The sequence below is a fragment of the Citrobacter sp. Cpo030 genome, assembly GCF_030333005.1.
GTDB lineage: Bacteria > Pseudomonadota > Gammaproteobacteria > Enterobacterales > Enterobacteriaceae > Citrobacter > Citrobacter portucalensis.
This window is the reverse complement of sequence record NZ_JAOWGT010000074.1, coordinates 349,192-405,145: the sequence shown is the minus strand read 5'-3', so window position 1 is coordinate 405,145 and position 55,954 is coordinate 349,192. Positions and strand designations below refer to the sequence as shown.

Genomic DNA, 55,954 nt, shown 5'->3' with positions numbered 1-55,954 from the left:
CAACGCCGCTGCGCATAATCCATTTACGGGAAAATGCCGACGTCAGGGCCCGGCTTTTCAGGATTTTTCCATACAGTTTGAGTCGTAACTTGCGGGTGGCTTTACGGTAAGCGTGATTCATATCTGGCATATCCCGCAGCAGTACCGATTTGAGGATCTCCGCGCTGTCCAGCGCATAGCTAATCCCTTCCAGCGAGCTGGCGCTGATAAAACCGGCCGCTTCACCAATCAAAAATGCGTTGTCCTCGCCGCAGACGAAGTCTTTCCAGCGTGAGGGGAATAGCACCGTACATTTTTCACTTTTCACCGGTTTGCCGAACTGGAAATGGAACGCTTCCAGCTTCTCTTTCAGCGCGTCAAAGCGTGCCTGTCCGTCCTTCATGGGGTAGGCGCCACCAAAGATAAAATAGCCATCTTTGCTGATACTCCAGGAATAACAGTCAGTTGCATCGTTATCAAAAATACAGGAATAGAACGGTACGGGATGCTTTTCCGCAAACCATTGTTGAATCGCGACATATTTACGGATTTGGTGCTGTGGATAGAGATGACGGCGCACCAGTGAGTTCGCACCGTCTGCCCCCACCAGATAACGTGCAGTGATCTGCTGCTCCCAACCGTCGGCGCGGAAGATAACATGCCATTTATCGCCCTCGCGCCAGATTTTCCGGCGCAGGCTGTCGTGATACACCTGCACATCATCAGGGATGAGAGATTTAAGCCATAAATCAAAAGCATGGCGGTTGATATTAATGTAGCTGCGCTGGTAGTTACGCGTCAAAGAAGCGGCAACATCAACCGTTTTAACGCTAAAAATCTGCGGGTTGGCGATAACATCAACGGGTAAGGTTATCCCGTCGCGGATAAACGAACGCTGGGCGTCCGGGGCCAGCAGACCGCCGCAGGGTTTAGTGAAACCTTCGTTACCGCACTGGCGTTTTTTATCCAACGCAATCACGCGCATTTTTCCGCTTAACTGTCGCGCCAGCGCTGCGCCTGCCGGACCTAAACCGATAATCGCTACTTCAAAATGTTCCATCTTTCTGTCCGCAAAAATGAAGATGGCGATACGCTAAAGCCTGAAAGTGAAGTGCTTGTGAAGTATGATTGTTTTAATCGTCTTGTATCAGGGCATCCCATGAAGCAAATCACCTTTACGCCGCGTAATCATCAGCTTACCAATATCAACACCTGGACACCGGACAGCCAGTGGCTGGTCTTTGATGTGCGCCCTTCCGGCGCCTCTTTTACCGGTGAAACAATTGAGCGCGTCAATATCCATACTGGCGAGCTGGAGGTGATTTACCGGGCTACTCAGGGATCGCACGTTGGCGTGGTGACCGTTCATCCAAAGTCGGAAAAATATGTATTCATTCACGGGCCTGAAAATCCTGATGAAACATGGTATTACGACTTCCATCATCGCCGTGGGGTGATTGTTACGCAGGCTGGGGTGGAGAATCTGGATGCAATGGATATTACTGCGCCCTATACGCCAGGTGCGCTGCGCGGCGGGAGTCATGTGCATGTCTTTAGCCCGAACGGTGAGTTTGTCAGTTTCACCTATAACGACCATGTTCTGCATGAGCGCTCTCCGGCGCTCGATTTACGTAACGTCGGCGTGGCTGCACCGTATGGTCCGGTGAATGTCTTCGCGCAGCATCCCCGTGAATACAGCGGTAGCTACTGGTGTGTGCTGGTGAGCCAGGCGACACCAACGCCAAAACCGGGTAGCGATGAGATTAACCGCGCCTATGAAGAGGGCTGGGTTGGAGAAAACAGGCTGGCATTTATCGGTGATACGCTATCAGCCACTGGCGAGAAAGTACCGGAGCTGTTTATTGTTGATTTGCCACAGGATGAAAGCGGCTGGAAACAGCCGGGGGACGCGCCTCTGGAGGGGACTGACATGACCATGCCTGCGCCGCCATCCGGTATTTGCCAACGCCGTCTGACGTTTACCCATGAGCGCGCCTTTCCGGGGCTGGTGAACCAACCTCGCCACTGGGTACGCAGTAATCCAAAGGCATCTGAGATTGCGTTTTTAATGCGTGATGACAACGGTATTGTGCAGCTATGGCTGATTTCCCCACAGGGGGGAACGCCGCGCCAGCTTACCCAGTGTGCTACGAATATTCAGTCAGCTTTTAACTGGCACCCATCGGGGAAGTGGCTGGGATTTGTACTGGAGAACAGAATAGCCTGTTGTGATGTTCAAACGGGCGAGATTGATTTTTTAACGGAACGTCATGGTAACCCACCATCGGCTGACGCGATCGTCTTCTCCCCTGATGGTCGACAGGTTGCGTGGATGGAAGACGTCGAGGGTTTCCGCCAGCTGTGGGTGACTGAAACCGGGCGTTAATTTATGGAGCAGACATTTCTGCCGGGGGAATAACGGCGTTCGTGGCCTGGGTTCTCTCCTCGCTCTTTTCTACGCGGGATCTCACCGAGTTATCTTTGCGAAAGAGATCCCAAGGTAGCAATACCGTATCGAGCACCGCGGTAAAAGGCATATCCAGAATCGCCAGCGACTTGGTTCCCCAGTTCGTATCACTTTCGCTAATCATTGTGGCACTGGCTCGCGTGCCAGGATACGTCCCTTCTTTGCCACCTGTATGTGACATGATGCTGGAACAGCCGCTTACAAACACCATCCCACTACACATCGTCAGTGTTACCAACATTTTTTTAATCATCATTTATTCATCTGTATTTATCGTGTTTGCATGGTGAGTTAAAGCGATCCGTTGCGAAAATAACATCACCATTTCGTCGCACTGTGGCGGCCATCGCGATTTAACGAGAACAACTGCTCCCCCCAGTGTATGCAATAGACAACAAACTGCAAAAAAAGTCAGATGAATACGCTTGAAAAGTTTGTATTAAGACCCATTTTTAGAGTGTAGACAAATGAAGGGCATGCCTGATGGGTGTCCTGGCTACCTGACCTGTCCATGATGGAAGGTCAATATTCTCGCTGATTTCAGGAGCTATTGATTATGCGTAACTTTGATTTATCCCCGCTGTACCGTTCTGCTATTGGTTTTGACCGTCTGTTTAACCTGCTGGAAAACAATCAGGGCCAGAGCAATGGCGGCTACCCTCCGTACAACGTTGAGCTGGTAGACGAAAACCATTACCGCATTGCAATTGCCGTTGCCGGTTTTGCTGAAAGCGAACTGGAAATTACTGCCCAGGACAATCTGCTGGTGGTAAAAGGTGCCCATGCGGACGATCAAAAAGAACGTACTTACCTGTATCAGGGTATTGCCGAGCGCAACTTTGAACGCAAGTTCCAGTTAGCGGAGAACATTCATGTTCGCGGCGCAAACCTGGTAAATGGTCTGCTGTATATCGATCTTGAGCGCGTGATTCCTGAAGCGAACAAACCGCGCCGCATCGAAATCAACTAATTCTGTAGGCCGCTTCAGGCGGCCTTGCTAAGTCATCGGCTTGCCGTCAGGGAGCCGAAAGGTACCTACTCGCTTCTTAGAAGGAGATTATTATGCGTAATTACGATTTATCCCCACTGCTGCGTCAATGGATCGGTTTTGACAAACTGGCCAATGCCTTGCAAAACACCGGTGAAAGCCAGAGCTTCCCGCCTTATAACATCGAAAAGAGCGATGATAACCACTACCGCATTACCCTTGCGTTAGCCGGTTTCCGCCAGGAAGATCTGGATATTCAACTGGAAGGCACGCGCCTGACAGTGAAAGGTACGCCGCAGCAGCCGGAAAAAGAGACCAAATGGTTGCATCAGGGACTGGTCACTCAGCCGTTCAGCCTGAGCTTTACGCTGGCTGAAAATATGGAGGTCTCCGGCGCAAGCTTCACTAACGGCTTGCTGCATATTGATTTGACCCGGAATGAACCTGAAACCATTGCTCCACAACGTATCGCCATCAGCGAACGTCCCGCATTAGACAGTTAAATAGCTCCATGCCTTTGCCCCGCCAGAAATGACGGGGCTTTTTTGTGCTTTACCACCCATACATTGCGACTGTACTCTGCGAGAATCCATTTACTTAATGATGTTATTCACAGGGAACAGGATATGAGTGATATAGCATTGACGGTCAGCGTTCTGGCATTGGTGGCAGTTGTCGGGTTATGGATCGGCAACATAAAAATACGTGGTGTGGGTTTTGGCATTGGAGGTGTGCTGTTCGGCGGCATTATTGTCGGGCATTTTGTCGATCAGGCAGGGATGACCCTGAGCGGCGACATGCTGCATTTTATTCAGGAATTTGGCCTGATTCTTTTCGTCTACACCATCGGTATTCAGGTGGGGCCGGGCTTTTTTGCGTCACTGCGCGTTTCCGGGCTGCGGCTGAATCTGTTTGCCGTACTGATTGTTATTATGGGGGGCCTGGTCACCGCGATCCTGCATAAGATTTTTGCCATTCCTCTCCCTGTGGTGCTGGGAATATTCTCTGGTGCGGTCACCAACACCCCGGCGTTGGGCGCGGGGCAGCAAATTCTGCGCGATTTGGGTACGCCTGGCGATGTGGTTGACCAGATGGGGATGAGCTATGCCATGGCTTATCCTTTCGGCATTTGCGGAATTTTACTGACCATGTGGCTGATGCGCCTTATTTTCCGCGTTAACGTCGATGCTGAAGCCCAGCAGCATGAATCCACGCTGACCAACGGGCACGCGCTGATTCAGACGATGAACATCCGCGTGGAAAACCCAAACATCAACAATATGGCGATTCAGGATGTCCCGATTCTGAACAGCGACAAAATTATCTGCTCGCGTCTGAAACGTGACGAGACATTGATGGTGCCGTCGCCAGGGACAGTTATCCAGTTGGGCGATCTGCTCCACCTGGTCGGGCAGCCTGCTGACCTGCATAACGCGCAGGTGGTGATTGGGCAGGAGGTGGATACATCGCTGTCTACGCGAGGTACCGATTTACGCGTCGAACGCGTGGTGGTGACTAACGAGCAGGTGCTGGGTAAACGTATCCGTGACCTGCACTTTAAAGAACGTTACGACGTGGTGATTTCCCGCCTGAACCGTGCGGGTGTTGAGCTGGTAGCCAGCAGCGACGCCAGCCTGCAATTCGGGGATATCCTCAATCTGGTGGGGCGCCCTTCGTCTATTGATGCCGTTGCCAATGTTGTGGGTAACGCGCAGCAAAAACTGCAGCAAGTGCAGATGCTGCCGGTATTTATCGGTATCGGGCTGGGTGTTCTACTGGGTTCAATTCCGCTGTTCATCCCAGGGTTTCCGGTGGCGTTAAAACTGGGTCTGGCCGGTGGGCCGCTGATTATGGCCTTGATCCTGGGGCGTATTGGCAGCATTGGTAAGCTGTACTGGTTTATGCCTCCCAGCGCTAACCTGGCGCTGCGAGAGTTGGGTATCGTGCTGTTTCTCGCGGTAGTTGGTCTGAAGTCAGGCGGTGATTTTGTCGATACTCTGACGCAGGGCGATGGCCTGAGCTGGGTGGGGTACGGTATTTTCATTACTGCGATTCCGCTGATTACCGTGGGTTTGTTAGCTCGTCTATTTGTCAAAATGAACTACCTGACGCTGTGCGGCATGCTGGCTGGCTCAATGACCGATCCCCCGGCTCTGGCGTTTGCTAATAACCTGCATGCCACCAGCGGGGCGGCAGCGCTCTCCTACGCCACCGTTTATCCGCTGGTTATGTTCCTGAGGATTATCACGCCACAGCTGCTGGCGGTGATCTTCTGGGGATTAGGTTAAAACTGACTTATCCGGCCTGCATCTCCTGTAGGCCGGATAAAACGCAACTCACCATCCGGCATTACAAACACCCTCTCTCTTTCCCATTGTCTCATCACCCGACTCGCCCTCTCGTTTGAGAATCAGGTTCATACTCCTTAACTGTTCCGGTATAACGACCAGACAACAATATTTAAGGAGCTGTCATGAAGATTTCTCGCCTTGGAGAAGCACCGGATTATCGCTTCTCACTGGCAAATGAGCGTACTTTTCTGGCGTGGATCCGCACCGCGCTCGGATTTCTGGCGGCGGGGGTTGGCCTTGATCAACTGGCCCCGGATTTTGCCACGCCGGTCATCCGTGAGGCGCTTGCCTTGTTGCTGTGTCTGTTTGCCGGCGGTCTGGCGATCTACGGCTACCTGCGCTGGCTACGTAATGAAAAGGCGATGCGACTGAAAGAGGACTTGCCCTACACCCACAGCCTGCTGATTATCAGCGTCATGCTGACTATTGTGGCGGTGATTGTCATGACGCTGGTGCTGTATGCCGGATAGCCGCAAATCGCGACGCATCGCTGACCCGGGGTTACAACCGGAGCGGACTTCACTTGCCTGGTTTCGCACGTTGTTGGGCTATGGCGCGTTAATGGCGCTGGCGATTAAGCACAACTGGCACCAGGCGGGAGTGCTGTTCTGGATATCGGTAGTTGTGCTGGTGATAGTGGCGATTATCCTCTGGCGCTACACCCGCAGCCGTAATCTGATGGATGTGAGTCATAGCGATTTTTCTGAATCTCGCGCGGTGCGTGACAAATTTATGATCTCCCTCGCGGTGTTATCCCTCGCAATGCTGTTTGCTGTAACGCATGTTCGCCAACTTATCGTATTTATCGGGAATTTTGCATGACAGGATGTGAGAACATGGATGTTAGTGATGATGTTTTAAACGTGGTGATTGACCATCAGAAGTGTTTACAACCGGTTGAAGTGTACCGTGGTTTGCAACAAGGAAATGTTCGCCTGGTACAATTTATTCCGCTGGTTAAGCACGATGGTTCAGGTCATCTGACAGACGAATCGGTTACGTCTGAGGCGTGGGGCCGATTTTTAATTACGATATTTGATATCTGGGTACGTGAAGATATTAATCAGATATCTATCCAGCTTTTCGATAAAACGCTTCACCAGTGGTGTGGTCTGACGGCACAGATTGAACGACAGACCATGTCATCAATGAATACGCGTTGCCAGACATGCTCATTGTTTCAGTATTACCACGGTGATTGTCCTGCGTACTGCGAGGAAAATGGAAAGGGCGTGCTGTGTGCAGGCTATCAGGCTTTCTTCAGCCATACCGCACCGCATATGCGCGTGATGCGTGACCTGCTTAAGCAGCATCGTTCACCGATGGAGCTGATGGCGATGCTGCGTTAAGCTCAGCGGTATTTAACGTCCTTTGGCCAGATACTGCGCCATTTCATCTTCCGGGACCATGCCGCCGCCGGTCGCCCACACCAGGTGGGTGGCGTTATTGAGCTGCTCTGCGCTGAAGCCGTGCATCTGCTGATAGTCAGCAGAGGCGCAAACGTGTTGCGGACCTGCCATCCCGGCCAGCGCCGACGGCTCAAGGCGAATACCTTCTTCCTGCGCCAGCCAACCCAGCATGTCGTACATCGTCTGATCGTCCAGGGTGTACAGACCGTCGAGCAGACGTTCCATCGCCCGGCCAACAAAGCCAGACGCCCGGCCGACCGCCAGCCCATCCGCCGCCGTCAGGTTGTCGATGCCAATATCCTGCACGGAAATCGTATCGTGCAGTCCGGTATAAATCCCCAGTAGCATGCACGGTGAATGGGTGGGTTCTGCGAAGAAGCAGTGAACGTTGTCGCCGAAAGCCAGCTTCAGGCCAAACGCCACGCCGCCAGGGCCACCGCCGACGCCGCACGGCAGGTACACAAACAGCGGATGGTCGGCATCCACCACGCGCCCCTGCTGGGCAAACTGCGCCTTCAGACGCTGGCCAGCGACCGCATAGCCTAAAAACAGCGTGCGCGAGTTTTCATCATCGATAAAGAAGCAGTTCGGATCGGACTCTGCCGCCTTACGGCCCTGTTCAACCGCCACGCCGTAATCTTCTTCGTACTCCACGACCGTCACGCCGTGACTGCGCAGTTTGGCTTTTTTCCATGCGCGGGCATCGGCAGACATATGCACCGTCACCTTAAAGCCGATACGGGCGCTCATAATGCCAATCGACATGCCGAGGTTACCGGTGGAGCCTACCGCGATGCTGTACTGGCTGAAGAACTGTTTGAACTCGGGCGAAAGCAGAACGCTGTAATCGTCTTGTGTGGTCAGCAGACCGGCTTCCAGTGCCAGTTTTTCCGCATGGGTCAGTACTTCATAAATGCCACCACGCGCTTTAATCGAGCCGGAAATTGGCAGGTGACTGTCTTTCTTCAGCAGGATTTCGCCATTAATGCGCTGCCCGAACTCTTTTTCCAGCCGCTTTTGCATCGCCGGAATGGCAGCCAGCTCAGATTCAATAATGCCGCCGGTGGCTGCAGTTTCCGGGAATGCCTTTGCCAGGTACGGCGCGAAACGCGTCAGACGGGCGTGGGCATCCTGAACATCGTGTTCAGTCAGGCCAACATACGGTAAACCTTCCGCAAGAGAGGTGGTGCCAGGGTTAAACCAGGTTGTCTCCTTGAGAGCAACCAGATCTTCCACTAAAGGATACTGGGCGATAAGTGTTTGAATGTTTTCCATAGTCAGTCTCTTTGCGCTAGATAATAAAGGAAAGCAGGAATGTGCAAGCCAGTGCAATCACGGACGCGATAAATGTCGCGGTCGTATAGTATTTAAACGTTTCATTCAGGGTGGCACCGCAGTATTGCTTCACCAGCCAGAAGAGGGAATCGGTGACGATCGTGCAGCCAATAGCGCCAGAACCGATAGCAATGGCGATGATCTCCGGGCTGACGTTGGGATAGAGCGGCAGCATCGGTGCCACGATTGCCGTCGCGCCCATCATCGCCACCGTGGCAGAGCCCACTGCAGCGTGCAGGATTAACGCCACCAGCCACGCCAGTAGAATCGGGTGCATATGCATGTTTGAGAGGATCAGCGCGAGGGTATCCGCCAGCCCACTGCTCTTGAGGATAGCGTTGAATGCGCCGCCTGCGCCGATAATCAGCAAAATGTTAGCAATCGAGCCAAAACCATTTTCAGTGTGGGTCAGCAATGCACCCATACCGATGTGCTGACGCAGGCCGAGAATGTAATAGGCCACGAAAACGGCAATAAACATCGCGGTGATCGGGTTACCAATAAACTCCAGCAGCGTATATACCGTGCTGCCTTTCGCCATGTTCAGCTCAGCGACGGTTTTTACCAGCATCAGGCCAATCGGCAGCAGAACGGTAAACAGCGTAGCGCCCAGCGACGGTAGCGTACTTTCGTCACGCACTTTAAGGTCAGAAAACTCAGCCGGAACCGGTTTAAACGGCAGACGGTTACCGAGGAATTTCAGATACAGCGGACCGCCGATAAGCGAAGCCATCAAACCAACCAGTAAGCCGTAGACAATCACGGTGCCAATATCCGCGCCCAGCTTATTCGCCACGAACAGGGCAGCCGGATGCGGTGGTACCACGCAGTGCACCGCCATCAGCGCCGTACACAGCGGAATCGCCAGCTTCAGTAATGAAGTATTGGTTTTCTTAGCAATTGAAAAGGCCAGTGGAATCAACAGCACCACGCCGACTTCAACAAACAGCGTGATCCCGCAAATCAGCCCAACCAGAACCATAATGACGTCGGCGGATAGCCAGCGGCAGCGCTGCAGCGTCAGGCCAATGCGTTCGGCTGCGCCAGACACTTCCATCATTTTGCCCAGAATGGTCCCCAGGCCGATAACCGCGGCGAGGAAGCCCAGCGTACCGCCGATGCCACTCTCAATGGCATTGACCATATCCAACGGTCCCATGCCCATCATCGTACCCACGAAGAAGCTGGCTAACAGCAGCGCCAGAAACGGGTGGAATTTGAACTTCACGATGGTCAAAACGATTAACACTATGCTTATCAGCAGCGTGCTCACAACCCAGATTTGAGAGTGCATAACTCACCTTGCCCTGTGATTAATATAGGGTTATTGGACAAAAATAAGGCATGGTCTGACAAACGATATAAATCCCCATTCACATGAGCCAGATTGCATCAAATGCGTGATTTATGTCTAATTGCGCTTTGTTTATGCGATATGGTTCACTCTGATTCACCTTTGAGCTGATTTTTGCAGCGAACTTTTTTACACTCCAGCGCATGAATCAGAAGGAAAGGAGGTGAGAATGGATCCCCTACGCGAAGTCAGAAACCGGCTGCTCAACGGCTGGCAGTTGTCAAAGCTGTATACTTTTGAAGTGGCGGCCCGGCATCAGTCTTTTGCGCTGGCGGCAGACGAGCTGTCATTGAGCCCCAGTGCCGTCAGCCATCGCATAAATCAGCTTGAAGATGAGCTTGGTATCCAATTATTTGTTCGTTCTCATCGCAAAGTGGAACTCACTCATGAGGGCAAACGGGTATTTTGGGCGCTGAAGTCGTCACTGGACACGCTCAACCAGGAGATTCTTGATATTAAGAATCAGGAGCTCTCGGGGACGCTCACCGTCTACTCACGACCTTCTATCGCCCAGTGCTGGCTGGTTCCGGCGCTCGGCGACTTTACCCGTCGCTACCCGTCAATTTCGCTAACCATGTTGACCGGGAACGACAACGTCAATCTTCAGCGTGCGGGTATCGATCTCGCCATCTATTTTGACGATGCACCCTCCGCGCAGCTCACGCATCACTTCCTGATGGATGAAGAGATCCTGCCGGTGTGCAGCCCGGACTACGCCCGCCGCCATGACCTTACCGGTTCGCTGGTGAATTTGCCGCACTGTACGTTGCTGCACGACAGGCAGGCCTGGAGTAACGATTCCGGGACCGATGAGTGGCACTGCTGGGCGCAGCATTTTGCGGCGAATTTGCCGACATCGTCGGGGATTGGTTTTGATCGTTCTGATTTAGCAGTAATTGCGGCAATGAACCATATCGGCGTGGCGATGGGCCGAAAACGGCTGGTGCAAAAACGCCTCGACAGCGGAGAATTGATTGCGCCTTTTGGCGATATGGCACTGAAATGTCATCAGCATTACTACATCACTACGCTGCCCGGCAGGCAGTGGCCGAAAATCGAGGCGTTTATTGGCTGGCTACAGGAGCAGGTTAAATAAGCGGGTCGCGAATATTTTTTACGCTTTCGCTCTACACGGAAAGTGAAAAAGCGTGCTAAATACGTGATATCACTCCTGATGATTTGCGTAAGGACGACCGTGTTAAAGCCGATTGTTTCCCTTTTACTGTTGGCCAGCGCCACCGTGTGCGCCGCGCAACCTGCGTTGACGGCGGCGCAGTATGTGCAGCAGCTTGGGGTTGGGATGGACGTAGATTGGGCGCGTACCGATCGGGGCATCCGTGAATTCGATCCGCTGGTGGTGCGGGATTATAAGGCGAAAGGGTTGACCCATGTGCGCATTCGCGTGGCGGGAGAGCCTACGGAGGCGCGGCTTATACATCTGCGCAAGCTGGTGGAAGCCTGTGAGCAGTATGGCGTGATCCCGATAATCGCCTATCAGGCTGATGAGTATAAAAAAGACCCCAGTGTCAGTAACGAAAAGGAGGTGGTTAACTGGTGGGTGGCGGTGGCGCATTACTTTGGCCAAAGCTCGCCGTTGCTGGGTTTCGACCTGATTTACGAACCTGCCGATAAGCTCAACCATAATCAGGCGTCGCTCAATAGGGTGTATGACAAAACCATTCGTACCATCCATGCCATCGATCCACAGCGAATGATTTTTATCGCGCCGAAACTGCATGCCGCTCCGGAAGATTTGGTCAACCTAAAGTTGCCGCCGCAAAGTCAGAATACCGTGTTGGCTCAATGGCATATCTTCCCGTGGGGGCCGCTGAAAAATAACGGTAAATACCCGTGGACCTCAGGGACAGCGGCAGAAAAGGCCGCCATTCGCGCCCGTATCAATACCGCCATTCACTGGCAGCAGAAAACCGGTCATGTCAGCTGGGTAGGAGGCTGGTCGCCGGGAGAAACCATCAGGAACGCGCCTTCTGCCTCGCAAATGGCGTTTGCCCGCTTTATGGCTTGCGAGCTGAAGAAAGCGAAAATTCCCTATGCTATCAATGCGGATACGCAGTTCTATGATGGTGAGGAAGGGGCATGGAGACCGGCGCTGGAGCCGTTGTTGAATACCATGATTGCCCCTGAGTGTGAAAAGCCCGGCGAGAAGCCGGGCCATCATACGCTTAAACCGCCTGCCCCTGATGCGACACGCGTGACGCCAGCGGAAGCCAGCAAACAAAAATCAACAGCCCCATAAGGGTCATCAGCAGGCCCAGACTGGCTTGCCCGGTCTGCGGCAGCATGGCGGAGAACCACGCCAGCACGCCGGAACCAATGTTTTGTAATCCACCAACCAGCGCACCAGCAGTACCGGCCAGGAACGGGAAAGGCTCCATTGCGCCGCTGGTTGCCAGCGGAAACAGCATCCCGGCGCCGAAGAAAAACAGTGCGGCGGGAACCAGCAGCGTCCAGACGTTCATCACGTCGAACAGACCAGGGATCCACATCATCAAACCGGCGACCAGACAGCAGATAACCGACTGCCACATTAGCGTCGAGAAACGCTTATTCGGGCGACCGGCGAACCAGGCACCAAAAAACGCCGCTGGAATGGGTAGAATAAACAGGATACTGACCACCATGCTGCTTAAGCCGAGACGCGCGCCTAACAACACACCGGAACAGGCTTCGAAGACCGCAACGCCCGCCAGGCCGCCGATCAGCATCAGCACGTAACAGGTGAAAGAGCTGTTGCCAAACAGCGTTTTGTAGCTGGCGATAAGCCGTGGACGCGGAGCACCTGCGGGGCGCGTTTCCGGCATCCAGCGCGCCATGCTAAACGTGACGCCTGCGCACAGCACCAGCAGGAAGATGTAACAGGCACGCCAGTTCCACAGGGTATCCAGCATACCGCCAATCAATGGTGCCAGCAGTGGGCTGACAAGAATCCCCATGTTTAACAGGCTATTAGCGTGGCGTAACTGCGTGCCTTCGTACAGGTCGCGCGGTAACGTTCGCGCCATCACACCGCCGACGCCCGTTCCCATCCCCTGTATTGCGCTGGCGATAATCAATACCGTCAGGCTGTGGGTGGTTATGGCGACCAGCGTAGCCAGCATAAAAATGGACATCCCGGCGAGGATCACCGGGCGGCGGCCAACGCGATCGGAAAGTGGGCCGTAAATCAGTTGTGACAGACCGTAGGTCAACAGATAGGCGGCCATCACGCTTTGCACCGCCCCTTCGCGAACGTTCAGTTCACGTGCCATATCAGCAATCGCGGGGATATAAATGGTTTGCGCCATCTGACCTACCGCCACCAGTAATACCAACATCAACAACAAATTGACGCTTCTATGCCTTTTCATTTCGCTGATTACTTTTCAAAAAGTGAAAAAATAAGAATAAGGTGCTGCACTTTCCCGTAAATGCGCGTGGAATCTACCACAACAGAAAAAGAAGGCCAGATAGTGGGCTGGAATGTTTAAACGATGAACGGCAGGAAATGTAAACAAAAAGCGGCAACAAATGTTGCCGGATTGCATCGGGTTTACAGAGGTCATGATAAGCGTAGCAAAACTGCGCCTATGGCAATGCCTCCAGCCGCAACAAGACGTATTCCGGCAACCTTCTCTTTCAGTAGCAGCCACGCGAGCAGCGCGCCAAACAGGATGGAAGTTTCACGCAGCGCAGCGACTACCGCCAACGGAGCCTGAGTCATGGCCCACAGCGCCAGACCGTAAGAACCCATTGTGCCAATTCCGCCAAGAATACCTTTCTTCCACTGCTGTACCAGATAGCGTGACGCTTCCCGGCGTCGGGCAATCATCGCCCAGCCCAGCAGGCAGGAGCCGTTCAGAAAGAAGGTCCACAGCGTATAACCCAGCGCGGTTTCTGATAAACGTACGCCGGTGCCATCAACCAGCGTATATCCGGCGATAAAGCAGGCGTTAATGAGCGCCAGCACAATCCCGCGTTGCGAGCTGCTGCGTCCGTTAAACGCCATGCCGAGGATCGCCAGACAGATTGTGGCAATTCCCACCCAGGCCAACATAGAAAGGCTATCGCCAAGAAACAGGACGCTGATAATCGCGACCAGCAGTGGCGCTGTGCCGCGCATTAACGGATAGGTCTGGCTCATATCCGAAACCTGATAGGTTTTGGCGACCAGGACGGTATATACAATTTGCAACACAGTTGAGACGGCTAAAAACGGCAGGCTGGCGGCGGAAGGTTGCGGCGCAAAGGGTAAGCAAATCAATGCCATAATTGCAGCAGAACCGCTGACACCGATCGCTGAGTACAGTTTATCGTTTCCAGCTTTAACAATGGCATTCCAGCTGGCATGCAGCAGCGCGGCGAACAGCAAAATGCAGAAAACAGAAAGCGTCATGGTGGAATTCTTCCCTGAGAATGTCATAAAAACGTAACATATTGGCGCGACACAAGCACCAGGGAGAAGGTGAAAGGGGAGCGGAGTGTTACCCGCCCCCCTTAGGTGCGACTTGAATCTGAATTACTTAACGTATTTCAGAACGGCATCAAGTAGTTGCAGTGCTGCAACAATGAGTTTGAGGATAAGAATAGCGATATCCACGAGGCTCATACGCTCTCCTTTTGGTACAAGGAGCACGGTGCTGACGTACCTCGCCGCTGCCTGTTGCCAGCACCTTTGTTGACATAACACAGTGTGCTCACACGGGGGTTAAGGCGCTGACGGCACCACCCGTTTCAGCCAGGACTTTGATGCGCCGGTTTACGATGCGGCCCCCGCATAACACCTTGCGTACCGAGACATTATAGATAAATACTGTATAAATTAACAGTATTTTATGGATGTTACGCTATTCATGTTCCATACTCAAAACCATCAAAATTCGTGCCGAAATTGCGTGTTCTTCGCAGAACGCGTATACTTTTTTCGTTGACATAACACAGTGTGTTCGGCGGCTACCAACCGCACAGCACTGAAAAAAACCTCGCTCCGGCGGGGTTTTTTGTTTTTCAGCAATGCACAACGAAATGTGATCATTGACGCATTTTTATGCAGATGAAAATTTTTCCATTGTCACGCTGAAAAACCTGTGTTTGTATAAATCCAGTTAATCAACAAACAGACAGGTCCCTAATGAACCCTTCCATGCTGACTGCGACCCTACTAAAAACTGCGCCATCTCGCGCAGCGGTCGTCGTGCGTGTGGTGGTGGTCGTCGGCAATGCGCCGTAGGGTCCGAATCAACACACGATTCCAAAACCCCGCCGGCGCAAACCGGGCGGGGTTTTTCGTTTCAGAGACCTGCCCGGAGCAAAGGCCCAGAATAAAAGGACTGGAGCATGGCAAGTTCGGGCATAACATCCAAGCGTACGCGTTTTACGGGCGCAGAATTCATCGTTCATTTCCTGGAACGCCAGGGCATTCAGGTTGTTACCGGTATTCCTGGCGGATCGATTCTTCCCGTCTATGACGCCTTAAGCCAAAGCACGCAAATCCGTCATATCCTGGCGCGCCACGAGCAGGGTGCAGGGTTTATCGCGCAGGGAATGGCGAGAACCGATGGCAAACCCGCCGTCTGTATGGCCTGCAGCGGACCGGGCGCAACCAACCTGGTGACCGCCATTGCCGACGCGCGTCTGGATTCCATCCCGCTGGTGTGTATCACCGGTCAGGTTCCGGCCTCAATGATCGGTACCGACGCTTTCCAGGAAGTCGACACCTACGGCATCTCTATCCCCATCACTAAGCACAACTATCTGGTCCGCCATATCAGTGAATTACCGCAGGTCATGAGCGATGCGTTCCGCATTGCGCAGTCCGGACGTCCAGGCCCGGTGTGGATAGACATTCCTAAGGATATTCAAACCGCTGTTTTTGACATTGAAGAGATGCCGGAGCCCGCGCAGAAAATGGCGGCACCAGAGTTCAGCCAGGACAGCATTCGCGATGCCGCAGCCATGATTAACGCCGCACAGCGTCCGGTGCTGTACCTCGGCGGCGGCGTGATTAACGCACCTGAGCGCGTGCGCGAACTGGCAGAAAAAGCGACGCTGCCCACCACCATGACCTTAATGGCGCTCGGTATGCTGCCGAAAGCACATCCGCTGTCGTTAGGCATGCTGGGCATGCACGGTGCGCGTAGTACTAACTTTATTCTGCAAGAAGCGGATTTATTGATTGTTCTGGGCGCACGTTTTGATGACCGGGCGATTGGTAAAACGGAGCAGTTCTGCCCGAACGCCAAAATCATTCACGTAGATATCGACCGCGCGGAACTGGGTAAAATCAAACAACCGCACGTGGCGATTCAGGCGGATGTCGATGAGGTTCTGGCGCAATTGATCCCATTAATTGACGCGCAGCCGCGAGAGTCGTGGCATCAGACGGTGGCCGATTTACAACGTGAATTCCCTTGCACTATTCCGCAGGAAAGCGACCCGCTCAGCCATTATGGATTGATCAACGCCGTGGCTGCCTGCGTAGACGACAGCGCCATTATCACCACCGACGTAGGCCAGCATCAGATGTGGGCGGCACAGGCTTATCCGCTGAACCGTCCGCGTCAGTGGCTGACCTCCGGCGGTCTGGGGACCATGGGCTTTGGCCTGCCAGCGGCAATTGGTGCAGCGCTGGCCAATCCAGACAAAAAAGTGCTGTGCTTCTCCGGCGACGGCAGCCTGATGATGAATATTCAGGAAATGGCGACAGCCAGCGAAAATCAGCTGGATATTAAAATCATCCTGATGAATAACGAAGCGTTGGGTCTTGTATATCAGCAGCAGAGTCTGTTCTATAAGCAGGGTGTTTTTGCCGCGACCTATCCGGGGATGATTAACTTTATGCAGATAGCCGCCGGGTTTGGTCTCGAAACCTGCGATCTGAATAACGAAGCGGACCCACAGGCAGCGTTGCAGGAGATTATTAATCGCCCTGGACCTGCGCTGATTCACGTACGCATCGATGCCGAACAGAAAGTGTACCCGATGGTGCCGCCGGGTGCGGCAAACACAGAAATGGTGGGGGAATAAGCCATGCAACAGCAGACTCATGACAACGTAATCCTGGAACTCACCGTACGCAACCATCCGGGCGTAATGACTCACGTTTGCGGGCTGTTCGCCCGCCGCGCGTTCAACGTAGAAGGCATTCTCTGTCTACCGATTCAGGACAGCGATAAGAGCCGCATCTGGCTACTGGTCAACGACGATCAACGTCTTGAGCAGATGATAAGCCAGATCGACAAGCTGGAAGATGTGGTGAAAGTGGCCCGCAACCAGTCCGATCCGTCGATGTTTAACAAAATCACCGTGTTCTTTGAGTAAGTTAGTCGCCGTCTGAATCCGGGGTGATCACTTTGACAGAGCCGTTCCGGCAGTGGGTTGCGTAATCTGCCGGTAACGGACGGTCGCTTATCAGTACGTCAAAGGTGGAGAGTGGACCAATGCTGGCGGGGGCGACCTCATCGAACAGGGCGTGGCGCGTCAGCAGAATTTTGCGTAATCCGCGTTCCATCGCTTTGCGTTTTGTGGCCAGATCGTCCGGATTGAACCAGCTAACGCCGAAATGCTCATGGACTCCGCTGGCGGAGATAAAGACTTTCCGTGGGTTGAGTGCATCCAGCGGGGAGGGATTGCTGGTGTCGTAAAAGGCGTCACTTTTCGCCCGGTAGGTCCCCCCGCAAAGAATCGCTGTGGCGTTGGGCTTTTCATTTAGCGCTACGAACACCCGGTGCGAGTAGCAAATCCCGGTAAAGGAAATATCGTCCGGGATCATGCTGACCACCAACGGCATTTCCGCACCATTATCAAAAAAGACCAGATCATTTTCACTCACCAGTCCCGCAGCCAGAATGGCAACCGGTAAATCGTCGCGGTGATACTGTTTTTGCGCGGGGAGTGGCGCGTTAACGATGGCGGCAGGTTTGTTCACCATCACAATGTAACCACCGAGCAGCGTGAGCGGTAACGGCTCGTCATCCTGACTGAGATCCCGACGAATAGTCATCACGGAAACTTCCAGCATTCGTGCCGCCTCTTTCAGATGGATTCGGTCGGTCTTCTTCAACAATTCCATCAGACGTCGAATACGTTCTTTTTGCTTAGTTTCCATGTGCTTCTCCACGAATCATGTTCCCATGTTCCTTCAGTAACATTTTTGTGTTTCTGAGAACATGGCATTGCCGCATTACTATACGTCTGACTATTCGGAAATAAAAGCGTGTTTTTTCACGTTTTATTGATTATATCCAGTTAACTTTCAGTCAATTGTAAGCAACTTCATCATTTGTAGTGTGATGTGGATGCAACATTTAGCGCAATAAATAAACAATAAAATGATCTTCCAATCGCGATCCTAGTCACAAATGATACGAAAGTAACATGATAATGTTATTTAAATATCATTGTTGTGTGATTGTTTCTGAGAGGTAGTAAAATGGATATCGCGGTTATTGGCTCCAACATGGTGGATCTCATCACCTACATCAACCAGATGCCCAAAGAAGGGGAAACGCTGGAAGCACCGGCGTTCAAAATTGGCTGCGGGGGCAAAGGCGCAAATCAGGCCGTTGCGGCCGCTAAGCTCAATTCTAAAGTGCTGATGCTGACAAAAGTCGGTGATGATATTTTTGCGGATAACACTATTCGCAATCTTGAATCCTGGGGAATTAATACCACCTATGTCGAAAAGGTACCCTGCACCAGCAGCGGTGTCGCACCGATCTTTGTTAATGCGAACTCCAGCAACAGTATTCTGATTATTAAAGGAGCGAACAAATTTCTCTCCCCGGAAGATATCGATCGTGCGGCGGAAGATCTGAAAAAATGTCAGCTTATTGTCCTGCAACTGGAAGTGCAGCTGGAAACCGTTTATCACGCGATTGAATTTGGCAAAAAACACGGTATTGAAGTGTTACTAAATCCCGCCCCTGCATTACGGGAATTAGATATGTCTTATGCCTGTAAATGTGATTTTTTTGTGCCGAATGAAACCGAGTTGGAAATATTAACCGGTATGCCAGTGGATACTTATGACCATATTCGCGCAGCGGCACGTTCTCTGGTTGATAAAGGTCTGAACAATATTATCGTCACCATGGGTGAGAAAGGTGCGCTGTGGATGACACGTGACCAGGAAGTCCATGTTCCAGCGTTTAAAGTGAACGCTGTCGATACCAGTGGCGCAGGAGACGCTTTCATCGGTTGTTTTGCTCACTATTACGTTCAAAGCGGTGATGTGGAAGCCGCCATGAAAAAAGCCGCTCTCTTCGCTGCTTTCAGCGTTACCGGGAAAGGCACTCAATCATCTTATCCAAGCATCGAACAATTTAATGAGTTTCTTACCTTAAACGAATAATACTCCTGCACTGTAAAAGGTAGCACTATGAACGATAAAAACATCATTCAGATGCCTGACGGCTATTTGAATAAGACCCCTCTGTTCCAGTTTATTTTGTTATCCTGTTTATTCCCGTTATGGGGATGCGCAGCCGCATTAAATGATATTCTGATTACGCAATTCAAAAGCGTATTTTCACTCAGCAACTTTGCCTCGGCATTAGTTCAGAGTGCCTTTTATGGCGGTTATTTTTTAATTGCGATTCCAGCATCTCTGGTGATTAAAAAGACCAGTTATAAAGTCGCCATCTTAATGGGGCTGACCCTTTATATCGTTGGGTGTACGCTCTTCTTCCCGGCATCGCACATGGCCACCTACACCATGTTCCTTGCGGCGATTTTCGCGATTGCGATTGGTCTGAGCTTCCTGGAAACAGCAGCCAACACCTACAGCTCAATGATCGGCCCAAAAGCGTATGCCACTTTACGCCTGAACATCAGTCAGACTTTTTATCCTATTGGTGCGGCTGCTGGCATTCTGCTAGGTAAATATCTGGTCTTCTCTGAGGGCGAAAGCCTGGAAAAACAGATGGCCGGGATGAACGCTGAGCAGATCCATAACTTTAAAGTGTTGATGCTGGAAAATACCCTTGAGCCATACAAGTACATGATTATGGTACTGGTTGTGGTGATGGTGTTATTCCTCCTGACTCGCTTCCCTACATGTAAAGTCGCGCAAACCACGAGTCATAAACGCCCGTCAGCGATGGATACACTGCGTTATCTGGCCAGCAATGCCCGTTTCCGTCGTGGAATTGTGGCGCAATTTCTTTATGTGGGGATGCAGGTCGCGGTGTGGTCATTCACCATCCGTCTGGCACTGGAATTAGGTGATATCAACGAGCGCGACGCCTCAACCTTCATGGTCTATAGCTTCGCCTGCTTCTTTATCGGCAAGTTTATCGCCAACATTTTGATGACGCGCTTCAATCCGGAAAAAGTGCTGATTCTCTATTCCATTATTGGTGCGCTGTTCCTCGTCTATGTTGCACTGGCGCCAAGCTTCAGCGCTGTGTATGTCGCAGTGCTGGTGAGTGTCCTGTTTGGACCCTGCTGGGCGACAATCTATGCGGGTACGCTTGATACCGTGGATAACGAGCATACCGAAATGGCAGGTGCCGTCATTGTCATGGCGATTGTCGGTGCGGCGGTGGTTCCGGCGATTCAGGGCTATGTGGCCGATATGTTCCATTCATTGCAACTTTCGTTCCTGGTCTCCATGCTGTGCTTCGTGTACGTCGGTATCTACTTCTGGCGTGAAAGCAAAGTGCGCAACAACCTGGCTGAAGCGACAGTTTCCTGAGGAGAGTGAGCATGACAACACGTATAACGCTGTGGCGGGAACTCTTTGCAGAGCATCCGCGAATCTTACTGAAGAATAGCGACTTCACGGTTACCGCATTTCGTTACGCCAGTGGAGTGGAAGGGCTGAAGGTAGAAAACAGTCGTGGACATCTGGTTATTCTGCCCTGGATGGGGCAGATGATCTGGGATGCTCAGTTTGATGGCCATGACCTGACCATGCGTAACATGTTCAGTCAGCCGAAACCGGCGGCGGAAGTGGTGGCGACCTACGGCTGTTTTGCCTTCCACTCAGGTCTGTTGGCAAATGGCTGCCCATCACCAGAGGATTCACATCCTTTGCACGGTGAAATGGCTTGTGCCGCGATGGATGAAGCCTGGCTGGAGCTGGAGGGTGAGAATTTGCGCGTGGGCGGACGCTATGAGTATGTGATGGGGTTCGGTCATCATTATCAGGCACATCCTGCGGTGGTAATGCACAAAGCGAGTGCGCTGTTTGATATTCAGATGGCGGTTACCAACCTTGCCTCAGTGGCAATGCCGTTGCAGTACATGTGCCATATGAACTATGCCTACGTACCGGAAGCCACCTTCAGCCAGAATATTCCGGATGAGGCCATGAAGCTGCGTGAGTCGATACCCGCGCATGTTAAACCGACTGAGCAGTGGCTGGCGTTTAATCAGCGGATTGTACAGGGCGAGGCTTCTCTGGCGCGGCTCAATGAACCCCATTTTTACGATCCGGAAATTGTCTTCTTTGCTGACCAATTGGACAGGTACACCGATAAGCCAGAATTTAGCATGATCGCGCCTGATGGCACCACATTCGTTACGCGTTTCTCCAGCACGGAGCTGAATTATGTGACGCGTTGGATCCTCTACAACGGCGATCAGCAGGTTGCGGCATTCGCCTTGCCTGCAACCTGTCGACCTGAAGGATTCCTGGCAGCACAACGCAATGGCACCTTGATTGAAATAGAACCGCAGCACACCCGGACATTTACAGTCACAACTGGCATAGCCTGATCGCTCAAGGCTTGAACACCAAAGCACTTATCGTTAAGGTAAGCGCTTTTGCTGGGTGGCGGCATTAATGCCTTATCCGGCCTACAACGGCACCCGCCCGTAGGCCTGATAAGCGTAGCGCCATCAGGCATGCCTTAGCGCCAGGATGAACCCATGATTACCGTTGCCCTTATTGACGACCACCTCATCGTCCGCTCCGGCTTTGCCCAACTGCTGGGGCTGGAACCTGATTTGCAGGTGGTCGCTGAGTTTGGCTCAGGCAGTGAGGCGCTGGCGGGATTACCGGGACGCGGCGTGCAGGTGTGTATCTGCGACATCTCTATGCCTGATATCTCCGGTCTTGAACTGTTAAGCCAGTTGCCAAAAGGAATGGCGATTATCATGCTCTCTGTCCACGACAGCCCGGCACTGGTGGAGCAGGCGCTCAACGCGGGCGCGCGTGGTTTCCTTTCTAAACGTTGTAGCCCGGATGAGCTGATCGCGGCGGTGCATACCGTGGCGACCGGCGGCTGTTACCTGACGCCGGACATCGCCGTCAAACTGGCGGCCGGTCGTCAGGATCCGCTCACCAAACGCGAACGTCAGGTGGCGGAAAAACTGGCGCAAGGTATGGCGGTCAAAGAGATTGCCGCTGAACTGGGTCTGTCGCCGAAAACGGTGCACGTGCATCGCGCCAACCTGATGGAAAAGCTGGGGGTCAGCAACGACGTCGAACTGGCCCGCCGGATGTTTGACGGCTGGCAATGAACACGCTCTGTTCCCGGTTAATCACCGTTGTTGCCTGCTTCTTTATCTTCTCTGCCGCGTGGTTTTGCCTGTGGAGCATCAGCCTGCATCTGGTTGAGCGTCCGGAGCTGGCGGTACTGCTGTTTCCGTTTGGTCTGCGTTTGGGGTTGATGCTGCAATGTCCGCGCGGCTACTGGCCGGTGCTGCTGGGTGCGGAATGGCTGCTTCTTTTCTGGCTGGCGCAGGAAGTGGCGCTGGCCCATTTACCACTTTTGATGATCGGCAGCTTCCTCACGTTACTTCCGGTGATGTTGATTTCGCGATACCGCCATCAGCGCGACTGGCGCACGCTGCTGTTGCAGGGCGCGGCGCTTACGGCGGCGGCATTGCTGCAATCGCTGCCCTGGCTTGGGCAAGGCGAACAGGCGTGGAACGCGCTGCTGCTGACGCTCACCGGCGGATTAACGCTGGCGCCGATCTGCCTGGTGTTCTGGCACTATCTGACCAGCACGACCTGGCTGCCGCTGGGCCCGGCGGTGGTGTCGCAGCCGGTGAACTGGCGCGGGCGGCATCTGGTCTGGTACCTGCTGCTGTTTAGCGTCAGCCTGTGGCTACAGCTCGGGTTACCCGCCGAGCTTTCGCGCTTCACGCCGTTTTGCCTCGCGTTGCCGATCATTGCGCTGGCCTGGCACTACGGCTGGCAGGGGGCACTGATTGCGACGCTGATGAACGCCATCGCGCTGATTGCCAGCCAGACCTGGCACGATCATCCCGTCGATCTGTTGCTCTCGCTGCTGGTGCAAAGCCTGACCGGGCTGCTGCTCGGCGCGGGTATTCAGCGTCTGCGCGAACTTAACCAGTCGCTGCAAAATGAATTAGCACGCAACCATCGTCTGGCGGAACGCCTGCTGGAGACCGAGGAGAGCGTGCGCCGTGATGTGGCGCGCGAACTGCACGATGATATCGGCCAGACCATCACCGCCATTCGCACCCAGGCGGGCATTGTCCAGCGGCTGGCGCCGGAAAACGCAGGGGTGAAGCGCAGCGGGGCGCACATCGAACAACTTTCTCTCGGCGTGTACGATTCGGTGCGTCGCTTGTTAGGCCGACTGCGACCACGTCAACTGGACGATCTCACGCTGGAGCAGGCCATCCGCTCACTGATGCGCGAAATGGAGCTGGAAAGCCGTGGCATCGTCAGCCATCTCGACTGGCGAATTGATGAATCTGCACTTAGCGAAAGCCAGCGGGTGACGCTGTTTCGCGTCTGTCAGGAAGGGCTGAACAACATCGTTAAGCACGCCAACGCCAGCGCGGTGACGCTTCAGGGCTGGCAACATGATGAACGGCTAATGCTGGTGATTGAGGACGACGGCAGCGGCCTGCCGCCGGGGTCGAATCAGCAGGGATTTGGCCTTACGGGGATGCGTGAACGGATTAGCGCCCTCGGTGGGTCGCTCTCGATTTCCTGTACGCACGGCACGCGGGTCAACGTGTCGTTACCCCAGCGATATGTGTAAGGCGCGGTCATGTTTTCGTTTTTAAAAGCTCCGGCCAGTGCGCCGCTCATTACTGATAAGCGCGAAGTGGATGCCCGCTACCGCTACTGGCGGCGGCATATCCTGACCACCATCTGGCTCGGCTACGCGCTGTTCTATTTCACACGCAAAAGCTTCAACGCTGCGGTGCCGGATATTCTGACCAGCGGCGTGCTGACCCGCAGCGACATTGGGCTGCTGGCGACGCTGTTTTACATTACCTACGGCCTGTCGAAGTTTGTTTCCGGTATCGTCAGCGACCGATCCAACGCTCGCTATTTTATGGGCATCGGACTGATCGCCACCGGCGTGGTAAACATTCTGTTTGGATTTTCCACCTCGCTATGGGCCTTTGCGGTGCTGTGGGCGCTGAACGCCTTTTTCCAGGGCTGGGGATCGCCGGTCTGCACGCGTTTATTGACCGCGTGGTATTCGCGTACCGAGCGCGGCGGCTGGTGGGCGCTATGGAACACCGCGCACAACGTCGGCGGGGCGCTGATCCCTATCGTGATGGCGGCAACAGCGCTGCACTACGGCTGGCGCGCCGGGATGATGATCGCTGGGCTGCTGGCGATTGTGGTGGGGATTTTTCTCTGCTGGCGGCTGCGAGACAGGCCGCAGGCGATTGGTCTGCCGCCGATTGGCGACTGGCGGCATGACGAACTGGAAATTGCCCAACAGCAGGAAGGTGCTGGGCTGAGCCGCAAAGAGATCCTCACCCGCTATGTGCTGCTGAATCCTTATATCTGGCTGCTGTCACTGTGTTATGTGCTGGTGTACGTGGTCCGTGCCGCGATTAACGACTGGGGCAATCTGTACATGTCGGAGACGCTCGGCGTGGATCTGGTGACCGCCAATACCGCCGTGACAATGTTTGAGCTGGGCGGATTTGTTGGCGCGCTGGTGGCGGGTTGGGGTTCAGACAAGCTGTTTAACGGTAACCGCGGTCCAATGAACCTGATTTTTGCCGCCGGAATTTTGCTCTCAGTTGGCTCGCTGTGGCTGATGCCGTTCGCCAGCTACGTGATGCAGGCAGCGTGCTTTTTCACCACTGGATTCTTCGTCTTCGGCCCACAGATGCTGATCGGCATGGCGGCGGCGGAATGTTCGCATAAAGATGCGGCGGGCGCGGCAACCGGTTTTGTTGGGCTGTTTGCCTATCTGGGTGCATCGCTCTCCGGCTGGCCGCTGGCGAAGGTGATGGAGGTCTGGCACTGGACCGGATTCTTTGTGGTGATCGCTATTGCGGCGGGGATTTCCGCGTTGTTGCTGCTGCCATTTTTAAACGCCCAGGCCCCGCGCGATCTCAACGAAGCGTGATGTACCTCACCTTTTTGCCCTGAGTGGGGCAAAACTAAGAAATTTTCCCGGTTTCACCTGGACGCTGTCTCAGGCGCGTCTCCCGGCTGATTTTTACAATGCCTGCCATTCGCAGGTATAAAAATTAGCTCGGGAGTGTCAAATGCTGGCCTTTCTCAACCAGGTGCGCAAGCCGACCCTGGATCTGCCGCTCGATGTGCGGCGCAAAATGTGGTTCAAACCGTTCATGCAGTCCTATCTGGTAGTCTTTATCGGCTACCTGACCATGTACCTGATCCGCAAAAACTTCAACATCGCGCAGAACGACATGATCTCCACCTACGGGCTGAGCATGACGCAGCTGGGGATGATTGGCCTGGGCTTCTCCATCACCTACGGCGTGGGTAAAACGCTGGTTTCCTACTACGCGGATGGCAAAAACACCAAGCAGTTCCTGCCGTTTATGCTGATCCTTTCCGCCATCTGTATGCTCGGCTTCAGCGCCAGCATGGGCGCGGGTTCAACCAGCCTGTTTTTGATGATCGCTTTCTACGCTCTGAGCGGTTTCTTCCAGAGTACCGGCGGCTCATGTAGCTATTCCACCATTACCAAATGGACGCCGCGTCGCAAGCGGGGTTCTTACCTCGGCATGTGGAATATCTCCCACAACCTCGGCGGTGCGGGTGCGGCGGGCGTGGCGCTGTTTGGCGCTAACTATCTGTTCGACGGTCACGTCATCGGTATGTTTATCTTCCCGTCGATTATCGCCCTGATTGTCGGCTTTATCGGCCTGCGCTACGGCAGTGACTCCCCGGAATCTTATGGCCTCGGTAAAGCCGAAGAGCTATTCGGTGAGGAGATCAGTGAAGAAGACAAAGAAACCGAAGAAAACGAGATGACCAAATGGCAGATCTTTGTTGAGTACGTGCTGAAAAACAAAGTGATCTGGCTGTTATGTTTCTCGAACATCTTCCTGTACGTGGTGCGTATCGGTATCGACCAGTGGTCCACCGTCTACGCTTTCCAGGAACTGAAGCTTTCCAAAGAAGTGGCAATTCAGGGCTTTACCCTGTTTGAAGTGGGCGCGCTGGTTGGCACGCTGATGTGGGGTTGGCTCTCTGACCTGGCTAACGGTCGTCGTGCGCTGGTGGCCTGCGTGGCGCTGGCGTTGATTATCGCCACTCTGGGCGTTTATCAGCACGCCAGCAACCAGTACATCTATCTGGCTTCGCTGTTTGCGCTGGGCTTCCTGGTGTTTGGTCCGCAGCTGTTAATCGGTGTAGCAGCAGTCGGATTTGTGCCGAAAAAAGCGATCGGCGCAGCCGATGGGATTAAAGGCACCTTCGCCTATCTGATTGGTGACAGCTTCGCCAAGTTAGGTCTGGGGATGATTGCCGACGGCACGCCGATTTTCGGGCTGACCGGCTGGGCGGGCACTTTCGCCGCGCTGGATGCTGCCGCCATCGGTTGTATCTGTCTGATGGCCATCGTGGCTGTGTTTGAAGAACGTAAAATTCGCCGCGAGAAAAAGATTCAACAATTGAAAGTAGCTTAAGTTAAGTGTGCATTGGTAACTTTTGCCCGCCTTAATGGCGGGCTTTTTTATTCCTCGTAACCCGTCCTGAACAGCGTTAACACGTTCAGTCGTCGACAGAGGTGAATTTGCCGCTATGATGGGCGTCCTGTCTGGTAATGGATGTTCGCATGATTTGGATAATGCTGGCCACGCTGGTGGTTGTTTTTGTGGTGGGATTTCGGGTGCTAACATCCGGGTCGCGGCGGGCAATTCGCCGTCTGAGCGAGCGACTGAACATTGATGTCGTGCCGGTAGAATCGATGATCGATCAGATGGGAAAAGTACAGGGTGAGGCTTTTTTACAGTACCTCCACCGTCCTGATGAATCGCATCTACAAAATGCTGCCCAGGTGCTGTTGATCTGGCAAATCGTTATTGTCGACGGCAGTGAGCAGAACCTGTTGCAATGGCACCGCTGGCTGCAAAAGGCCCGGCTGGCTGCACCGATTACCGACGCGCAGGTGCGTTTGGCGCTCGGTTTTCTACGCGAGATGGAGCCGGATATGCAGGAGCTTAATGCGTTCCAGATGCGCTATAACGCCTTTTTCCAGCCTGAAGATGGTGTGCACTGGCTGCACTGATAGTCCTCTTGATGGCGCAACGCTTATCAGGCCTAACGCAGTGTCCCATCGTAGGCCGGATAAGACGACGTCGCCATCCGGCTATAAACAGTTGCTGAAACGTTAATTACGTCACAAATTTAATGTTACACTGCGTAACTTTTCTACAATAACCCCACGCAGGTAGCAAAATGAGTGAAGCTGTTGAACAAAAATCCCGCGCTGAGGCAAATTCCCGACCTAACTGGTCGGCGGTATTTGCCGTGGCGTTCTGCGTTGCCTGCCTGATAACCGTTGAATTTCTCCCCGTTAGCCTGTTAACGCCGATGGCGCAGGATTTGGGGATTTCTGAAGGCGTGGCCGGACAATCGGTGACCGTGACGGCATTTGTCGCCATGTTCGCCAGCCTGTTTGTGACGCAAATTATTCAGGCGACCGATCGTCGCTATGTGGTGATCCTGTTTTCGGTGCTACTGACGCTTTCCTGTCTGCTGGTTTCCTTTGCCAATTCTTTTTCGCTGCTGCTCGTTGGCCGCGCCTGCCTCGGTCTGGCGCTTGGCGGCTTCTGGGCGATGTCGGCGTCGCTGACCATGCGTCTGGTTCCTGCACGTACGGTGCCGAAAGCGCTGTCGGTTATTTTTGGCGCGGTCTCTATTGCGCTGGTAATTGCCGCGCCGCTGGGGAGCTTTTTGGGCGGTATTATCGGCTGGCGTAACGTGTTTAATGCGGCGGCGGTAATGGGCGTGCTGTGCACGATTTGGGTGGTGAGAGCGTTGCCTTCGCTGCCTGGTGAACCTTCGCATCAGAAACAAAACATGTTCAGCCTGTTGCAGCGTCCAGGGGTGATGGCCGGGATGATTGCCATCTTCATGTCCTTTGCCGGGCAGTTCGCCTTCTTTACCTATATTCGCCCGATCTATATGAATCTGGCGGGCTTTGACGTTGATGGCTTGACGCTGGTGCTGCTGAGCTTCGGCATTGCCAGTTTTGTTGGTACGTCGTTCTCGTCGATGATTCTGAAGCGTTCGGTCAAACTGGCGTTAGCCGGTGCGCCACTGGTGCTGGCGCTCAGTGCGCTGGTCCTGATCCTGTGGGGCAGCGACAAAGTGGTGGCGGCGGGTATTGCGATTATCTGGGGACTGTTGTTTGCGCTGGTACCGGTGGGCTGGTCGACGTGGATCACCCGTTCGCTTGCCGATCAGGCAGAAAAAGCCGGATCCGTCCAGGTCGCCGTGATCCAACTTGCCAATACCTGCGGGGCTGCGGTGGGAGGCTATGCGCTCGATACCCTAGGACTGCTGTCGCCCCTGATGATTTCCGGCAGCCTGATGCTGCTGACGGCGCTTCTGGTGGCCGCAAAAGTACGCATAAAAGATATGCAATAAACTAAAGTACGGTATGCCGGATCGCTATCCGGCATCCTGGTTGGTTTTAATTAAAACCATTGTTTTCGGCGGTACGGGCAAACCATTCGCCGCTCTTTTTCACCGTGCGTTTTTGCGTTGCTAAATCTAACTGAACAAAACCGTAGCGGTTTTTATATCCGTTGAGCCATGACCAGTTATCAATAAAGGTCCACATATGGTAGCCAAGACAATTACAGCCTTCGCTAATGCCTTTATGTAGCCATTTAAGATGCTCAGAAACAAATTCAATACGGTAGCTGTCGTTGATTTGCTCTTGCTGAATAAAACGCTGCTCATTCTCGACACCCATACCGTTTTCAGAAATAAAACAGCGCGGGTTGCCATAATTATCACGCAGATTGGTAATAATATCGTAAATACCCGGCTCATAAATTTCCCAGCCACGGTAGGGGTTCATTTTCCGCCCCGGCATTTCGTAATAATCAAACAGCCACTCCGGCATAAACGGTGCATCCGGGTTGACGGCGCTATCGCGGCATTTCACGCGACGCGGCTGATAGTAGTTGATGCCGAGCAGGTCGATTTTTCCCTCGGCGATTAACTGGCTGTCGCCTGGCTGGCATGCCGGTAATTGATCGTACCCTTTCAGCAGTTCAACCAGATCCGCCGGATATTCACCCTTCAGCACCGGGTCAAGGAAACTGCGGTTAAACAGCAGATCCGCATAGTGTGCGGCTTTCACATCCGCCGGATTTTGTGAGCGCGGGTAGGAAGGCGTTAAATTCAGTACCACGCCGATTTCACCGTCATGGTTTGCGGCACGATATGCCCGAACCGCCGTCGAATGCGCCAGTATGGTGTGATACGCCACGGTAGCTGCACGTTTGAAATCCACCACATTAGGGTAATGGAAGTCATACAGATAGCCGCCTTCAACCGGGACAATTGGCTCGTTAAAGGTAAACCAGTGCTTAACCCGGTTGCCGAACAATGTAAAACACGTTTGTGCATAGCGGCCAAACGCCTCGACCACTTCACGGTTTTCCCAGCCGCCTTTCTCCTGCATCACCATCGGCATGTCGAAGTGGAACAGGGTGATAAATGGCGTAATGCCTTGTGCCAGCAGCTCGTCGATGACGTTGTTATAGAACTCGACGGCTTCAGGATTAACCTCGCCGGTACCGTCCGGGATCAGGCGCGACCAGCTCAGAGACGTACGGAAGCTGTTGTGCTTCAGTTGTTTGAGCAGTGCAATGTCCTGTTTCCAGTGCTGATAAAAGGTTGAGGTGTTTGCCGGGCCAACGCCCTGATGGAAACGACCTGGCTGACGATCGAACCACACGTCCCACGTGGTCTGGCTTTTGCCGCCGTTCAGGCTATCCCCTTCGGTTTGCAGGGCCGAGCAGGCACTGCCCCACCAGAAGTTTTCTGGAAAACGGTATCGCATTGTTGTTGCTCCATTACTATTTATACGTTCTGGAAACAATACGTGTTTTTGCGATACAGAAACCGGTTACAGTACTCATTTCTCAACCAAATGCCTATAAATCCGGGCATTCAACTTTGCCAAGCGCTTCCCAGTAGTTGTTCTGATTGTTTCTTTGAATTGCCAGAATGGCTTCGCGGATGTGCTGCTGATTACGCGTATCAGCCATAATCGTTTTTTCCCACACCTCATCAGATGGCGACCCTTGCGGGGTGCAAATCTTACGTAAATCCTTCATAACGGTATTCTTTTCGTGTACAGCCTGCAGACTGCCATAAGCCGAGTCGGCTTGCGCCAGACCGGGTAGCGTGAAAAGGACGGCAATAATCGGAAAAATGACTCGTTTCATGATAATAATCCTTGTTGTCTATGCGCATCATCTCAAGAGTAAGTGTAGACGGCATACGACTCACTCATCACCCTGTGTTAATGTCTAAAAATAAATCAGCCAGAAGTTGTAGTTATTTCAGGAGGATAGGATGCAAATACAGATTACAGATACGATTACCGAAGACGATCAAAATGCCCTACTTGCCGGATTGCGCGCTTACAACCGGCAGTTTCTTAGAACCACCAATTTTGGCGACCTGGCGGTGTACTGGCGCGATGAGCGCAATGACATTCTGGGTGGGCTGATCGGCAAAATCAAAGGCGAATGGCTGTGCATTGATTTTCTGTGGATGCATGACTCGCTGCGCAAAGGCGGTTACGGCACAAAATTGATGCAGGCCGCAGAACAGACGGCGCGTGAGAGAGGATGCCTGCATGCGCTGGTGGATACCATGAGTTTCCAGGCGCTGCCGTTTTATCAGAAAAACGGCTATCAGCTGCAAATGACCCTCGATAACTTCCCGGAAACCGGTTCCGCGCGCCATTATTTGTCGAAAACGTTTTGATGACCGGAAGGTCTGGATGCCGCCTCACTTTCTTGCGCAGCAGAATAGTGTATGTTCTGAACAATCATTTATTTCTTAAGCGGTAAAGAGATGAGACGGATTGAGATAATACTGGGAGAGCTGGAACGGCTGACGCGAGGCCTGAATCTTGCCCATCTGGCGCAGGAAACGGCGTTCACAGCGGAGGCCATCGGCTTTAACCTCGGGCTGGCGCGCAACTCAGTCAGTAAAGATCTCAATCAGCTCTGGAACGACGGCCTGGCGATTAAAAGCCGCGGGCGCCCGGTATTCTTTCTGCATCGTCAGGCGATTGAAACGCTGCTGGGGCGCAAACTGGATGAGTCCGAGCGTGAAGTGCAAACCGTTGCCGACCTGTTGCCTGTTCAGGAAAACCAGGCGACAGACGATCCCTTTTCCAGCCTGATTGGTTACGATCGCAGCCTGCGCGATGCGGTGGAAAAAGGCCGCGCGGCGGTGTTGTATCCCCACGGGCTACATGTTCTGCTGACCGGTCCCTCCGGCGTGGGTAAAACCTTTTTTGCCGAACTGATGCACCGTTTCGCCTGCGAACGTGCAGCGGGAACGCCTCCACCGCTGGTCTATTTCAACTGCGCGGAATACGCGCATAACCCGGAACTGCTCTCATCGCACCTGTTTGGTCATCGACAGGGAGCGTTTACCGGTGCAAACGAGAATAAACCCGGTCTGGTCGAACAGGCTGATGGCGGCTATCTCCTGCTCGATGAAGTGCATCGTCTGCCGTATGAAGGTCAGGAAAAGCTGTTCTCTATTCTCGACAAAGGCGAATACCGGCCGCTGGGTTCAAGCGCCGTGGCGCGTTCAATCTCGGTTCGCCTGATATGTGCGACCACCGAACCGGTAAGTTCGGCGTTGCTGCGCACTTTCCAGCGACGTATTCAGGTATGTATCGATCTCCCCGGCATTCGCCAGCGTTCGGTGGAAGAGCAGGTTGAGCTGATCGTTGGTTTCTTACAGCGTGAGAGCCGCAAAATCGAGCGTACGATAAGCATCGACCGTACCCTGCTGCTCTGGCTGCTGAACAAGCCGCTGGAAGGCAATATTGGTCAGCTCAAGAGCGACATTCAGTTTCTCTGCGCCCAGGCCTGGGCCTCGGGGATGACGGAGCACAGCGATACGCTACAGCTGGATAAACGTCTGACCGAGATCCCCTTTAACGCCACGCCGGAACAACGTCTGTTGGTTGGAGCGCTGTTCGAAGGCAAAGAGCACCTGAGCATTGATGCCCGCACGCTGCCCGCACTGAAAAATTCGCTGGCCACCGGAGCTGAAATTGAAGAGAGCGATCTCTTTTACAGCTTCCTGACCCGGGAATACATCAACCTGCGTAACAGCAACGTACCGCCAGCCGAAACGCTGGCAATCCTCAAAAACAAACTCAGCTCGATTTTTGAATATGGTCTCTATAGCCGCGACAGTGTGGCGCATCCCCCGCGCTATGGCGATCAGATTGAAGAGCGGGTCACGCTGCTGATCGGCTGCGTTGAGCAGGTGCTTGGCTTCACGCTGCCGGAAAATCTGGTTAACCCGCTGCGCAAACACTTTCTGGCGCTGATTGGCTACGTGCAGCGCGGCCTTATTCCGCAACTTTATTCTTCCAGCCTGATACTTGATCGCTGCAAAGATGAATACGAAAACGCCACGCTGTTATGCCGAAAAATCAATGAACTGCTGCATATTCAGTGTCCGGCGACAGAGGTGGTCTGGCTGTGCCTGTTCCTCAAAGAGTGCCGTCATTACCGCCAACGGATTGACGCCAGTCCTGACTGCGGGGTGATTTTGATTGCCCACGGTGCGACGACCGCCACAAGCCAGGCGCAGTACGTGAATCGCGTGCTGGAGCGCGAGGTGTTCAGCGCTATCGATATGCCTTTCGAGCAGTCGGTGCATGACACGCTGGAAGCCCTGACGCAGATGATCCAGACCCGGCAATATCGCCGATTGATCCTGATGGTGGATATTGGCTCGCTGGTCCATTTTGGCAGCACGATCAGCAAATTATTTCAGATAGACGTTCTGCTGATGCCCAATATCACGCTCACCAGCCTGCTGGAGATTGGGCTGGATTTAAGCTACGAAACCAGTGATTTGCCGCAGCTGGCGGCATTGATGCAGAGCAAAAATATACCCTGTCAGCTCTGTACGCCGCAGCAGGAAAACAGCGGTAAAGTGCTGGTTATCTCTTGCATCACCGGGATGGGAACGGCAGAAAAAATCAAAAAGGTGCTGGAAGAGAGCTTCGGCGAACTGATGTCGCAGGACACACGGATGGTGATCCTCGATTACAACGAAGTTCGCAGCCTGGATCGTGTTCAGCAAGCGATTAACGCCACTGAGCGTCTGGCTGGCATAGTGGGTACTTTCCAGCCGGGACTGCCGGATATTCCGTTTATCTCGCTCGAGGAGTTGTTCTCTGAGCAAGGCCCCGAGCTGGTGCTCAGCTTGCTGACGCCGGATCTCTCCAGCAGCGAGCGCCGACTGGAAATGGAGCGCAGCGCGATGCGCTTTATCAGCGCGTTGACCATGGAGAGCATCATTAACCATATTTCGGTGCTCAACCCGCAGCGTATTTTGAAAGAGATGGAAGGCGTGTTGAATCATCTGACCACCGCGCTTTCGCTCAAACCGAGCCGTCAGGTGACACTGCGCTTCCTGATCCACTGCTGCTGTATGGTCGAGCGTATCGTGATTAACCGCAAACCGTTACAGATGGCGCTGGAGAACAAGCCGGATCTGGATATTCGCGCCTTTAGTGTCATTAAATCTGCTTTCCTGCCGATTGAAGAGGCCTATGCCATTCGCTTATCGGACGCGGAATATTTTTATATCTACGAATTGCTGTATAGCTAATCCCAAGACTTGCGGGGCTTTGCGCCCCGCCAGCACCCACAACTCCCCCGCGTGACACAAATTCTGGCACAGCCTTTGCTCTGTTTACCTATGTCTATGTAATCGAGCCAGGAGGCCATTTTGACTACCACTGAATCCTTGCCCCAGATCCTGCTGCTGACCCATGGCGGCTGGGGGCAACAGCTTTGCAACAGCCTGCGCATGGTGATGGGTGAAATCAAAGGCGTGACGGAAATTGCGCTGATGCCCGTTGATACGCTCGGCGAATTTTATCAGCGCGTCGAAGCCGTAGTGAAAGCTATGCCGGAAGGCTCACTGATCCTGACCGATTTTATTGGCGGCACCACGTCTAACGTGGCGGCACGGCTGAGTGCCGATTACCCGGTGGCAGTGATTTCCGGGCTCAACGCCTCTTTGTTACTGGAGGCGCTCGACAAACGCGAGCATGGCCAATTGACCACCTGCGTGGCCGATCTGGTCGAGGCCGGGCGTAGCAGCTGCATGGACGTTGTTGCCCACGTACGTCAATTACAACAATCACAATAAGGAATAAACATCATGGCAAACATCGTCTTATGTCGTATTGATAGCCGTCTGATTCATGGACAAGTGGTGACCAAATGGGTTGGGCAATCTCAGGCAAACCGGATTGCGGTGGTCAGCGATGAACTGGATGCCGATCCGTTTATGAAAAACATCTACCTGATGGCCGCGCCGCCGAACATCAAAGTGGATTGTTTCGGTAACCAAAGTTTTGCGGCTGCCTGGAAAGAAAACCAGCTTGGTGACGGCAAAGTGCTGGTGCTTTTCCCCTCTCTGGCTGCGGTTCAGGAAGCGGTTCAGTTGGGATTTGATGTCACCACCATTCAGGTCGGTGGGCTGGGCGGTGGGCCAAACCGCAAAGCAGTATTCCAGAACATTACGCTGGATGAAAAAGACGTCGGCATCCTGAGCGACCTGAAAAATCGTGGGATTCAGGTGTTCTTCCAGACTATCCCGGAAGATAAGCCGCAGTCGCTGGACGATATCCTGAAAAAATTCTAATTCTTTGATAACAGGGTACTTAATTATGGATACTTTAGTCTTCGCAAGCCTGATGGGGTTGTATTACTGGTTTGCCCGATTACGCCTTGGCTACACCTTCTCCGCCATGCTGCTACAGCCAGTGGTGATTGCCGTATTCGTTGGTCTGCTGTTAGGCAACATGGAAACGGCGATGATCATCGGTGCAGGTATGCAGCTGGTTTATCTCGGCGTGACCTCCACGCCAGGCGGCAACGTCCCGTCGGATCCGGCGCTGGCTGCCTGCATTTCAATTCCTATCGCCGTGAAGGCCGGAATGGACCCGAACCTGGCTATCGCACTGGCGATCCCGTTTGGCGTTATCGGCGTGTTCCTCGACCAGTTGCGCCGCACGTTAAACGCGGCGTGGGTACATATGGCCGACAAGCATGCGGAAACGGCAAACATGGCGGGCATTATGCGCTGTGCGTTCCTCTACCCGGCGTTGCTCGGACTGGTACTGCGTTTCCCGGTGGTCTTTGCCGCCAACTATTTTGGTCAGGACGTTGTGGAAAGCTTCCTTAAGCTGATGCCGCACTGGCTGACGCACTCCTTTGAAATTATGGGCGGCATTCTGCCGGCGCTGGGCTTCGCCATCACCATTATGGTGATCGGTAAAAAGAGCCTGTTGCCATGGTTTATCGGCGGTTTCTTTGCGGTGCTGTACCTGAAGGTAGACATCATGGCGATGGCAATCTTTGGTACCTGCGTGGCCTTCCTGATTAAAGGTCTGGCGAAAAATGAAGGAGCAGCATGATGAGCAGCGACGTAATGCAGCATGAACTGGTGGAGCGCGCGCGCGAAAGCGGCACGCTGACCAAAGCAGACATCACCAAAGCCTGGTTTATCTACTGGCTAGGCGCGGAAGTTTCCAGCTCCTATGAGCGTTTGCAAAGCCTTATTTTCTGCGCCTCAATGACGCCGATCATCAAAAAACTCTACCCGCAAAAAGAGGAGCAGGTTGAAGCGCTGAAACGCCATTTGAACTTCTTCAACTCGGAGCAGACGTTCGGGGCGGTGATTCAGGGGATCTCCATTGCGATGGAGGAACAGAAAACCCGCGGCGAGCCGATCAGCGACGCCTCAATTACCGGGATTAAAACCGGGTTGATGGGACCACTGGCCGGGATGGGGGACTCCATCATCTGGGCCGCCGTGATGCCGCTGTTAATTGCGATTTTCATCCCGTTTGCGGCGAATGGCAGCGCGATGGGCGGAATTGTACCGTTAATTCTCTATCCTGCTATTACGCTGGCAATCAGCTATGGCATGGTTCACAAAGGCTATACGCTGGGGCGTGACTCGATAATTGGCCTGCTGCAGGGAGGGCGAATAAAGGAACTTATCTACGGCGCGAACGTGCTGGGCCTGATCATGATGGGCGCGCTTTCTGCAAGCTACGTCAAGATCACCACGCCATTAAAACTCAGTGCCCTGAAAGGTTCTGAAGTGGTGGTTCAGCAAATTCTCGACTCTATTGCCCCCGGTCTGTTGCCGCTGGCGGCGGTGTTCGCCATCTATTTCTATCTGGTGAAGAAAGGGCCGCGTTACACAACGATTTTACTGTCGATTGTCGCGCTCAGCGTGGTCTGTTCGCTGCTGGGAGTGCTGTAAGCCATGACACAGAATATCTACCAACAATTGGGGCTAAAACAGGTCATTAACGCCTGCGGCAAGATGACGATTCTGGGTGTTTCCAGCGTAGCGCCGGAAGTAATGCAGGCCACCGCACGGGCTGCTTCAGCCTTTGTTGAAATTGATCGGCTGGTGGACAGAACTGGAGAACTGGTTTCCCGCTACACCGGGGCCGAAGACAGCTACGTCACCTCCTGTGCATCGGCGGGCATTGCTATCGCTGTTGCCGCCGCCATTACCCGTGGTGACCAGGCGCGAGTCACGCTGATGCCGGACAGCGCAGGAATGGCCAATGAAGTGGTCATGCTGCGCGGGCATAACGTTGACTACGGTGCGCCCATCACCAGCGCCATCCGTTTGGGCGGCGGGCGGGTGGTGGAGGTTGGCTCAAGTAATCTGGCGGCCCGCTGGCAGCTGGAGAGCGCGATTACCGATAGCACCGCCGCGCTGCTGTACGTGAAATCGCACCACTGCGTGCAGAAAGGCATGTTGAGCATCGCGGATTTTGTGCAGGTCGCGCAGGTTCACAACCTGCCGCTGATTGTCGATGCCGCCGCCGAGGAAGATTTGCACGCCTGGGTAGCAAGCGGAGCGGATATGGTGGTCTACAGCGGGGCAAAAGCTTTTAACGCGCCGACCTCCGGATTTATCACCGGGAAGAAACAGTGGATTGCCGCGTGTAAAGCGCAGCACCACGGCATTGCCCGGGCGATGAAAATCGGCAAAGAGAATATGGTTGGGTTGGTTTATGCCCTGGAAAACTACCATCAGGGACAAACCGTAGTCACTGCCGAAGCGCTCCGCCCCGTGGCGCAGGCGATTTCAGAGATTCGCGGACTGGATGCGGATATCGAGCAGGATGAGGCCGGACGCGCCATCTGGCGGATTCGAATTCGGGTGAATGCGCAGGTGCTGGGAATGGATGCCTACGCCGTAGAAGCGCAACTGCGAGAGGGTGATATCGCGATCTACGCTCGCCGTTACAACCTTCATCAGGGTGTCTTTAGCCTTGACCCGCGCACGGTCGCAGAAGGGGAAATGGCGCTGATCGTGGCCCGATTAAAGGAGATTGCAGAACATGCAGCACATTAATTTTTATCGTAATAAAGTGGCTATTAACGTGCTGGCGAAGGATATCGCCAATGCGAGGGAAATCTATGATGCTGCCGAAGGCCACGCGGTGATCGGCATTCTTTCTGCGCAGTTTTCCTCGGTTGAGGAAGGGGTTCTGGAAGTAAAACGTTGGATGACCGATGTGCCATCAATTTCCGTGGGGTTGGGGGCCGGTGACCCGGCGCAGTATTACAAAGCGGCGATGATTGCCTCACAGGTCCATCCGGCACACGTCAACCAGACCTTTACCGGTTGCGGGTTTGCGGCAGGCGCCTTGGCGGCAACGGGCGGTGAACAGACCCATATCAACGCGTTAGTCAGTCCCACGGGCACGCCGGGGGAAGTGTTGATCTCGACCGGGGTCAGCAGCAGCCAGGGCACGCCAGCCCGCGTTTCCTGCGATGCAGCGGTCCGTATGATGTTGGATTCAGGAGCCCATGCGGCGAAGTTCTTCCCAATGGGTGGTGAGCAGTCGCTGCCTGAGCTGTACGCACTGGCGACGACAGCGGCACGAAACGGCATGACATTGATTGAGCCGACCGGCGGTATCGATCTCGATAACTTCGGCGTTATCCTGCAATCCTGTCTGGAGGCGGGAGTCCCGCGCGTCATGCCGCATGTTTACAGCTCGATTATCGACTCACAGACCGGCAAAACCCGGCCTGCAGATGTTGTCAGGTTGATGGAGATAGTCAAAGCCCTGGTGTGATGCCGCCATCGCTGGATGGCTCATAAAAAATGCCCGGAGGTGAGTGCGCCTGCCGGGCATTTTTGCGAACGCTATTCCCTGAAAATGAATACATTGCAAAAGCATGTATTTATCCGCCAAGCCGCCTCGCAGATAGAAAAGTTCCCAGATGTTGTGTGTGCGACTGGCGAGTAAGGTTCCGTCATCTTGTTCTTCTGGTGACGGACCGCCATGAAAAAACCAACAACTTCTACGCCGCATGATGCGGTATTTAAAAAATTCTTAAGCCACCCAGAAACGGCACGGGATTTTCTTGATAGCTATCTCCCTGCACCATTACGTGAACTTTGCGATCTGAACACACTGAAGCTGGAGCCAGGGAGTTTTATTGAGGAAGACCTGCGTGCCAGTTATTCCGATATTCTGTGGTCGCTAAAAACGAGAACCGGTAAAGGCTATATCTACGCGTTGATTGAACACCAGAGTTCACCGGATGCCCATATGGCATTTCGGATGATGCGTTATGCCATTGCCGCGATGCAGAATCACCTTGATGCCGGCCACAAAACACTGCCGCTGGTGGTTCCGATACTTTTTTATCATGGTGTTGCCAGCCCGTACCCTTTTTCACTGTGCTGGCTGGATGAATTTGACGATCCAGAAACCGCGCGGCAGCTTTATGGCGCGGCCTTCCCGCTGGTCGATATCACGGTGGTCTCTGATGATGAGATTATGCAGCACCGGAGGGTGGCGCTCCTGGAACTTGTCCAGAAGCATATACGCGAGCGCGATTTGATGGTGCTGATCGATAAACTGGTTGCCCTGTTGATTAAGGGACACGCTAATGACAGTCAGGTAGAAACGCTATTTAATTACCTGGTGCAGGCTGGTAGCGCACCGCGTTTTGAGGCGTTTATTCGACAGGTTGCCCTGCGCGTTCCCCAACATAAGGAGAGATTAATGACGATTGCAGAATGCTTACGTGAGTCGGGTCATCGCAGTGGCCTGCAGGAGGGACTGCAAAAGGGTTTGCTAGAAGGTAAAAAGGACGAAGCGTTGCGGATAGCCCATGCCATGCTTGAGAAGGGGATCGATCGTGAACTGGTGCTAATTATTACCGGGCTTTCAATTGATGAACTGACGGTATCTTCTGACTAATTTATCTTAGCTCCATTATGCTTTTTTCTTCTTGCTGATGCTTTTTCGTTTTTTAAACCGCAGCGGCCTTCCCGCTATAGTCATTTCATTACTCATCAGGCGGTTATTGCAAAAGGATAAAACGTGAAGCTGAAGATACCTTATTTCGGGGCCGGGGCGGCGGTATTACTGGCGGGATTATTGCTGGCAGGATGCGATCAACAGAGCAGTGATGCAAAGCATATCAAAGTGGGTGTGATTAACGGTGCTGAGCAGGATGTAGCGGAGGTCGCGAAGAAAGTCGCTAAAGAAAAATATGGCCTTGAGGTGGAGCTGGTGGGGTTTAGTGGCTCTCTGCTGCCCAATGATGCCACCAATCATGGTGAGCTGGATGCCAACGTCTTCCAGCATCGTCCGTTCCTCGAACAAGATAATAAAGCACACGGCTATAAGCTGGTTGCGGTGGGCAATACCTTTGTGTTCCCGATGGCAGGGTATTCGAAGAAAATCAAAACCGTCGCTGAACTAAAAGACGGTGCAACGATTGCGATACCTAACGACCCGACCAACCTGGGTCGGGCGCTGTTGCTGCTGCAAAAAGAGAAGTTAATTACGTTGAAAGCGGATACCGGCCTGCTGCCAACAGCGTTGGATATCACTGATAATCCGCGGCATCTGAAAATTATGGAACTGGAAGGCGCGCAGTTGCCGCGCGTATTGGACGATCAGAAAGTGGATGTGGCGATTATCAGTACCACCTACATCCAGCAAACCGGGCTTTCCCCGGTACATGACAGCGTATTTATTGAAGACAAAAACTCACCGTACGTGAACATTCTTGTGGCGCGAGAAGACAACAAAGATGCCGAGAATGTGAAAGAATTCCTGCAATCTTATCAGTCACCAGAAGTGGCGAAGGCGGCAGAAACTATCTTTAACGGTGGCGCGGTTCCGGGCTGGTAATCATGACCCTTTGCCGCGCCGGTTGGCGTTAAACCGCTCTGGCGCGGCGACGTGAGTCCATTGAGATAAGTATTACCGAAGAGAGGATCAAAAGCGTGCCCAGCCAGTCTGGCAGGGTAAAGGTAATACCTAACAGCAGAAGGGACAGCAACGCGCTGCTCAACGGTTCCGCGCAGCTTAAAATGCTCGCTTTCGGTCCGCCAATCATCTGCGCGCCTTTCAGGTACAGGCTAAACGTCAGCGATGTGCCGATGACCACCAGATAGAAAAACGCCAGAATCAAACTGCCATTCACCACGAAATTAGTGCCTTGTCCGGCATAAAACGGCAGCAGGATCATGCCGCCGATCAACATACTCCAGCCGACGACCGGCAGCGTGCCGTAGCGCGCGATAAGCGTTGAGGGGTAGGTGGTGTAGAACGCGGCGGCAAACGCCGAGGCAATTCCCCAGAACAGCGCGGCAGGTGAGATAGACAGCGACGTCGGGTTACCGTGGGTGACCAGCAAGAAGGTGCCGATAAGCGAGGTGAAGATCGCAGTCAGTACTAAAATCCCCGGTCGTGCTTTGCGCACCACGGAAAACCACGCCACGATTATGGTCGGTGACAAAAATTGCAGCACCGTCGCGGTGGCGGCGTTGGATTTTTCAATAGTCAGCAGAAAGGTTAGCTGTACGGTGAGCGCCCCAACCACGGAAAAAGTCAGCAGGCTGATGGCGTCTTTGCGGTTTTTGATAATGGAGAACACTTTGTCGCCGTGAACGAAAGAGAGCATCAGCAGAATGAGCCCGGCGAAAATCAGGCGCGTCATGGTCAGAAACTGCGACGACATCTGGCTTTGCTCCATGATGTATTGCGCGCAAACGCCTGAACTTCCCCACAATACGGCGGCAATCAGGACGTTCATCATCCCTCTTCTGGTGGAACTCATCTTTCCCTCGGCATGTTGTTTTGTTTTATTTGTGTGCAGGCATCATAGCAGAGATGGTTGTGATTTCTGCCAGCACATCCGCAATCAGCCAGTCATTAAAGACTTTTACCTCCGGGCGCATTACCGCGTGCTGTGGCGTAACAATGTAGTAAGACCACGCCAGAGGCCAGCGGGTGTTGGGATGAAGCTGAACCAGTTGTCCGTCTGTCAGTAGCTGCTGCACCAATGCCCTGCGCACAATGGCGACACCTTGACCGCTAAGCGCCGCCAGAATCACCGCAGAGGTAGAGTTGATGTGCAATCCACTGTCGCGAACGACAGGTGCCTGGGTGGCGGTCAGGACATCATTCCAGCCCGGGAAATTGGCGCCGGGGTGGGGAGTGTCATCATGGATAAGTTTCTGTGCGGCCAACCATTCACCACAGGATATTTTATCTACTGGCACAATACGTGGGCTACAGACCAGAACCGCTTCTTCATTCATCAGCCAGGTTTTATTTACCCCAGGCCAGTCGCCTTTGCCGCAACGCACGCCCAGATCCGCTTCGCCATGAGCAACATCCATCAGCTTTTCCGTCACGTTCAAGCGTAATTCTATGTTTTCATGCGCTTGTGAGAAACGATTGAGGCGGCTCATCAGCCAGTTCATCACCAGTACCTGAGAGGCCGTGATGATCACCACCGAGCGCGCCCGCCGACCGCGTAACTTGTTCAGCCCGGATTCCAGACTATCCAGCCCCTGGGTTATCTCGCGCAACGCGTCCTGTGCTTCGCTGACCAGCGTGAGACGCTCTTTGCCAGAACGGGTACGATGCAGCAGCGGGTGACCAACCCAGTCTTCCAGCGCCCGAACCAGTTGCCCAACGGCCGCCGGAGTGACCCCCAGTTCCTGTGCCGCGCCGGTAAAACTGCCGTGGCGGGCAGTGGCCTCAAAAGCGTGTAACCATTTAAGCCGATTCAGCGATCGCATCAGATCATTTCCCGTTTTGTGAATATCTTCAGTATATGCCATCGAGATAGATTTTCTTTCTCGGTTCGCTATTTCTTCTCATTCGTCAGCGCCTCAGGGGAGTGGCATTGTTAGCGCATTAACGAATACGTGAAACGAGGCTAACGATGAACACATTATTTGTCGGCAAAAAACTGTTAGTGGTGGGCGGTACCAGTGGTATCGGATTTGAAACCGCAAAACTGATCCTCCAGAGTGGTGGTCGAGTGGTGCTGGTTGGCAATCGTGCCGAGAAAGCAGAACGGGCCCGTCAGGCATTGGCGGAGCTGGGTGACGTCTCTGTCATTGTGGCGGATCTGATGTCAGAAGCGGGCGTTAAGCAGGTGATGGCAACGGTGAATGCTGAGCACAAAGACATCAACCTGTTAGTAAATGCAGCTGGGGTTTTCTTCCCAAAACCTTTCACTGATCATGAAGTTGAAGATTATGAACTGTACATGAGCCTCAACCGCGCGACGTTTTTTATCACTCGCGATGTCGTGCGTAATATGGTGGCGGCTAACATCCAGGGTGCCATCGTGAATATTGGTTCGATGTGGGCACAACAGGCAATTGGCGCAACACCTTCTTCAGCGTACTCAATGGCAAAAGCGGGACTGCATGCATTAACTAAAAATCTGGCCATCGAGCTGGGGGCGAATGGGATCCGCATCAATGCCGTTTCGCCAGCAGTCGTGCATACACCTATCTACGAAGGATTTATCCCGAAAGAAGACGTACAAGGTGTGATGAGCAGCTTTGACAGCTTCCATCCGATTGGTCGGGTCGGTACGCCGTGTGATGTGGCTGAATCCGTCGCGTTCCTGTTGTCAGATAAAGCGCAATGGGTAACTGGCGCCATCTGGGATGTGGATGGCGGTGTAATGGCCGGACGTAATGGCTGACAGAGGCTGATGCTGCGTATTACAAAACGCCTGCTTATACTAAACAGGCGTTTGTGAAAGATTGGAAAAGTTAAGCGCGCTGAGAGTCCAACTGCTCGTTATTTTTCACAACATCCTGGGCTTTGGTATAGCTTTCAATCAGTAACTGATAAGTCGGGAAGATTTTGGTATAGACTTCAGCCCATTCCGCTGCGTCTTCCCGATTCCAGGTTTTCTGCAGTTCAGACGCAACCGCGGCAGTATCCATCGGCACGACACCAGCCTGTACGACGCGGGCCATGGTGATCTCCTGTGCCATTTTGCTGTAAGTACCGGAAGCATCGATGACGGCAAAGACTTTAAATCCTTCTGCTACCGCGCTGATGGCCGGGAATGCCATGCATACACTGGTGATGGTACCAGCAATAATCAGCGTCTTACGGCCTGTCGCTTTTACCGCAGCAACAAACTCTTTGTTATCCCAGGCGTTAATTTCACCTTTGCGCGCGACATAATGTGCATGAGGGGCATTTTCATGAATTTCCGGGATAAGCGGACCGTTTGGCCCCTGCGGCACAGAGGCGGTGGTAATCACCGGCATTTTGCATAAGGTGGCGATTTTTGCCAGCGCTGTTGCTCTTGCACGCAGTTCAGTCATTGGCATATCGCCAACGGTCTGGAACAGGCCGCTTTGATGATCGATAAGCAACATAACTGCGTCATTGACATCAATCACTGGGCGTTGGCCATTAAAATTAGCGGGTGTAGACATGATCCATTCCTTGTTGTTGCTTTTTGCGGGTTATCTAACCCGCAGTAAAGTCTATAATCGCCTGGGCGATATCCATTTTTGAGCTACAGCTAATTAACCATTATTGACATCATCATGGTTAATTTCAGGGGGAGACTAAAGTTATTCTTATAAGAATTTCCTTAGTGAGCTTAGTTTCTTCCCGCCGCATTAAAATAACAATGCCTGTTATTATAAAATTATATTTCTGCATTCATATTATTTTATGGTGTGTACTGGAAGTAAGGGGTAAAAATTCAGTTGATGTTTCTGACTGACTTATTTTTATATTGTTATTATTATTTTGAAATATAATGAATATTAACGATATATCTTCAATGTTAATTTTGTGACTAATACTACGGTTTTCTAGAGGATAATGATCATATCTATTTTATTTTCCAAGTTATTATTGAGTTAGGTAAATTCTCATGTTGATATTTGTTGTGCTCCCCGAACATCAGAGGAGCACGGTATTAATATTACGCCTCAATCGGCGTCAGATAATCCAGCCGTAGCGGTTCGGCTAGCAGATCGTTCATTTGTAGAATGAACGCCTGGAAATGTGGCAGAGCGATATGCTCATCCAGACCGGCCTGACCGCGCCAGGATTCGCGTACGTAGAACACATCCGGCGTGTCGCGTAACTGGAACAGGGCATATTCAATATTGCCCGGCTCCCGGCGCGTGGGCAGCAGCAGAGCTTGTAGCGCCTGTTTCAGTGCGTCGTTTTTCCCCGGTTTGGCTTTCAGTACCGCAATAATTGAAATCACGTCAGAATCAGACATGTTAAAACCCCTCCAGCACAATCTTGCCGACCGAGCGACCGGTTTCAATTTGTGTGTGGGCTTTTTGCAGATTTGCCGCGGTAATCGCGCCAAAATGTTCGCCCAGCGTGGTACGGAGGGTGCTGTCGTCGATAAGCTGCGCCACACGGGTCAGTAACTGATGCTGCGCAATGATGTCGTGGGTGGTAAACATCGAACGGGTAAACATAAACTCCCAGTGCAGCGAAATGCTTTTGGCCTTCAGCGGGCGTGCATCGAGAGTTTGCGGATCGTCAATCAGCGCCAGTTTGCCCTGCGGCGCCAGTGCGGCAATAATTTGCGAATAGTGCTGCTCGGTATTGTTCAGGCTGGCAACGTGCGTCACCTCTTTAATGCCTATCCGTGCCAGCTCTTCCGTCAACGGCTTGCTGTGGTCAATCACATGATGAGCGCCCGCTTCACGTACCCATTTCTGGCTCTGCGGACGTGATGCGGTACCGATGACGATCATTTTGGTCAGCTTACTGGCCAGTTGCGTCAGAATAGAACCGACGCCGCCAGCCGCGCCAACAATCAATAACACATCATCTTCATTGCCATTTTCCTCAACGCCCAGACGGTCGAACAGCATTTCCCAGGCGGTGATAGCGGTTAGTGGCAGCGCCGCAGCAGAAGCATTATCCAGTGTTTTTGGCTTCAGCGCGGTAATACGTTCATCAACCAGCTGAAATTCACTGTTACTGCCAGCGCGGCCGAGCGCTCCGGCGTACCAAACTTCATCGCCGGGTGAAAATAGGGTGACGGCTTCACCCACGGACTTCACCACGCCAACGGCGTCCCAGCCCAGTACGCGCGGCACATCAGCGTTAAAACCTTCGCGGACCTTGGTATCGACGGGGTTGACGGAAATGGCTTTCACTTCAACCAGCAGATCGTGCCCGGTAGCGACTGGCATGGGCAGGTCAATCTCTTGTAAAAATTCAATGTTATTGCCGTCGGTCGCGGCGCGGGTAATGGCGATGGCTTTCATGGTCTCTCCGGTTACAGGAATCAGTTGAATAATTCGATGGTAAACCGGTAACAGAACGGGAAAAATAGCCCTATGGCGACAGGACTTATACTCGGGGAGTGAAAATGTTCCGGCTTGAAGATCTCACGTTGTTTGTCCGCGCCGCGGCGCTGAATAGTTTTAGCGATGCCGCGCGCGAAGTCGGCGTTCAGCCTGCTCAGGTCAGTTCAGCTATCAAGCGCCTGGAGTCTACGTTGGCTATCCGCTTGTTCGCCCGCTCCACGCGCAGCCTGCGCCTGACGCCAGAAGGTGAAGTCTGGTTACCCTATGCCCGCCAGATGCTGGATGTAATGCATGCCGGGTTGCAAAAAATTCAGACCCCGGAAGATGAAGTATCAGGCACGCTGCAAATCGCCGTGCCTTCCGATCTCGGTCGTAACCTGCTGCTACCGGTCTTTCAGTCGTTTCGACGCCGCTATCCCGCGCTGCGCCTGCGGATTTTTTTCTCCGACCAGGTAACGGATGTCTTTAAAGACCCCGTCGATGTTGCGTTTCGCTATGGCAACACCGAAGACGCGTCTTACATTGCGCTGCCGGTTGCACCGGGTAACCGACGCGTGCTGGTGGCATCACCGGAATGGGTTGAGCAAAACGGCGCGCCGCAAAAACTGGATGATTTAACACAGCTCAACGCCATGACTTTCGTATTACGCGGCCGCCTGCACGATCGCTGGACATTTACGCGCAACGGCGAGGTCAGTAGTGTGCAGGTTAACGGCACCATTATGAGTGACGATGCGGAAGTGATCCGGCGCCTGGCGATTGCCGGAGAAGGTGTGGCGTACAAGTCGTGGCTGGATGTCAGCGAGGATGTGCGTGACGGTCGATTACAACTGCTGATGTCGGATTATCAGGGAGAGAAAGTCCCGCTGAATATGATTTGCCCGCATCGGAAGCAGCTTTCAACCGCGGTACGCCTTCTGCACGAGGCGGTGAAGGCGCGGTGTGAAATGCTGGCGCAAAGCTAATAAGCGCTTTACGCCAGAATACTATCGCGTCGTTACTCAGTCTTTTTTCGTTGCATTCGCAAAGAAAATATCAGACTGAATGTCTTTAGTGCGGATGGTAAATAGCTGATTGGTTAGATCTTCCGTCAGCTTCTCGGCGTCGGCCATGATGCGCAGGTTGAAGTCATTCAGCATCTTATCGGCGGCAGGTTTATCGGTTTTCGCCATCTTCAGATACTCTGCTTCGACCTCTTTTTGCTCCTTCGCCACTTTGTCTTCCCACGCTTTGTAGGCTTTTTTGACGATTGGCGCGAGCTTCGGATAATCGGTCATCGTCAGCGTTTGTAATTTACGATATTTCCAGTAGATAGACTGATCGTCCGCTTTATCGGTACCCATCGTGTAGTTAGCCGGATACGCTTTCAGGCCGCTGTAGTACGGAACAAAGGCGGTGAGGTCAGCCATGCCCAGGCCAATGTAGGTCGTTTCACCAATCTCTTTTGGCAACCACGGACGGACCTGCATGACGTGCGCTTCATAGGTACGGAAAACGCTTACCGGACGCCATGGCTCTTTGCCGTTCAGACCGTTGGTGTACGGGTCATGGCTGGTCCCTTCATAGTGACTACGCAACACGGCCTTCACATCGTCCAGCGTCATTTTCTTCTCTGGCGTCATGAAGACCGGGAATTCGCGCCCTTTGGCCATATCCTGATTTACGGAAGGATTGAACTCTTTCTGGATGGTCCATACACGAGGGTCGTTATACGTGCGGTCACGCTCGTCATCACGGGTATAGGCTTTGGAGAAGTTGAATTTACCGTCTTTCGCCGGATCGTACAGTCCTTTTTCAGTCGCAAATTGAATCAGGTTTTTTGACGCCATCATGTCCGGATTTTTAGGATCGTAATCCTGTAAGCGGCCCTGATTACCGGTGGCAAAATACTGGTTATTCGGCAGACGCTGCGCCATCCACTGGTGGCCGCTACCGGTTTCCAGGTACCAGATCTCGTTATCGTCGACGACGGCAACGCCAAAACCTTCGCCTGCGCCGACGGTCTCAACGATATGGCCCAATAGCGCCACAGCTTCACGTGCGGTTTTACTTTGTGACAGCAGAATATCCGGGATATCGTCTTCGGTGATCCCTTTATCCTCAACGTACGGGTCGGCGGCCAGTGCTTTCGGTGAGGCAAAAATGGATTCTGTACCGCTCACGCCGACACCCAGCTCGTTAAACCCGGTCGCGCCGTGCAGTTGGGTTTTCCAGTTTGGGACAGTGGTATAACGCAGAGAGTTTTTCGGCAGTGGCCAGGTAAAATCATTCGCACCATTATGTGCTTTGGTGCTGTATACACCGGTCTGATTTTGCTTTGCCGGATGAATGACAAAATGCTGTGCTTTCAGAGCATCGCTGTCTGCGCTACGGGCGACCAGCATGGAGCCGTCCGCTGATGCTTCGTTGCCGACCAGCAGGGTCGTACAAGCAAAACCTGATGAAACAACGGCCAAATTTATAGAAAGTGCAATCAGGCACTTTTTAAAAGTAAACATTACGTATCCCTCATATGTACGCCAAAAATACACCGGAAACACACCGTTTCCTGAAATGCGATAACGCCTGAATGCTCAGACATTGCTCGCGAGAGAGATAAACGCCCCTGCCCACGTCTTCTCCAAATATCCATCCGTAGGTTGAAGTCTTCTGGGCAAAATATAACGCCCATTTCGCTTAATTATTACGCAACGGATATTATGATATTCAGGATGTTTCCTGATTCGCGATGAAGAATAGCAATGGGTTATGTGTGGATTCAGTGACCCATGTCGCGTAAGTTAATGATGACAAATGTGAATTTCATTGAGGGGCCGTACTTTTTGTTTCCGGATATGACGTTACCTTTTGCGGCAATACAGCGAGGGCACATTGGAGCTGGCAAAAATCCATGCACCTTTATACTCCTCCATGACCAGGCTCAGGCTTCGTCCGCTTTGGCGGTAAAATCCAGGTAATGTGTTGTTAATATCCGCTTCATCAGCGGTGTCAGCGAAGGTTTTGACGACCTGCATCGCCTGTAGCACTCGGGCATCGCGCTTTTGGGTGTAGTTAAAATAGATGTTCCTGCTAATGTCTGAGGTATTACGCCCGTACAGTTTGCCGGTAATAGTGGCCAGGCCTTCACTGTTGTACATCCGAAACGATAACGTACCGGTAAAGCGGTTGCTGCCAATATTCCATTCCATGTTACCGATGCAATTCAGCGGTTTGTCGGCATAGCGTGAATGCCATAACCATCCCCCTGAACCGAGCACAGTAACCAGCCCGGCCACGAGCACTATAAGGTGGCGTGTTTTTTTCATTGCCCGCGCATCCAGTAATAATGAGTAGTACAAAATGCGTTAGCATCCACCCGTGCATCTTTATCACAGACAAATGCCACGATCCTTTCCGCTTTGCTGTAACCGGTAAGAAACACGTGCTTGTTGTTTTCACAGAGATAGGGATGTAACTGCATCAGATTGAAATAGCCTTGCTGGTCGTGTTCATTTGGTGAGTAATAGATTTTGCAATTTTGCCGCGAAGGGGTCTGCATGGAGACCGGGACAAATTTACTAAACGGCATAACAGGGCGCGTTTGATACCACACCAGCCAGATGATCAACGTGGCAATCACGACACTGGCGCTAAATAAAACCTCAAACCAGGGTATCTGCACCGTTTGTTGTGGTGTCGAAGGAATTATCTTTGCGGGTGTGATTTCTTCAATAACCGGCGGCGGGGAAACTTCACTCTGTTGAAGCGTTATTGTCTCTACTTGCGTATTTTCATTTAATCTGAGCCCGCGTCGGGAAATAGTTTTCACCGTATCACGAGGCAACCCCACGTCCGCCAGCGCGTTACGTAGTGTCAGAATAGCCTGGTAAAATGTGTTGGTGGTGGTCACATTATTTCTTTCACCCCAACCAATAGTCATCAACGTGTTCTGCGAAACAATGTCACTTGCGTGAGTAATTAAATAGAGAAAACAGAGCGAGGCAGGGAGCTGGAGCTGAATTGCTCGCCCGGTCTGACGATTGACCAGACTTTTGCTATCAGGATTAAATTCGACCAACTGATTGATAAGGTACAATTGCCCAGCCCTCAGTAACCAAAACGAATCACAGCGTGTGCTAACGCATCCTTTAAATTTTACATCCAAATCGATAATGCGCCTCACTCTTTGTTCATGATTGAAGATAAGAATTTTGCTTAATTATTAAAAATCCTTTAAATACAACATGTTAACAATCTTATTTCTTAGGTTAAAATTACCTAAGGTTAAATAATGAGAATTCATTACAGTTTTATCTGAATTATCTTTATATTTGTCCACAACATGACAAGGGTGATTGAGTTATCAGAATTACGTAATTAGTAAGCAACCTTTATGCAGGTTATTTTTTAGCAAATAGTGCTTTTTTACTGTTTATCTTAGAATCTGAATTTATGCATAAAATTCCTAAAGCATAGGTTGTTATTCTGAGATAAAGCGTAAATAAGCTTAACGCAATCGTATTACTCACAGCCCATACATATTAGTGCATCAGGAGTTTATTACATTTTATTAGCGCCACTGTTATTAACTGACAAGGAACGTACTACGTGTTGGATTGACACATTTATTTACCAATGAAATATTTATGGAAAAATAACAGGAGTCATTTTTGATGAAGAGATCACCGTCACAGACTGTTCGTTGCATAAGCTGTGAATTATCCTGTCAATTATTTCCAGATACTGCGGTTCGCGCCAGTTACTGTCACCGTGCCGCTTTTGCTATCTGGCCTGAGGGGAATGGCTTTCTGCAAAAAGGAATTATTGAAAAGCTTCTGCTTAATAATCAGAACCATTTGTCGCGTGGGTTTATTTTTGTGGATTTTTCTTTCCCTAATCTACGCCTGTTTTCCGACCCGCAATGGGTTGACCGGCTGGCCTACAGCGGTATGCATATTGTGTTGATAGCTGACAGGAATCTGGCGCCATTAGCCAACTACTGGCTATCCAAAAGCAATAAAATACAAGGGATTATATATTCCGATGATGATGACGAAGTTCAACATCAGAAAATCAGGCGACTCTTTACTGGCCATCTCGCCAACAGCAAACGTGGACGCTCACTTAACTATACAGAAATGATATTACTGAAGCGTTTTGTGTCAGGGAAAAGTATTCAGCAAATTACCAAAATAGATAATATCGATATTAAGAAAATATATGTCTACAAGCTCAGGCTTGAAGATAAGTTAGGCCATAGTATTCATCAAATATTGTCGAACATTTTATAACTTATTTTTGAGTTTTATTATTTTCACATCCTTGCGATGTGGTGGACGCTCTACGCCTGAAAGCAGGAGGCTAATATGCCAAATCCCAAATCTTATTCTCGTATTGCCATAGCGGTTTCAGCCGCATTAACCTCTATGGTATTTTCAGCTCATGCGGCATGGGTAGACGTTGATAGTCTACCTTCCAGCGGACTGGTTAGCAGTCTGCCCCCGGAATTGCAGGCAATAATTCCAGCGCAGGCAAATGCCAGTTTCGCTAAAACCAGCGCCATGCCGAATTATGTTTATCAATGGAGTGCGGGCACGATTCCTGTTTATGGCAATGGATTAACGATTAATGGACCCGGTGCTGAAGCTTTTGAGCACTCTGTTACCGTTATTCAGAACAGTACAACGGGTAGTCCGGGCGTTATTTTTGGGGACGACCTGACGATTCGCACGCAGTCGAAGAATGCCGCCAATAATGGTAAAGATGTTGACGGTATCCGCACGCACGGGGCCAATACGCCGGATAACCCGGTCTTTATCATCACCGGGGATCGCACCAGTATTTATGTGGACGGTCAGGATGGTGACGGTATTAACGCCGGTTACAACTCCTATAGCCAGGGTTGGAAGGGCTCGGCCAGCATTTACGTCGGCGACGATCTGTATATTCAAACCACCGGCTCCCAGGGACGTGGTATCACAGCCAACGCGATGAAAGACGCCACGCAGGCCAAAAATACAATTGTGGTCGGCGACCGGGCCCACATTGTGACGATCGGTGATAGCTCAGAAGGTCTTCGCACCGGGCAGAGCGGTTCCTCAATCCTGCTTGGCAATGACGCCACCATCGAGACTTCGGGTGCTTCTTCAACGGGGATTTATGCCGCCTCATCGTCCAAAACGGAACTAGGCAACAACGCGACGATTACGGTCAACGGCGTCAGTGCACATGCGGTTTACTCCACCAACGCAACCGTGAATCTCGGTGAAAACGCAACGATCAACGTGAACAGTTCGGCGAAAGCTGCGTCATACAGCAAAGCGCCACGCGGCCTGTATGCGACTTCACGCGGGGCGATAAACCTGGCAGGCGGTGCCGCCATTGCCATGGCGGGCGATCACAGCAACGAAAGTTATGCCATCAGCACCGAAACGGGTGGCATCGTAGACGGTTCTACTGGCGGGCGCTTCCTCATCGATGGCGATCTTCATGCCGCAGGCGCGACTGCCGCAACCAGCAGTCTGCCGCAGCAAAACAGTACCATTAAGCTCAACATGACCGACAACTCGTTGTGGAGCGGGGCGTCATACATCACCAGCGCCACTGCCGGGACGGGCGTTATCTCGCTGCAAATGAGCGACGCGACCTGGAACATGACCAACAGCTCAACGCTCACCGACCTGACGCTGAACGGCGGGTCAGTGGTGAACTTTGGGCATGCTGATGGTGAACCGTGGCAGACGCTTACCATCAATGAGGATTTTACCGGGAACGGCGGCAAACTGGTTTTCAATACCGTCCTGAATGACGATACCTCCGAAACCGATAAGCTGAAAGTGCTCGGCAACACCGCGGGTAATGCGTTCGTGGCGGTGAATAACATTGGTGGAACCGGGGCGCAGACCATTGAAGGTATTGAGATCATCGAAGTGGCCGGTAATTCTGACGGTACTTTTGAGAAAGCGGGCCGTATTGTTGCCGGAGCGTACGACTATAACGTTGTGCAGAAGGGCAGCAACTGGTATCTGACCAGCTTTATTCCTGCTCCGCCGGATCCGGAAGACCCTGACCCTGTTGATCCGGACCCGGTTGACCCTATTGATCCAGACCCGGTCGATCCTGTAGACCCGATTATCCCTGAGCCGGAAGAACCCGTTGCGCCTCCTGTCACTGAGCAGCAATACCGTCCGGAAGCAGGCAGTTATCTGGCAAACAACTACGCGGCTAACACGCTGTTTATGACCCGACTGCACGATCGTCTGGGTGAAACGCAGTACGTCGATATGCTGACAGGTGAGAAGAAAGTTACCAGCCTGTGGATGCATAACGTTGGGGCACATACCCGCTTCAAAGACGGTAGCGGGCAGTTGAAAACCCAAAGCAACAGTTATGTGATGCAGTTAGGCGGCGACCTGGCGCAGTGGAGTAGCGACGGTCTCGACCGCTGGCACCTCGGCGCGATGGCAGGTTATGCCAACAGCCAGAACCGCACGCAGTCCAGCCTGACCGGCTACCATTCACGTGGCCAGGTCACTGGTTACAGCGTGGGGCTGTACGGCACATGGTATGCCAATGACGCCGACAAGACCGGTACCTACGTGGATACCTGGGCGCTGTACAACTGGTTTGATAACAAAGTGATGGGCCAGGAGCAGGCAGCAGAGAAATACAAATCCAGCGGGATAACCGCTTCGGTTGAAGCCGGTTACAGTTTTAAACTGGGTGAAAGCGAGCGCAACAGCTACTGGCTGCAACCAAAAGCGCAGGTGGTATGGATGGACGTGCAAGCCGACAGTCACCGCGAAGCGAACGGTACCCGCGTGAAGGATAATACCGATGGCAACCTGATGACCCGTCTGGGTGTGAAAGCCTTTATCAACGGTCACAACGCCATCGACGACGGTAAATCTCGCGAGTTCCAGCCGTTTGTTGAAGCCAACTGGATCCACAACACACAGACAACCAGCGTGAAGATGGACGATGTGAGCAACGACATGCGCGGCACCAAAAACATCGGTGAGCTGAAAGTCGGCGTTGAAGGTCAAATCACTCCGCGACTCAACGTGTGGAGCAACTTGGCCCAACAGGTCGGCGATAAAGGCTACAGCGATACCCGCGGTATGCTCGGCGTGAAATATAACTTCTGATGCATTGCAAGTGATAGAAAGCCGCTGATTAACCGATCGGCGGCTTTATTTTTTCTGGGAATCGTAGGCCGGATAAGCGTTAGCGCCATCCGGCATTAAGGTGGTGGGTTACAAACGTTGACCCAGATGTTTTGTTGGTACTCGGCTTTGGTGTAAGACTGCCAATACAACAATATTTGTGTCTTGTGCACAGTAGTAAATCATATGACTAACATAAGGAAAGCTGTAAATATCTTCACCAAAATCATCAATGCGATGATGCCCCATGCCTGGCATTTCAGCTAACTGAGAGAGAACTACCTGTAATTTCCTAAGATAATCCCTGGACTGTTTAGCGCCCCAATTTCTTGATGTGTAATCACGGATTTCAATAATATCGTGCTGTGCTTCCCCAGTAAGTTTGTAACTCACTTTTTATCCTTTGTGTTGATCCATCAACTCATCAAAAAAAGCATCACCATCGACAGTATTGCCCAAATGAATATCGCTTTGAGCACGCTGAATTTTGGCCTTCAGTAACTGGAGTTTCATGGCTTCCATTTGTTCATAGTCCTCAATGGAGACGACAACTGCAACAGGCTTACCGTTACGATTAATTTGCACAGGTTCTCGCTGCGCTTTAAGTAGCATATCGCCAAACTGGGTTTTGGCTTCATTTGCCGTAAGAGTATGCATATTGCCACCATTTCGCATGAATCGTTCGATTCGTTCATTATAGTCGATATCTTTCTGGGGGTCACTATGAGGTGGGTGGTCAGACAGAGGGTATTGTGAAAGTAGGCCGGATAAGCGCAAGCGCCATCCGGCATCAGGTTAACATGTAAGCGCCACTTATATGTTGACTCGTAATTCACTGAAGAGTCGCCAGCGTGCTCTCAATTCTATTTAACTTCTGATTGGCCTCTTTCAGCTCATCCTGCAACCGTTGTTCCTGCTCGCCATAGACCATCAGGACGATACAGCCATTCATCACTTTTACGGTAATCTGTTGCCCGGTATCAAACCCTGCTTCGCGTAGCCACTTGCCGGAAAGAATAATTTTGGGTGTGGATTTGTCGAAAACATTCGGGCGATATCCCACAATTACCGAACGCTCGGTTCCGGATTGGTCGGTGTCTGGGGTAGAATGCGAATCAGCCATAATCAACTCCTTGATAGTTGGTGAGGTTAGACGCCCTTTGGTGTGACAGCACTGTTGGGCGTTGCTTAATTTTAGACTCCATGTGGTAGGTACCACATGTGTGTAAACTAACCTAAGTGGTACCTACCATGCAAGAAAAAAAGAAACCAAATTTTGACCGCACTAACAGCACCATGAAGAACATCCGTTTTGAGGATGAGCTGTTGGAACAGATCGAGAAGGCTGCAGGTAAAGGGAATTTTAGTAAGTGGGTTAAAGAAGCTTGTCGGATAAGATTGAAATCAATCAAGCATTAAATGAAGCCACAAAAATATTTCTCTTGTGGCTTTATCCGTATTATTAATTTGTAAATGTTCCGGGTAATGCTGCCAACTTACTGATTTAGTGTATGATGGTGATTTTAAGGTGCTTGCGTGGCTTCCATTTCCATCAGATGTCCCACTTGTTCAGCTACCGAAGGCGTCGTGCGTAACGGTAAAAGCACTGCCGGACATCAGCGCTATCTCTGCTCTCACTGCCGTAAAACATGGCAAATCAGCTTCACTTACACCGCCTCTCAACCCGGTACACATCAGAAAATCATTGATATGGCTATGAATGGGGTTGGGTGCCGTGCCAGTGCCCGCATTATGGGCGTTGGCCTCAACACGATTTTACGGCACTTAAAAAACTCAGGCCGGAGCCGGTAACATCGCGCATACAACCGGGCAGTGACGTCA

57 protein-coding genes, 1 pseudogene and 1 other annotated feature (1 of these 59 cut by a window edge) are annotated in these 55,954 nt (G+C 52.4%); of the genes and pseudogenes, 37 read left to right on the top strand and 21 right to left on the bottom strand.

Translation table 11 applies throughout. The annotated features are described in order from the left end of the window. On the bottom strand, positions 1-1,039 hold the 5' portion of the coding sequence (gene cbrA / locus OGY37_RS21255) for a colicin M resistance lipid reductase CbrA (protein ID WP_286621815.1). It extends 107 nt beyond the left edge of the window; only the first 1,039 of its 1,146 coding nucleotides appear in the window; its start codon is at positions 1,037-1,039; its stop codon lies off the left edge, out of view. 99 nt (positions 1,040-1,138) lie between these two features. Here cbrA and OGY37_RS21250 point away from each other — a divergent pair, with 99 nt between their 5' ends. After that, entirely contained in the window at positions 1,139-2,365 is a 1,227-nt protein-coding gene (locus OGY37_RS21250; protein WP_286621814.1) for a YidR family protein, read from the top strand. A 1-nt stretch (position 2,366) separates the two neighbouring features. Here the strand turns inward: OGY37_RS21250 and OGY37_RS21245 are convergent, their stop codons facing one another. Next, a complete protein-coding gene (locus OGY37_RS21245) occupies positions 2,367-2,699 on the bottom strand; it encodes a YceK/YidQ family lipoprotein (RefSeq protein ID WP_164084788.1) in 333 nt (110 codons plus the stop codon). A gap of 238 nt (positions 2,700-2,937) precedes the next feature. Beyond that, positions 2,938-3,009, top strand: a sequence feature (ROSE (Repression Of Heat Shock gene Expression) occurs in the 5'-region of heat shock genes and acts as an RNA thermometer to modulate expression.). On the opposite strand from OGY37_RS21245, the gene ibpA reads away from it, so the two are divergent. The 6 genes from ibpA to OGY37_RS21215 all read left to right on the top strand — a co-directional run bounded on the left by ibpA (position 3,003) and on the right by OGY37_RS21215 (position 7,134). After that, on the top strand, positions 3,003-3,416 hold the full coding sequence (ibpA, locus tag OGY37_RS21240; protein WP_003023882.1) for a small heat shock chaperone IbpA: 414 nt from the start codon (positions 3,003-3,005) through the stop codon (positions 3,414-3,416). Its footprint overlaps the feature before it by 7 nt. Positions 3,417-3,508: 92 nt before the next feature. Continuing rightward, complete coding sequence (gene ibpB, locus OGY37_RS21235; protein WP_003827096.1) at positions 3,509-3,937, top strand: small heat shock chaperone IbpB; 429 nt, start codon at positions 3,509-3,511, stop codon at positions 3,935-3,937. Between the two features lie 123 nt (positions 3,938-4,060). Further along, positions 4,061-5,722: a putative transporter gene (locus tag OGY37_RS21230; RefSeq protein ID WP_003827099.1), complete on the top strand. Its 1,662-nt coding sequence runs from the start codon at positions 4,061-4,063 to the stop codon at positions 5,720-5,722. Between the two features lie 185 nt (positions 5,723-5,907). Next, positions 5,908-6,255 carry a YidH family protein gene (locus OGY37_RS21225; protein WP_003023888.1) on the top strand — a complete coding sequence of 116 codons (348 nt, stop codon included), beginning with the start codon at positions 5,908-5,910 and terminating at the stop codon, positions 6,253-6,255. After that, positions 6,245-6,607: a DUF202 domain-containing protein gene (locus OGY37_RS21220; protein WP_003827101.1), complete on the top strand. Its 363-nt coding sequence runs from the start codon at positions 6,245-6,247 to the stop codon at positions 6,605-6,607. The genes OGY37_RS21225 and OGY37_RS21220 overlap by 11 nt, the downstream gene beginning before the upstream one ends. Before the next feature lie 14 nt (positions 6,608-6,621). Beyond that, positions 6,622-7,134 (top strand): radical SAM protein, encoded by a 513-nt coding sequence (locus tag OGY37_RS21215; protein ID WP_286621813.1) that lies wholly within the window; start codon positions 6,622-6,624, stop codon positions 7,132-7,134. Between the two features lie 12 nt (positions 7,135-7,146). On the opposite strand, the gene dsdA is transcribed toward OGY37_RS21215, so the two are convergent. Both dsdA and dsdX read right to left on the bottom strand, forming a co-directional pair. Further along, positions 7,147-8,469: a D-serine ammonia-lyase gene (dsdA, locus tag OGY37_RS21210; RefSeq protein ID WP_286621812.1), complete on the bottom strand. Its 1,323-nt coding sequence runs from the start codon at positions 8,467-8,469 to the stop codon at positions 7,147-7,149. Positions 8,470-8,485: 16 nt separating this feature from the next. Then, positions 8,486-9,823, bottom strand: a complete 1,338-nt coding sequence (gene dsdX, locus OGY37_RS21205; protein WP_048227357.1) for a D-serine transporter DsdX — start codon at positions 9,821-9,823, stop codon at positions 8,486-8,488. Between the two features lie 229 nt (positions 9,824-10,052). On the opposite strand from dsdX, the gene dsdC reads away from it, so the two are divergent. Then, complete coding sequence (gene dsdC, locus OGY37_RS21200; RefSeq protein WP_286621809.1) at positions 10,053-10,979, top strand: DNA-binding transcriptional regulator DsdC; 927 nt, start codon at positions 10,053-10,055, stop codon at positions 10,977-10,979. A 78-nt stretch (positions 10,980-11,057) separates the two neighbouring features. Beyond that, positions 11,058-12,140, top strand: coding sequence for a cellulase family glycosylhydrolase (locus tag OGY37_RS21195; protein ID WP_286621808.1), 1,083 nt, complete (start codon positions 11,058-11,060; stop codon positions 12,138-12,140). On the opposite strand, the gene emrD is transcribed toward OGY37_RS21195, so the two are convergent. The 3 genes from emrD to tisB form a co-directional block, all read right to left on the bottom strand. Next, a complete protein-coding gene (gene emrD / locus OGY37_RS21190) occupies positions 12,067-13,251 on the bottom strand; it encodes a multidrug efflux MFS transporter EmrD (protein ID WP_032934162.1) in 1,185 nt (394 codons plus the stop codon). The genes OGY37_RS21195 and emrD overlap by 74 nt on opposite strands. Before the next feature lie 191 nt (positions 13,252-13,442). Beyond that, a complete protein-coding gene (locus OGY37_RS21185) occupies positions 13,443-14,276 on the bottom strand; it encodes an EamA family transporter (RefSeq protein WP_284969139.1) in 834 nt (277 codons plus the stop codon). A gap of 123 nt (positions 14,277-14,399) precedes the next feature. Beyond that, on the bottom strand, positions 14,400-14,489 hold the full coding sequence (gene tisB / locus OGY37_RS21180; protein ID WP_003023909.1) for a type I toxin-antitoxin system toxin TisB: 90 nt from the start codon (positions 14,487-14,489) through the stop codon (positions 14,400-14,402). Between the two features lie 522 nt (positions 14,490-15,011). Between tisB and ivbL the strand changes: the two genes are divergently transcribed. From ivbL to ilvN, 3 genes are all read left to right on the top strand, one after another. Then, a complete protein-coding gene (gene ivbL, locus OGY37_RS21175) occupies positions 15,012-15,110 on the top strand; it encodes an ilvB operon leader peptide IvbL (protein WP_003827118.1) in 99 nt (32 codons plus the stop codon). Positions 15,111-15,217: 107 nt separating this feature from the next. Next, a complete protein-coding gene (ilvB, locus tag OGY37_RS21170) occupies positions 15,218-16,906 on the top strand; it encodes an acetolactate synthase large subunit (protein ID WP_003827120.1) in 1,689 nt (562 codons plus the stop codon). A 3-nt stretch (positions 16,907-16,909) separates the two neighbouring features. Then, entirely contained in the window at positions 16,910-17,200 is a 291-nt protein-coding gene (ilvN, locus tag OGY37_RS21165; RefSeq protein WP_003023914.1) for an acetolactate synthase small subunit, read from the top strand. Position 17,201: 1 nt separating this feature from the next. On the opposite strand, the gene OGY37_RS21160 is transcribed toward ilvN, so the two are convergent. Next, positions 17,202-17,987, bottom strand: coding sequence for a DeoR family transcriptional regulator (locus tag OGY37_RS21160; RefSeq protein ID WP_003827122.1), 786 nt, complete (start codon positions 17,985-17,987; stop codon positions 17,202-17,204). Positions 17,988-18,311: 324 nt separating this feature from the next. Between OGY37_RS21160 and rbsK the strand changes: the two genes are divergently transcribed. The 9 genes from rbsK (at position 18,312) to nepI (ending at position 28,685) form a co-directional block, all read left to right on the top strand. Continuing rightward, positions 18,312-19,232 carry a ribokinase gene (rbsK, locus tag OGY37_RS21155; RefSeq protein WP_003827124.1) on the top strand — a complete coding sequence of 307 codons (921 nt, stop codon included), beginning with the start codon at positions 18,312-18,314 and terminating at the stop codon, positions 19,230-19,232. Between the two features lie 27 nt (positions 19,233-19,259). Next, the gene (fucP, locus tag OGY37_RS21150) at positions 19,260-20,576 is read left to right on the top strand and encodes an L-fucose:H+ symporter permease (protein WP_003827126.1); all 1,317 of its coding nucleotides are present in this window, start codon (positions 19,260-19,262) and stop codon (positions 20,574-20,576) included. A gap of 11 nt (positions 20,577-20,587) precedes the next feature. After that, the gene (locus OGY37_RS21145; RefSeq protein WP_149384356.1) at positions 20,588-21,601 is read left to right on the top strand and encodes an aldose 1-epimerase family protein; all 1,014 of its coding nucleotides are present in this window, start codon (positions 20,588-20,590) and stop codon (positions 21,599-21,601) included. A 153-nt stretch (positions 21,602-21,754) separates the two neighbouring features. Further along, positions 21,755-22,348, top strand: coding sequence for a response regulator transcription factor UhpA (gene uhpA / locus OGY37_RS21140; RefSeq protein ID WP_003023923.1), 594 nt, complete (start codon positions 21,755-21,757; stop codon positions 22,346-22,348). Beyond that, positions 22,345-23,847, top strand: coding sequence for a signal transduction histidine-protein kinase/phosphatase UhpB (uhpB, locus tag OGY37_RS21135; protein WP_284969143.1), 1,503 nt, complete (start codon positions 22,345-22,347; stop codon positions 23,845-23,847). The genes uhpA and uhpB overlap by 4 nt, the downstream gene beginning before the upstream one ends. A 9-nt stretch (positions 23,848-23,856) precedes the next feature. Then, complete coding sequence (locus OGY37_RS21130; protein ID WP_286621802.1) at positions 23,857-25,185, top strand: MFS transporter; 1,329 nt, start codon at positions 23,857-23,859, stop codon at positions 25,183-25,185. Between the two features lie 142 nt (positions 25,186-25,327). Continuing rightward, positions 25,328-26,719: a hexose-6-phosphate:phosphate antiporter UhpT gene (gene uhpT / locus OGY37_RS21125; protein ID WP_286621800.1), complete on the top strand. Its 1,392-nt coding sequence runs from the start codon at positions 25,328-25,330 to the stop codon at positions 26,717-26,719. Positions 26,720-26,868: 149 nt separating this feature from the next. Continuing rightward, entirely contained in the window at positions 26,869-27,321 is a 453-nt protein-coding gene (locus OGY37_RS21120) for a DUF1198 family protein (protein ID WP_003827141.1), read from the top strand. Between the two features lie 170 nt (positions 27,322-27,491). Beyond that, on the top strand, positions 27,492-28,685 hold the full coding sequence (nepI, locus tag OGY37_RS21115; RefSeq protein ID WP_003827145.1) for a purine ribonucleoside efflux pump NepI: 1,194 nt from the start codon (positions 27,492-27,494) through the stop codon (positions 28,683-28,685). A 46-nt stretch (positions 28,686-28,731) separates the two neighbouring features. Here nepI and gmuD read toward each other — a convergent pair whose 3' ends face one another. Together gmuD and OGY37_RS21105 are read right to left on the bottom strand one after the other, a co-directional pair. Continuing rightward, complete coding sequence (gmuD, locus tag OGY37_RS21110) at positions 28,732-30,114, bottom strand: 6-phospho-beta-glucosidase GmuD (protein WP_286621798.1); 1,383 nt, start codon at positions 30,112-30,114, stop codon at positions 28,732-28,734. 94 nt (positions 30,115-30,208) lie between these two features. Then, positions 30,209-30,502 (bottom strand): YicS family protein, encoded by a 294-nt coding sequence (locus OGY37_RS21105; protein WP_003827149.1) that lies wholly within the window; start codon positions 30,500-30,502, stop codon positions 30,209-30,211. Between the two features lie 130 nt (positions 30,503-30,632). Here OGY37_RS21105 and OGY37_RS21100 point away from each other — a divergent pair, with 130 nt between their 5' ends. From OGY37_RS21100 to nlpA, 10 genes are all read left to right on the top strand, one after another. Continuing rightward, positions 30,633-31,049 (top strand): GNAT family N-acetyltransferase, encoded by a 417-nt coding sequence (locus tag OGY37_RS21100; RefSeq protein WP_003827152.1) that lies wholly within the window; start codon positions 30,633-30,635, stop codon positions 31,047-31,049. Between the two features lie 90 nt (positions 31,050-31,139). After that, positions 31,140-33,938: a transcriptional regulator DagR gene (gene dagR / locus OGY37_RS21095; RefSeq protein ID WP_286547687.1), complete on the top strand. Its 2,799-nt coding sequence runs from the start codon at positions 31,140-31,142 to the stop codon at positions 33,936-33,938. A gap of 120 nt (positions 33,939-34,058) precedes the next feature. Further along, complete coding sequence (locus OGY37_RS21090) at positions 34,059-34,484, top strand: PTS sugar transporter subunit IIA (protein ID WP_191235912.1); 426 nt, start codon at positions 34,059-34,061, stop codon at positions 34,482-34,484. A gap of 12 nt (positions 34,485-34,496) precedes the next feature. Beyond that, positions 34,497-34,982, top strand: coding sequence for a PTS sugar transporter subunit IIB (locus tag OGY37_RS21085; protein WP_003023959.1), 486 nt, complete (start codon positions 34,497-34,499; stop codon positions 34,980-34,982). Positions 34,983-35,007: 25 nt separating this feature from the next. Continuing rightward, entirely contained in the window at positions 35,008-35,757 is a 750-nt protein-coding gene (locus OGY37_RS21080) for a PTS mannose/fructose/sorbose/N-acetylgalactosamine transporter subunit IIC (RefSeq protein WP_003023960.1), read from the top strand. Further along, on the top strand, positions 35,754-36,614 hold the full coding sequence (locus OGY37_RS21075) for a PTS system mannose/fructose/sorbose family transporter subunit IID (RefSeq protein ID WP_005121522.1): 861 nt from the start codon (positions 35,754-35,756) through the stop codon (positions 36,612-36,614). The genes OGY37_RS21080 and OGY37_RS21075 overlap by 4 nt, the downstream gene beginning before the upstream one ends. A 3-nt stretch (positions 36,615-36,617) precedes the next feature. Beyond that, positions 36,618-37,727: a D-glucosaminate-6-phosphate ammonia lyase gene (dgaE, locus tag OGY37_RS21070; protein ID WP_279275352.1), complete on the top strand. Its 1,110-nt coding sequence runs from the start codon at positions 36,618-36,620 to the stop codon at positions 37,725-37,727. Continuing rightward, entirely contained in the window at positions 37,714-38,457 is a 744-nt protein-coding gene (gene dagF / locus OGY37_RS21065) for a 2-dehydro-3-deoxy-phosphogluconate aldolase (protein WP_126317204.1), read from the top strand. The genes dgaE and dagF overlap by 14 nt, the downstream gene beginning before the upstream one ends. A 210-nt stretch (positions 38,458-38,667) precedes the next feature. Further along, positions 38,668-39,594, top strand: coding sequence for an Rpn family recombination-promoting nuclease/putative transposase (locus OGY37_RS21060; RefSeq protein ID WP_286621795.1), 927 nt, complete (start codon positions 38,668-38,670; stop codon positions 39,592-39,594). 123 nt (positions 39,595-39,717) lie between these two features. Next, complete coding sequence (gene nlpA, locus OGY37_RS21055; RefSeq protein WP_032945419.1) at positions 39,718-40,536, top strand: lipoprotein NlpA; 819 nt, start codon at positions 39,718-39,720, stop codon at positions 40,534-40,536. 28 nt (positions 40,537-40,564) lie between these two features. Here the strand turns inward: nlpA and OGY37_RS21050 are convergent, their stop codons facing one another. Together OGY37_RS21050 and OGY37_RS21045 are read right to left on the bottom strand one after the other, a co-directional pair. Continuing rightward, positions 40,565-41,467, bottom strand: coding sequence for a carboxylate/amino acid/amine transporter (locus OGY37_RS21050; RefSeq protein WP_149280810.1), 903 nt, complete (start codon positions 41,465-41,467; stop codon positions 40,565-40,567). 25 nt (positions 41,468-41,492) lie between these two features. Continuing rightward, a complete protein-coding gene (locus OGY37_RS21045; RefSeq protein ID WP_286621791.1) occupies positions 41,493-42,437 on the bottom strand; it encodes a LysR substrate-binding domain-containing protein in 945 nt (314 codons plus the stop codon). 146 nt (positions 42,438-42,583) lie between these two features. Between OGY37_RS21045 and OGY37_RS21040 the strand changes: the two genes are divergently transcribed. Beyond that, positions 42,584-43,360 (top strand): SDR family NAD(P)-dependent oxidoreductase, encoded by a 777-nt coding sequence (locus OGY37_RS21040; protein WP_286615371.1) that lies wholly within the window; start codon positions 42,584-42,586, stop codon positions 43,358-43,360. Positions 43,361-43,430: 70 nt separating this feature from the next. Here the strand turns inward: OGY37_RS21040 and OGY37_RS21035 are convergent, their stop codons facing one another. The 3 genes from OGY37_RS21035 to OGY37_RS21025 all read right to left on the bottom strand — a co-directional run bounded on the left by OGY37_RS21035 (position 43,431) and on the right by OGY37_RS21025 (position 45,926). Next, the gene (locus OGY37_RS21035; RefSeq protein ID WP_003827172.1) at positions 43,431-44,111 is read right to left on the bottom strand and encodes a hydrolase; all 681 of its coding nucleotides are present in this window, start codon (positions 44,109-44,111) and stop codon (positions 43,431-43,433) included. Positions 44,112-44,611: 500 nt separating this feature from the next. Continuing rightward, positions 44,612-44,902: a putative quinol monooxygenase gene (locus OGY37_RS21030; RefSeq protein WP_231133702.1), complete on the bottom strand. Its 291-nt coding sequence runs from the start codon at positions 44,900-44,902 to the stop codon at positions 44,612-44,614. A 16-nt stretch (positions 44,903-44,918) separates the two neighbouring features. Further along, positions 44,919-45,926: a zinc-binding alcohol dehydrogenase family protein gene (locus OGY37_RS21025; RefSeq protein ID WP_003827176.1), complete on the bottom strand. Its 1,008-nt coding sequence runs from the start codon at positions 45,924-45,926 to the stop codon at positions 44,919-44,921. 104 nt (positions 45,927-46,030) lie between these two features. Here OGY37_RS21025 and OGY37_RS21020 point away from each other — a divergent pair, with 104 nt between their 5' ends. After that, on the top strand, positions 46,031-46,933 hold the full coding sequence (locus tag OGY37_RS21020; RefSeq protein WP_148361308.1) for a LysR family transcriptional regulator: 903 nt from the start codon (positions 46,031-46,033) through the stop codon (positions 46,931-46,933). Between the two features lie 36 nt (positions 46,934-46,969). Here the strand turns inward: OGY37_RS21020 and OGY37_RS21015 are convergent, their stop codons facing one another. The 3 genes from OGY37_RS21015 to OGY37_RS21005 form a co-directional block, all read right to left on the bottom strand. Beyond that, the gene (locus OGY37_RS21015) at positions 46,970-48,466 is read right to left on the bottom strand and encodes a C69 family dipeptidase (RefSeq protein WP_003827181.1); all 1,497 of its coding nucleotides are present in this window, start codon (positions 48,464-48,466) and stop codon (positions 46,970-46,972) included. A 342-nt stretch (positions 48,467-48,808) separates the two neighbouring features. Further along, complete coding sequence (locus tag OGY37_RS21010) at positions 48,809-49,273, bottom strand: YqeJ family protein (protein ID WP_149280807.1); 465 nt, start codon at positions 49,271-49,273, stop codon at positions 48,809-48,811. Continuing rightward, positions 49,270-50,043: a winged helix-turn-helix domain-containing protein gene (locus OGY37_RS21005; protein ID WP_286555038.1), complete on the bottom strand. Its 774-nt coding sequence runs from the start codon at positions 50,041-50,043 to the stop codon at positions 49,270-49,272. Before OGY37_RS21005 ends, OGY37_RS21010 begins: the two co-directional genes overlap by 4 nt. 577 nt (positions 50,044-50,620) lie before the next feature. Between OGY37_RS21005 and OGY37_RS21000 the strand changes: the two genes are divergently transcribed. After that, positions 50,621-51,238: a helix-turn-helix transcriptional regulator gene (locus OGY37_RS21000; protein ID WP_003827187.1), complete on the top strand. Its 618-nt coding sequence runs from the start codon at positions 50,621-50,623 to the stop codon at positions 51,236-51,238. A gap of 75 nt (positions 51,239-51,313) precedes the next feature. Beyond that, entirely contained in the window at positions 51,314-54,094 is a 2,781-nt protein-coding gene (gene misL, locus OGY37_RS20995; RefSeq protein WP_286621787.1) for an intestinal colonization autotransporter adhesin MisL, read from the top strand. A 108-nt stretch (positions 54,095-54,202) separates the two neighbouring features. On the opposite strand, the gene OGY37_RS20990 is transcribed toward misL, so the two are convergent. The 3 genes from OGY37_RS20990 to OGY37_RS20980 all read right to left on the bottom strand — a co-directional run bounded on the left by OGY37_RS20990 (position 54,203) and on the right by OGY37_RS20980 (position 55,235). Continuing rightward, positions 54,203-54,505: a type II toxin-antitoxin system RelE/ParE family toxin gene (locus tag OGY37_RS20990; RefSeq protein ID WP_286621785.1), complete on the bottom strand. Its 303-nt coding sequence runs from the start codon at positions 54,503-54,505 to the stop codon at positions 54,203-54,205. Positions 54,506-54,508: 3 nt separating this feature from the next. Further along, positions 54,509-54,769: a type II toxin-antitoxin system Phd/YefM family antitoxin gene (locus OGY37_RS20985; protein ID WP_100271747.1), complete on the bottom strand. Its 261-nt coding sequence runs from the start codon at positions 54,767-54,769 to the stop codon at positions 54,509-54,511. Between the two features lie 175 nt (positions 54,770-54,944). Continuing rightward, entirely contained in the window at positions 54,945-55,235 is a 291-nt protein-coding gene (locus OGY37_RS20980; protein ID WP_111464482.1) for a SymE family type I addiction module toxin, read from the bottom strand. A 128-nt stretch (positions 55,236-55,363) separates the two neighbouring features. On the opposite strand from OGY37_RS20980, the gene OGY37_RS20975 reads away from it, so the two are divergent. Beyond that, positions 55,364-55,531 carry a YlcI/YnfO family protein gene (locus OGY37_RS20975; protein ID WP_074170600.1) on the top strand — a complete coding sequence of 56 codons (168 nt, stop codon included), beginning with the start codon at positions 55,364-55,366 and terminating at the stop codon, positions 55,529-55,531. 117 nt (positions 55,532-55,648) lie between these two features. After that, positions 55,649-55,921: pseudogene (locus OGY37_RS20970) on the top strand (IS1-like element transposase); the annotation flags it as partial. Positions 55,922-55,954 lie beyond the last annotated feature (33 nt).

What these genes read in the sequence shown, in the direction of transcription:
- OGY37_RS21035 (WP_003827172.1), bottom strand. Translation starts at nt 44,111, where the DNA reads ATGTCTACACCCGCTAATTTTAATGGCCAACGCCCAGTGATTGATGTC.
- OGY37_RS21025 (WP_003827176.1), bottom strand. Translation starts at nt 45,926, where the DNA reads ATGAAAGCCATCGCCATTACCCGCGCCGCGACCGACGGCAATAACATT.
- ilvB (WP_003827120.1), top strand. Translation starts at nt 15,218, where the DNA reads ATGGCAAGTTCGGGCATAACATCCAAGCGTACGCGTTTTACGGGCGCA.
- OGY37_RS21185 (WP_284969139.1), bottom strand. Translation starts at nt 14,276, where the DNA reads ATGACGCTTTCTGTTTTCTGCATTTTGCTGTTCGCCGCGCTGCTGCAT.
- uhpB (WP_284969143.1), top strand. Translation starts at nt 22,345, where the DNA reads ATGAACACGCTCTGTTCCCGGTTAATCACCGTTGTTGCCTGCTTCTTT.
- ibpB (WP_003827096.1), top strand. Translation starts at nt 3,509, where the DNA reads ATGCGTAATTACGATTTATCCCCACTGCTGCGTCAATGGATCGGTTTT.
- OGY37_RS21080 (WP_003023960.1), top strand. Translation starts at nt 35,008, where the DNA reads ATGGATACTTTAGTCTTCGCAAGCCTGATGGGGTTGTATTACTGGTTT.
- OGY37_RS21020 (WP_148361308.1), top strand. Translation starts at nt 46,031, where the DNA reads ATGTTCCGGCTTGAAGATCTCACGTTGTTTGTCCGCGCCGCGGCGCTG.
- OGY37_RS21045 (WP_286621791.1), bottom strand. Translation starts at nt 42,437, where the DNA reads ATGCGATCGCTGAATCGGCTTAAATGGTTACACGCTTTTGAGGCCACT.
- OGY37_RS21220 (WP_003827101.1), top strand. Translation starts at nt 6,245, where the DNA reads ATGCCGGATAGCCGCAAATCGCGACGCATCGCTGACCCGGGGTTACAA.
- rbsK (WP_003827124.1), top strand. Translation starts at nt 18,312, where the DNA reads ATGGATATCGCGGTTATTGGCTCCAACATGGTGGATCTCATCACCTAC.
- nepI (WP_003827145.1), top strand. Translation starts at nt 27,492, where the DNA reads ATGAGTGAAGCTGTTGAACAAAAATCCCGCGCTGAGGCAAATTCCCGA.
- OGY37_RS21100 (WP_003827152.1), top strand. Translation starts at nt 30,633, where the DNA reads ATGCAAATACAGATTACAGATACGATTACCGAAGACGATCAAAATGCC.
- OGY37_RS21060 (WP_286621795.1), top strand. Translation starts at nt 38,668, where the DNA reads ATGAAAAAACCAACAACTTCTACGCCGCATGATGCGGTATTTAAAAAA.
- OGY37_RS21000 (WP_003827187.1), top strand. Translation starts at nt 50,621, where the DNA reads ATGAAGAGATCACCGTCACAGACTGTTCGTTGCATAAGCTGTGAATTA.
- dsdX (WP_048227357.1), bottom strand. Translation starts at nt 9,823, where the DNA reads ATGCACTCTCAAATCTGGGTTGTGAGCACGCTGCTGATAAGCATAGTG.
- ibpA (WP_003023882.1), top strand. Translation starts at nt 3,003, where the DNA reads ATGCGTAACTTTGATTTATCCCCGCTGTACCGTTCTGCTATTGGTTTT.
- OGY37_RS21085 (WP_003023959.1), top strand. Translation starts at nt 34,497, where the DNA reads ATGGCAAACATCGTCTTATGTCGTATTGATAGCCGTCTGATTCATGGA.
- uhpT (WP_286621800.1), top strand. Translation starts at nt 25,328, where the DNA reads ATGCTGGCCTTTCTCAACCAGGTGCGCAAGCCGACCCTGGATCTGCCG.
- fucP (WP_003827126.1), top strand. Translation starts at nt 19,260, where the DNA reads ATGAACGATAAAAACATCATTCAGATGCCTGACGGCTATTTGAATAAG.
- dsdA (WP_286621812.1), bottom strand. Translation starts at nt 8,469, where the DNA reads ATGGAAAACATTCAAACACTTATCGCCCAGTATCCTTTAGTGGAAGAT.
- misL (WP_286621787.1), top strand. Translation starts at nt 51,314, where the DNA reads ATGCCAAATCCCAAATCTTATTCTCGTATTGCCATAGCGGTTTCAGCC.
- OGY37_RS21010 (WP_149280807.1), bottom strand. Translation starts at nt 49,273, where the DNA reads ATGAAAAAAACACGCCACCTTATAGTGCTCGTGGCCGGGCTGGTTACT.
- dgaE (WP_279275352.1), top strand. Translation starts at nt 36,618, where the DNA reads ATGACACAGAATATCTACCAACAATTGGGGCTAAAACAGGTCATTAAC.
- OGY37_RS21250 (WP_286621814.1), top strand. Translation starts at nt 1,139, where the DNA reads ATGAAGCAAATCACCTTTACGCCGCGTAATCATCAGCTTACCAATATC.
- dsdC (WP_286621809.1), top strand. Translation starts at nt 10,053, where the DNA reads ATGGATCCCCTACGCGAAGTCAGAAACCGGCTGCTCAACGGCTGGCAG.
- OGY37_RS21105 (WP_003827149.1), bottom strand. Translation starts at nt 30,502, where the DNA reads ATGAAACGAGTCATTTTTCCGATTATTGCCGTCCTTTTCACGCTACCC.
- OGY37_RS21120 (WP_003827141.1), top strand. Translation starts at nt 26,869, where the DNA reads ATGATTTGGATAATGCTGGCCACGCTGGTGGTTGTTTTTGTGGTGGGA.
- OGY37_RS21130 (WP_286621802.1), top strand. Translation starts at nt 23,857, where the DNA reads ATGTTTTCGTTTTTAAAAGCTCCGGCCAGTGCGCCGCTCATTACTGAT.
- tisB (WP_003023909.1), bottom strand. Translation starts at nt 14,489, where the DNA reads ATGAGCCTCGTGGATATCGCTATTCTTATCCTCAAACTCATTGTTGCA.
- OGY37_RS21195 (WP_286621808.1), top strand. Translation starts at nt 11,058, where the DNA reads ATGATTTGCGTAAGGACGACCGTGTTAAAGCCGATTGTTTCCCTTTTA.
- OGY37_RS21040 (WP_286615371.1), top strand. Translation starts at nt 42,584, where the DNA reads ATGAACACATTATTTGTCGGCAAAAAACTGTTAGTGGTGGGCGGTACC.
- OGY37_RS21145 (WP_149384356.1), top strand. Translation starts at nt 20,588, where the DNA reads ATGACAACACGTATAACGCTGTGGCGGGAACTCTTTGCAGAGCATCCG.
- OGY37_RS21225 (WP_003023888.1), top strand. Translation starts at nt 5,908, where the DNA reads ATGAAGATTTCTCGCCTTGGAGAAGCACCGGATTATCGCTTCTCACTG.
- OGY37_RS20975 (WP_074170600.1), top strand. Translation starts at nt 55,364, where the DNA reads ATGCAAGAAAAAAAGAAACCAAATTTTGACCGCACTAACAGCACCATG.
- gmuD (WP_286621798.1), bottom strand. Translation starts at nt 30,114, where the DNA reads ATGCGATACCGTTTTCCAGAAAACTTCTGGTGGGGCAGTGCCTGCTCG.
- emrD (WP_032934162.1), bottom strand. Translation starts at nt 13,251, where the DNA reads ATGAAAAGGCATAGAAGCGTCAATTTGTTGTTGATGTTGGTATTACTG.
- OGY37_RS20985 (WP_100271747.1), bottom strand. Translation starts at nt 54,769, where the DNA reads ATGCATACTCTTACGGCAAATGAAGCCAAAACCCAGTTTGGCGATATG.
- ivbL (WP_003827118.1), top strand. Translation starts at nt 15,012, where the DNA reads ATGAACCCTTCCATGCTGACTGCGACCCTACTAAAAACTGCGCCATCT.
- dagF (WP_126317204.1), top strand. Translation starts at nt 37,714, where the DNA reads ATGCAGCACATTAATTTTTATCGTAATAAAGTGGCTATTAACGTGCTG.
- OGY37_RS21075 (WP_005121522.1), top strand. Translation starts at nt 35,754, where the DNA reads ATGATGAGCAGCGACGTAATGCAGCATGAACTGGTGGAGCGCGCGCGC.
- OGY37_RS21215 (WP_286621813.1), top strand. Translation starts at nt 6,622, where the DNA reads ATGGATGTTAGTGATGATGTTTTAAACGTGGTGATTGACCATCAGAAG.
- OGY37_RS21050 (WP_149280810.1), bottom strand. Translation starts at nt 41,467, where the DNA reads ATGAGTTCCACCAGAAGAGGGATGATGAACGTCCTGATTGCCGCCGTA.
- OGY37_RS20980 (WP_111464482.1), bottom strand. Translation starts at nt 55,235, where the DNA reads ATGGCTGATTCGCATTCTACCCCAGACACCGACCAATCCGGAACCGAG.
- uhpA (WP_003023923.1), top strand. Translation starts at nt 21,755, where the DNA reads ATGATTACCGTTGCCCTTATTGACGACCACCTCATCGTCCGCTCCGGC.
- OGY37_RS21015 (WP_003827181.1), bottom strand. Translation starts at nt 48,466, where the DNA reads ATGTTTACTTTTAAAAAGTGCCTGATTGCACTTTCTATAAATTTGGCC.
- OGY37_RS21230 (WP_003827099.1), top strand. Translation starts at nt 4,061, where the DNA reads ATGAGTGATATAGCATTGACGGTCAGCGTTCTGGCATTGGTGGCAGTT.
- dagR (WP_286547687.1), top strand. Translation starts at nt 31,140, where the DNA reads ATGAGACGGATTGAGATAATACTGGGAGAGCTGGAACGGCTGACGCGA.
- OGY37_RS21160 (WP_003827122.1), bottom strand. Translation starts at nt 17,987, where the DNA reads ATGGAAACTAAGCAAAAAGAACGTATTCGACGTCTGATGGAATTGTTG.
- ilvN (WP_003023914.1), top strand. Translation starts at nt 16,910, where the DNA reads ATGCAACAGCAGACTCATGACAACGTAATCCTGGAACTCACCGTACGC.
- OGY37_RS21245 (WP_164084788.1), bottom strand. Translation starts at nt 2,699, where the DNA reads ATGATTAAAAAAATGTTGGTAACACTGACGATGTGTAGTGGGATGGTG.